The following is a 52,606-nucleotide window of genomic DNA, read 5'->3' as shown; positions in this document are numbered from 1 at the left end:
TGAATCCGTGGGCCGCCGCGATGGGCCATCCTTGGCCCAGCGCGGCTAACCCGGCGTCCTGCCGGGTTACCCACGGACTCAAGCCTGCGTTCGGCCAGCGTGGTTGACGGGGCGCTTCAGATCAAAAGCAAGATCAAAATCTAAAGCACGGCGGCCTGGTAGCCGACCTGAGTGGTTGGATCAAAGGCGCTGTTTTTTTTCTAAAGCAGATTGCGATTCCCCAGACACAATGCATAGCCAAACTGTATGGAGATCAAACTGTGGGAGCTGGCTTGCCTGCGATGCAGACACCTCGGTACATCAGGCAAAACCAGTAGATGCCATCGCAGGCAAGCCAGCTCCCACAGTTGATGGGGTTATATCTGATTAATCTCACACTGTTGCCGGGCCGGGTTCGCGGCGCATTAGGCGATCTTGCCTGTTAAGCAAAAGTTGGAAGGCTTCTTGCAATACCGCCTTCAGGACGCTTTCAGGCGTCAAAAGTTTGCTTTAAGGACACGAGGAATACCGGTGGTAGATCGCTCTCAAATGCTCAACACGGCCCGTGGCACCCTGACTGATTTGTCGCGGGGCAATTTGGGTGTGCCGTTGTTGTTGCTGGTGATGCTGGCAATGATGATGTTGCCGATGCCGCCGTTCCTGCTGGATGTGTTTTTCACGTTCAACATTGCCCTGTCGGTGGTTGTGCTGCTGGTGTGCGTTTACGCCCTGCGGCCGCTGGATTTTGCAGTGTTCCCGACCATTTTGCTGATTGCGACCCTGTTGCGGCTGGCGCTGAACGTGGCGTCGACGCGGGTGGTGATGTTGCACGGTCAGGACGGCCATGCCGCCGCCGGTAAGGTGATTCAGGCCTTCGGTGAGGTGGTGATCGGCGGTAACTACGTGGTCGGTATCGTGGTGTTTTCGATTCTGATGATCATCAACTTCGTGGTGGTGACCAAGGGCGCCGGGCGGATTTCCGAGGTGAGCGCGCGGTTTACCCTCGATGCGATGCCCGGCAAACAGATGGCCATCGACGCCGACCTCAACGCCGGCCTGATCGATCAAAACCAGGCTAAATCGCGCCGCCTTGAAGTGGCACAGGAAGCCGAGTTCTACGGTTCCATGGACGGTGCCAGCAAATTTGTGCGCGGTGACGCCATCGCGGGTCTGTTGATTCTGTTTATCAACCTGATCGGCGGCATGGCGGTCGGCATCTTCCAGCACGGCATGACCTTTGGCGATGCGGGCAAGGTGTATGCCTTGCTGACCATCGGTGACGGTTTAGTGGCGCAATTGCCATCACTGTTGTTATCCACAGCAGCGGCCATCATGGTGACCCGTGCTTCGGGCTCCGAAGACATGGGCAAGCAGATCAGCCGCCAGATGTTCGCATCGCCCAAGGCGCTGGCCGTGGCGGCGGGCATCATGGCGATCATGGGTATCGTGCCGGGCATGCCCCACGTGTCGTTTTTGAGCATGGCGGCCATGGCGGCTGGCGGTGCCTACCTGTTCTGGAAAAAGCAAAATACGGTCAAGGTGCAGGCCCAGCAAGAGATCGCCCGTCAGCAGGAATTGCTGCCATCGCCAGCCCGCGCCCAGGAAACCAAGGAGCTTGGCTGGGATGACGTGACCCCGATCGACATGATCGGCCTGGAAGTTGGCTACCGTTTGATCCCCCTGGTAGACCGTAACCAGGGCGGCCAATTGCTCGCGCGGATCAAGGGCGTGCGCAAAAAGCTGTCGCAGGATTTGGGCTTCCTGATGCCCACCGTGCACATCCGCGACAACCTTGACCTGGCCCCGAGCGCCTATCGCCTGACCCTGATGGGCGTGATTCTCGCCGAAGCCGAGATTTACCCGGACCGCGAGTTGGCGATCAACCCTGGGCAGGTATTCGGCACGCTTAATGGCATTACCGCCAAAGATCCGGCTTTTGGCCCTGGAGGCGGTCTGGATCGAAGTCAGCCAGCGCAGCCAGGCGCAGTCCCTCGGTTATACCGTGGTGGATGCCAGCACGGTGGTCGCAACGCACCTCAACCAGATTCTGTACAAGCACTCCCACGAGCTGATCGGCCACGAGGAAGTCCAGCAATTGATGGGGTTGCTGGCCAAAGCCTCGCCAAAATTGGCCGAAGAACTGGTGCCCGGCGTACTCTCGCTGTCGCAATTGCTCAAGGTGTTGCAGGCCTTGCTCGCCGAGCAGGTGCCGGTACGCGACATTCGCAGCATCGCCGAGGCCATCGCTAACAATGCCGCCAAGAGTCAAGATACTGCCGCGCTGGTGGCTTCGGTGCGTGTCGGCTTGTCCCGTGCAATCGTGCAAAGCATTGTAGGCGTTGAGTCTGAGCTGCCTGTTATCACCCTGGAACCAAGGTTGGAACAAATATTGCTCAATAGTATTCAGAAGGCAGGGCAAGGCCAGGAAGAGGGCGTTCTGCTGGAGCCAAGCATGGCTGAAAAACTGCAGCGTTCGTTGATCGACGCCGCGCAACGCCAGGAAATGCAGGGCCAGCCAGTGATTCTGTTGGTGGCAGGCCCGGTCCGAGCGATGTTGTCGCGGTTTGGACGTCTGGCAGTTCCGAATTTGCACGTTTTGGCTTACCAGGAAATTCCTGACAATAAGCAAGTGACTATCGTCGCGACAGTAGGGCCCAACGGCTGAGGTAGTGGGTTATGCAAGTTAAGCGTTTTTTCGCCGCCGATATGCGTCAGGCCATGAAACTGGTACGTGATGAGCTGGGCGCCGATGCCGCGATTATTGGTAACCGCCGCATTGCTGGCGGTGTCGAGCTGACGGCTGCGCTGGATTACACCCCTTCGGCGCTGGCCCCGCGCGTGCCGAACATGGAACTCGAAGACGAGCTGCGCAAGACCGCTTCGCGCATCGTCTCGGCCCAGGCCGAACTGAGCATGCGTGGCGACAGCGATGCCACCACCAATCGCCAGCTGTTCGCCGGCCTGCCGCTGACCGCTTCCGAGCCCTTGGTAGAACCGACTTTCAAAGAGCCGCCACGTCCTGCCGCGCCAGCCCCGGCCGCTGCAGTCGACCAGCGCGCGCTGGATTCGATGCGCTTTGAACTCAACGGCCTGCGTGAGCTGCTCGAAGTGCAGCTGGGCTCGCTGGCGTGGACCCAACTGCAAGGCAGCAAGCCGCAACAGGCCAACCTGTGGCGTCGCCTGCAACGCATCGGCCTGTCTGGCCCGTTGTCGCGCGACCTGCTGACGCTCACCGCCGAAGTCGAAGAACCGCGCCAGGCCTGGCGCATGCTGCTGGCGCATTTGGCGCGGATGATCGCCACGCCGGAAATCGAACCCCTGGAAGAAGGCGGTGTAATTGCCATGGTCGGCCCCGCCGGCATGGGCAAGACCACCACCCTGGCCAAGCTTGCGGCTCGCTATGTGCTTAAATACGGCGCGCAAAACATCGCGCTGGTGAGCATGGACAGCTACCGCATCGGTGCCCAGGAACAGCTCAAAACGTTGGGCCGTATTCTCAACGTACCGGTGACCCACGTGGACCCGGGCCAGTCCCTGGCCAATGCGCTCGACCCGCTGCTGCGCAAACGCGTGGTGCTGATCGACACCGCCGGCCTGCAAGCCAGCGACCCGGCCTTGCGCCTGCAGCTGGAAAGCCTGGCCGGGCGTGGCATCAAATCGAAGAATTACCTGGTACTGGCCACCACCAGCCAGAAACAGGTGCTGACCGCCGCATACCACAGCTACAAGCGCTGTGGCCTGGCGGGTTGCATCCTGACCAAGCTCGATGAAACCGCGAGCCTGGGTGAAGTGTTGAGCCTGGCGATCAGCCATGAATTACCGGTCGCCTACCTGACCGACGGGCCGCGGATCCCGGATGATCTGCATCTGCCGCGCCGTCATCAGTTGGTCAGCCGTGCTGTCAGTGTGCAAATGCAAGAAGAGCCAAGCGAGGAAGCGATGGCTGATATGTTCGCGGACCTTTACCACAACCCGGCAAAACGGGTCGGTTGAGGGCAGTGAACGCCGTGAAAAGTATCTACATCGATGGTCTGCAAGCGATCCACGCGGCCAAGCCATGTAGCCTGCGTCTAAGCAAGACAAGGTAAAGAAATAAAATGGGCAGCATGCATCCCGTACAGGTGATCGCGGTGACCGGCGGCAAAGGTGGCGTCGGAAAAACTAACGTGTCAGTGAATTTGTCCCTGGCCCTGGCAGAGCTTGGCCGTCGCGTCATGCTGCTGGATGCTGACTTGGGCCTGGCGAACGTCGACGTTCTGCTGGGGCTGACACCCAAACACACCCTCGCCGATGTGATCGAAGGCCGTTGTGAGCTGCGCGATGTGCTGCTGCAAGGCCCCGGTGGCATTCGCATCGTGCCCGCAGCCTCGGGCACCCAGAGCATGGTGCACCTGAGCCCGGCGCAGCATGCCGGCCTGATTCAGGCATTCAGTGATATTGGCGATAACCTCGACGTGCTGGTGATCGACACCGCCGCCGGGATCGGCGAGTCCGTGGTCAGTTTCGTGCGCGCGGCGCAGGAAGTGCTGTTGGTGGTGTGCGATGAACCGACTTCGATTACCGACGCCTACGCCCTGATCAAACTGCTCAACCGTGACCACGGCATGAACCGCTTCCGCGTGCTGGCCAACATGGCCCAAAGCCCGCAGGAAGGTCGCAACCTGTTCGCCAAGTTGACCAAGGTCACGGACCGGTTCCTCGATGTCGCCCTACAATACGTTGGTGCAGTTCCCTACGACGAGTGTGTGCGCAAGGCCGTGCAAAAGCAGCGTGCGGTCTACGAAGCGTTCCCTCGTTCGAAGTGCGCACTGGCGTTCAAGGCGATTGCCCAGAAGGTCGATACCTGGCCGCTGCCCGCCAACCCGCGGGGGCATCTGGAGTTTTTCGTGGAGCGATTGGTGCATCAAACGAGCGCAGGACCGGTGCTATGACATCCAGCGGCTACAACCTTTACAAAAAGTCGGCACGTGACAGCCAGGGCGAACTGATCGAGCGCTACGCGCCGCTGGTCAAGCGCATTGCCTATCACTTGCTGGCCCGCCTGCCCGCCAGTGTTCAGGTAGAAGACCTGATCCAGGCCGGCATGATCGGCCTGCTCGAAGTGTCGACCAAATACGACGCGAGCAAGGGTGCGAGTTTCGAGACGTATGCGGGTATCCGTATCCGTGGCGCGATGCTCGATGAGGTGCGTAAAGGGGATTGGGCGCCGCGTTCGGTACACCGCAATACGCGCATGGTCAGTGACGCAATTCGCGCAATTGAAGCAAAAACCGGTCGTGACGCTAAAGATCACGAAGTTGCGGCCGAACTCCAATTGAGTCTCGACGATTATTACGGGATTTTGAACGATACCTTGGGCAGCCGCTTGTTCAGTTTCGACGACCTGTTGCAGGACGGCGAACACGAAGGGCTGCACGAGGACGGCGCGAGTGCTCACCTGGAACCGTCACGCGACCTGGAAGACGAACGTTTCCAGGGTGCGTTGGCGGATGCGATCGCCAATTTGCCTGAGCGTGAGCGACTGGTATTGGCGCTGTACTACGACGAAGAGCTGAACCTCAAGGAAATCGGTGAGGTCCTGGGGGTCAGCGAATCGCGTGTCAGCCAGCTGCACAGCCAATGCGCCGCCCGCTTGCGGGGGCGATTGGGAGAGTGGCGCGCGCGCTGACAGGCAGTGTGGGGACACTGCAGCGCAACTGCTCGAGAGGCTAACCGCCTTTCGCGGCTTCGTTCCGTGGTGCCCCTGGCAGTCCTTTTTGTGTAACGCCTGTTGATTGAAATGGCGCGTCCAGGTGCTGGGCGCGTTTAAGACTGCTTGGAGGTCGAATTGGACAAGAACATGAAAATCCTCATCGTTGATGACTTCTCAACGATGCGGCGGATCATAAAAAACCTGTTGCGTGACCTTGGGTTCACCAACACGGTCGAGGCGGATGACGGCATTACGGCGATTCCGATCCTCAACAGCGGGAGCATCGACTTTCTGGTAACCGACTGGAACATGCCGGGCATGACCGGTATCGACCTGCTGCGCCACGTACGCGCTGACGAAAAGCTGCGCAGCTTGCCTGTGCTGATGGTGACCGCTGAAGCCAAGCGTGAGCAGATCATCGAAGCCGCCCAAGCCGGGGTTAACGGTTACGTGGTCAAGCCGTTCACGGCGCTGGCGCTGAAAGAGAAGATTGAAAAAATCTTCGAACGCATCGGTCATTGAGGCTGCCACGGGGGAGCTATGGAGCATAAAGAAACGTCGCAGGGAGACTTTGAGTCGACCCTGAAAAAGCATGCTCACCAGTTGGTCGACAGCCTTGAAAAAGGCCAGTTCGGCGACGCGGTGCAGTTGATCCATGAGCTCAACCAGACCCGTGACCGCGGCCTGTATCAGGAAGTGGGCAAGCTCACACGCGAGCTGCACAGTGCGATCGTCAATTTTCAGATTGACCCGCATATGCCCCAGGCCGAAGAGATTTCACAAATCACCGACGCGACCGAACGCCTGTCCTATGTGGTCAGGCTGACTGAAGCGGCGGCCAACCGCACCATGGACCTGGTGGAAAACGCCACGCCTCTGGTCAACGGCATGGCCAACGAAGCCCAGGCCCTGAGTGCTGACTGGGGCCGCTTCATGCGTCGGGAAGTGGGTGCAGAAGAGTTTCGTGAGTTGGCGCGTCGGGTCGAAGGTTTCCTGTCGCGCAGCGAACAGGAAAACCGCACGGTTTCCAGCAACCTCAACGACATTCTGCTGGCCCAGGATTACCAGGACCTCACCGGTCAGGTGATCAAGCGCGTGACCCAATTGGTCACCGAAGTGGAAAGCAACTTGCTCAAATTGGTGCTCATGGCCGGCCAGGTTGATCGTTTTGCAGGCATCGAACATGACCGCGAAGCGATCCTCTCGGAAAAAGATCCACAAAAACATCTCGCCAAGGGTGAAGGTCCGCAGATTCATGCCGATAAACGTGAAGACGTTATGTCAGGTCAGGATGACGTAGATGACCTGTTATCCAGTTTAGGCTTCTAAGGAGCACCCACATGAGCTTCGGCGCCGATGAAGAAATCCTTCAGGATTTCCTTGTAGAGGCCGGCGAAATTTTAGAGCAACTGTCCGAACAACTGGTCGAGCTGGAAAGCCGCCCGGATGATGCGAACCTGCTCAATGCAATTTTTCGCGGTTTTCACACTGTAAAAGGGGGCGCCGGCTTCCTCCAGCTCCATGAGCTGGTGGAGTGCTGCCACATCGCCGAGAACGTGTTCGACATCCTGCGCAAGGGTGAGCGTCACGTTGATTCGGAGTTGATGGACGTGATTCTCGAAGCACTGGATGCGGTCAACGGCATGTTCAGCGAAGTGCGCGAACGCGCACCGATCACTGCCGCCACGCCGGAATTGCTGGCCGCCCTGGCGCGCTATGCAGAGCCTGCCGACACCGCCGCTGCGCCGGTGGCGCCCGCCGCGCCGGAACCGGTGGTGGAAGCTGAAGGCGACGTGACGGACAGCGAGTTCGAGCAGTTGCTTGACTCCCTCAACGCGGTCAAGGCTGAGGCTGAGGCGCCGCGTGCGCCTGTGGCTGCGCCGACCAGTGAAGACATCACCGACGCAGAGTTCGAATCCCTGCTCGACCAGTTGCACGGCAAAGGCCAGTTCGCCGCCGACGCCGTGGCACCTGCCGCTGCGGCGCCAGCACCTGCGGCCCCGGCCAGCACCGACATTACCGACGACGAATTCGAAGCGCTGCTCGACCAACTGCACGGCAAAGGCACGTTTGCTGCCGACGCCTTGCCGCAAGTCTCGGCGACTGCCGCAGCGCCAGCCGCGGCCTCAGCCGCCGCACCGGCACCTGCCGGCGACGGGTTGATCTCTGACAACGAATTCGAAGCCTTGCTCGACGAGCTGCACGGCAAAGGCAAGTTCAGCGAGGTGGCCCCGGCCGCCGCCGCTGCCACGGCTGCACCGGTGGCGGCCAAAGCCGCTGCGCCGGTTGCCGCCAAGCCTGCGCCAGCACCGGCTGCCGCACCGGCGCCCGCCCGCGCTGCCTCGGCACCGCCAGCGGACAAACCTGCCACTGAAGCCGAAACCACCGTACGGGTTGATACCGCACGCCTGGACGACATCATGAACATGGTCGGCGAACTGGTGCTGGTGCGTAACCGCCTGGTGCGCCTGGGCCTGAACAGCGGCGACGAAGCCATGCAAAAGGCCGTGTCGAACCTCGACGTGGTGACGGCTGACCTGCAAACCGCTGTGATGAAAACGCGGATGCAGCCGATCAAGAAAGTCTTCGGCCGCTTCCCGCGCCTGGTTCGCGACCTGGCCCGTCAGTTGAAGAAAGAGATCAACCTGGAACTGGTGGGTGAAGAAACCGACCTCGACAAAAACCTTGTCGAGGCCCTGGCCGACCCGCTGGTCCACTTGGTGCGCAACGCCGTCGACCACGGCGTCGAAACCCCGGAAGAACGTGAAGCCTCGGGCAAGTCCCGTGGCGGCAAGGTGATTCTGGCGGCGGAGCAAGAAGGCGACCATATCCTGCTGTCGATTACCGATGACGGCAAAGGCATGGACCCGGCCATTTTGCGCAATATCGCGGTCAAGCGTGGCGTGATGGACAAGGACGCCGCCGACCGCCTGACCGACACCGAGTGCTACAACCTGATTTTCGCCCCGGGCTTCTCGACCAAAACCGAGATTTCCGACGTGTCCGGCCGTGGCGTCGGCATGGACGTGGTGAAGACCAAGATCAGCCAGCTCAACGGCTCGATCAATATTTACTCGACCAAGGGCCAGGGCTCCAAGATCGTCATCAAGGTGCCGTTGACCCTGGCGATCATGCCGACCCTGATGGTGATGCTGGGCAACCAGGCCTTTGCCTTCCCGCTGGTCAACGTCAACGAAATCTTCCACCTCGACCTGTCGCGCACCAACGTGGTGGACGGCCAGGAAGTGGTGATCGTGCGCGACAAAGCGTTGCCACTGTTCTACCTCAAGCGCTGGCTGGTGGCATCGGCCAAGCATGAGGAGCAGCGCGAAGGCCATGTGGTGATTCTCTCCGTGGGCACCCAGCGTATCGGCTTTGTGGTCGATCAACTGGTGGGTCAGGAAGAAGTGGTCATCAAGCCTTTGGGCAAAATGCTGCAGGGAACCCCGGGCATGTCGGGTGCGACCATCACCGGTGACGGTCGGATCGCGCTGATTCTCGACGTTCCGAGCATGCTCAAGCGTTACGCCGCACGGCGTATTTGATTCTGGTGGGGCAGGGCGGTATCGCCCGTCCCGCCTAACGGAGTGTTTATGGCAGTCAAGGTCCTGGTGGTGGACGATTCGGGTTTCTTCCGCCGCCGCGTCTCGGAAATTCTTTCCGCCGATCCAACCATTCAGGTGGTCGGTACGGCCACCAACGGCAAAGAGGCGATTGATCAAGCCATTGCGTTGAAGCCTGACGTGATCACCATGGACTACGAGATGCCGATGATGGATGGCATCACGGCTGTTCGGCACATCATGCAGCGCTGCCCGACCCCGGTATTGATGTTCTCTTCACTCACTCACGAAGGCGCCCGGGTCACCCTCGATGCGCTGGACGCGGGTGCGGTGGACTTCCTGCCGAAGAATTTTGAAGACATCTCGCGCAACCCCGAGAAGGTCAAGCAGATGCTGTGCGAGAAGGTGCACAGCATTTCGCGCAGTAACCGTCGCAGCCTGTTCAGCACGCCGGCGCCCGCGCCGGCTGCCGCGCCGGCCCCGACCACCTCGACGTTTGCCCGCCCGGCACCAACGCCTGCGCCAGTGGCCCGGCCGGCTCCAGCGCCGGTTCGCGCGCCGGCACCGAGCGCCCATTCGCCTGCGCCAAAACGCAAAGCCTACAAGCTGGTGGCCATCGGCACGTCTACCGGCGGCCCGGTTGCCCTGCAGCGCGTATTGACCCAGTTGCCGGCGAACTTTCCGGCGCCGATCGTGTTGATCCAACACATGCCTGCCGCTTTCACCAAGGCCTTTGCCGAACGCTTGGACAAGCTCTGCAGCATCAGCGTCAAGGAAGCCGAGGATGGCGACATCCTGCGTCCGGGCCTGGCGCTGTTGGCGCCGGGTGGCAAGCAGATGATGGTCGACGGGCGTGGCGCGATCAAAATCCTGCCGGGCGACGAGCGCCTTAACTACAAACCGTGCGTGGATATCACTTTCGGGTCGGCGGCCAAGTCCTACGGTGACAAAGTTCTGGCGGTGGTGCTCACCGGCATGGGCGCCGACGGCCGTGAAGGCGCGCGCCTGCTCAAGCAGAGCGGCAGCGCGATCTGGGCCCAGGACGAAGCCAGTTGTGTGATTTATGGCATGCCCATGGCCATCGTCAAGGCTGACCTGGCCGACGCCGTTTACAGCCTGGACGATATCGGCAAACATCTGGTGGAGGCTTGCCTCTGATGGATGTACTGAGCCTGATCGGCATCATCATGGCGTTTGTCGCAATTATCGGCGGCAATTACCTGGAAGGCGGCCACCTCGGCGCCCTGGCCAACGGCCCGGCGGCGCTGATCGTGCTTGGCGGCACCGTCGGCGCTGCGCTGTTGCAGTCACCGATGAGTTCGTTCAAGCGCGCCATGCAGATTGTGGTGTGGATTATTTTCCCGCCCCGCGTTGACCTGCCTGGCGGCATCGACCGCGTGGTCAACTGGAGCCTCACCGCGCGCAAGGAAGGCCTGCTGGGCCTTGAAGGCGTGGCCGATGCCGAACCCGACAGCTACTCGCGCAAGGGCCTGCAACTGTTGGTGGACGGCGCCGAACCGGAAGCGATCCGCAGCATCCTGGAAGTGGATTTCTACACCCAGGAAAGCCGCGACATCAACGCTGCCAAAGTCTTTGAAAGCATGGGCGGCTACGCGCCGACCATCGGCATCATCGGTGCGGTAATGGGCCTGATCCACGTGATGGGCAACCTGGGTGATCCGTCGCAGTTGGGCAGCGGCATTGCCGTCGCCTTCGTCGCAACCATCTACGGCGTGGCCAGCGCCAACCTGTTGCTGTTGCCGGTGGCGAGCAAGCTCAAGTCGATCGCCATGCGCCAGTCGCGTTACCGCGAAATGTTGCTGGAAGGGATTTTGTCGATTGCCGAGGGTGAGAACCCGCGTTCCATCGAGTTGAAGCTCCAGGGTTTCATGGATTGATGGGCACTGCACCCAACAATGGGGGGAGGTTCCATGAGCCGTCGCCGCCGCGAGCCTGAAGAACACGTTAACCACGAGCGCTGGCTGGTGTCCTACGCGGACTTCATCACCTTGCTGTTCGCGTTTTTTGTGGTGATGTACTCCATCTCGTCGGTCAACGAAGGCAAGTACAAGGTCGTCTCCGAAGCGCTGCTCGGGGTGTTTTCCGACTCTGAGCGCGCCCTCAAGCCGATCCCGATTGGTGACGAGCGGCCCAAGACCGTGACCCCGGCCAAGCCGCTGGTCAACGACAGCGACGAAACCGCTGCCGGCATCGGTGGCACCAGCGACCCGCTGAAAAGTATTGCCGACGACATCAGCGCCGCGTTTGGCGACCTGATCAAGTCCAACCAGATGACCGTGCGCGGCAATGAGTTGTGGGTGGAGATCGAATTGAACTCCAGCTTGCTGTTCGCCAGCGCCGATGCGATGCCGAGCGACCAGGCGTTCACCATCATCGACAAGGTGGCGGCGATCATCAAACCGTTTGAGAACCCGGTGCACGTCGAAGGCTTTACCGACAACGTGCCGATTGCCACGGCGCAGTACCCGACCAACTGGGAACTGTCTTCAGCGCGCGCCGCGAGCATCGTGCGCATGCTCGCCATGCAGGGCGTCAACCCTGGGCGATTGGCGTCGGTGGGCTATGGTGAATTCCAGCCGGTGGCCAATAACGCCACCGCCGAAGGCCGCGCGCGCAACCGCCGTGTGGTGTTGGTAGTGTCGCGTAACCTGGATGTACGCCGCAGCCTGACCGGTACCGGCACGGCCAATGCAACGCCGGATGCGGCGTTGAAGCGGGCTGGCACACAAACTGCACCACCCGCTGTCAAGCCGTCGGTTCGTCAGAGCGCCGTCAATTCTCCGTCACCGGCCAAATAACTTTATGCACTGTCTCGGTTGCGCCAACGCCTGCCGGGAGGAATCAACTGAATGAGAGTCTGGGCAGTTGCCAATCAAAAAGGTGGGGTCGGCAAGACCACCACTTCCATCGCCCTGGCCGGCTTGCTGGCCGAGGCGGGCAAGCGCGTGGTCGTGGTCGATCTGGACCCTCACGGCTCCATGACCAGCTACTTCGGCTATGACCCGGATGCGCTGGAACACAGCTGCTACGACCTGTTCCTGAACAAGGGCAGTGTGGCGGCCGACTTGCCCGGGCAACTGCTGTTGCCCACCAGCAACGACAGCATTTCCCTGCTGCCCTCGAGCACCGCGCTGGCCACCCTTGAGCGCCAGTCGCCGGGGCAGAACGGTTTGGGCCTGGTGATCGCCAAGACCCTGGCGCAACTGTGGCAGGACTTCGACTACGCCATCATCGACAGCCCGCCGTTGCTCGGCGTGCTGATGGTCAACGCCTTGGCGGCCAGTCAGCAGTTGGTGATCCCGGTACAGACCGAGCACCTGGCGGTCAAAGGCTTGGAGCGCATGGTCAGCACCCTGGCGATGATCAACCGCTCGCGCAAACAGGCGCTGCCGTACAGCATCGTGCCGACCCTGTTCGACCGTCGCACCCAGGCGTCGCTCGGCACGCTGCGGGTGTTGCGCGATGCCTACCCCGAGACTATCTGGAACGGCTACATCCCGGTGGACACGCGCTTGCGCGACGCCAGCCGTGCCGGGCTCACGCCGTCGCAGTTCGACGGTAAAAGCCGTGGCGTGCTGGCGTACCGCGCGTTGCTCAAGCACCTGCTGTCGCAGCAGCTTGTGGCGCAGGTGGCGTGATGATCCGTCCCGTTGAACTCAAGACCCGGCCGCAACTGGCGCTGGAATCCTACCTGGATGCCTTGCTGCAGGAGGCGACCGCAGAAGAATTGCCGGAACCGATCCTTGTGGTGGCGCCGGCGGTAGAACCGGACAGCACGCTGGATGAATTCCAGCTGGCGGTGCTGGAAGAACAAGCACGCGATGCGCACGTTGTGGCTGCGCCGGTTGTGGTGCCCACTACGCCTGTGGTGCTGGCGCCGGCGGTGATCGAGCCGGTGGTGCAAGTGCACCTGCCGCCGAACATCACGCCGCCGCCGGTGACCGGCGACGGTCGCCCGGCGTGGGCCGCCGAGCCGTTTGAATGCCTGCTGTTCGACGTCGCCGGGTTGACCCTGGCGGTGCCGTTGGTGTGCCTGGGTTCGATCTATTCGCTGGCCGGCCAAGAGCTGACGCCACTGTTCGGGCAACCGGAGTGGTTCCTCGGCATTCTGCCGAGCCAGGCCGGTAACCTGAAAGTGCTCGACACCGCGCGCTGGGTGATGCCTGACCGTTATCGCGATGACTTTCGCCAGGGTTTGCAGTACGTAATATCGGTGCAGGGCTATGAATGGGGGCTGGCGGTGCATCAAGTCAGCCGTTCGTTGCGCCTGGACCCCAATGAAATCAAATGGCGCAGCCACCGAGGCCAGCGGCCCTGGTTGGCGGGTACCGTGATCGAACACATGTGCGCGTTGCTCGACGTCGCCGAACTGGCCGAGTTGATCGCCAGTGGCGCAGTCAAATCGATGCCGCAGAACAAACGCAGTTGATTGAACAATAAGGGCCGGGCGGTTGCGCGGCCAAACCAGCACACACGCCGTCTCCAACGGCATTTGAAGGGGTCAGTGGTATGAACAATAAATCAGCGTCCGCACAAGGTCTGGATGATCCGATCCTGCAATGGGTCACCTTCAAACTGGACAACGAGTCCTATGGCATCAACGTTATGCGCGTGCAGGAAGTGCTGCGCTACACCGAGATCGCCCCGGTTCCGGGTGCGCCAAGTTACGTGCTGGGTATCATCAACCTGCGCGGCAATGTGGTGACGGTCATCGACACGCGCCAGCGCTTTGGTCTGGTGCCGACTGAGGTCAACGACAACACGCGTATCGTGATCATTGAAGCCGACAAGCAAGTGGTCGGGATCATGGTCGACAGCGTGGCTGAAGTGGTTTACCTGCGTCAGTCGGAAGTGGAAACCGCGCCGAACGTGGGCAACGAGGAATCCGCCAAGTTTATCCAGGGTGTGTGCAACAAGAACGGCGAGCTGCTGATTCTGGTTGAGCTGGACAAGATGATGAGCGAAGAAGAGTGGTCGGATCTGGAGAATATCTGATTGTTTTTTGAAGCGGCGGTGATTGTCCTGGCGCTGTTGTGGGCCGGGACTTTGGCGTTCGTGCTGCGCTATGTGCGCCAGCAACGGGAGTTGGCCGTGCAACAGGCCGAGCGTGATGCTGTGCGTGACCGGCGTTTGGTGGAGTTGGTCAAGCGTGTGGATCATTTTCAGCAGAGTGCGGTGAAGGTGGGGGATGAGGTGCATGAGTTGCGCGCGATTCTTGGGCCTTTGCCGGATAGGTTGGTGCAGTTGGAACAGCGCGATCCTTCGAATTTGTCGTTTGCTCAGGCGGCGAAGTTGGTGGGGATGGGGGCTACGGTGGATGAGTTGACGCAGTCGTGTGGGTTGACTCAGGCTGAGGCGCAGTTGATGAGTAAGTTGCACAAAGGCTGATGTGTGTTTGTGTACATATCCGTTGCTGCGGTAACGGCTGAGATGGGTTCCGCTCTTACAGCGGGTCACTTTTGGCAAACGCCCCAAAAGTAACCAAAAGGTCTTCGCCCCACCACTCGGCACCTCGCTTAGGCTCGGTGTGCCCTCACTCCGGCTTGAATCCGTGGGCCGCCGCGATGGGCCATCCTTGGCCCAGCGCGGCTAACCCGGCGTCCTGCCGGGTTACCCACGGACTCAAGCCTGCGTTCGGCCAGCGTGGTTGACGGGGCGCTTCAGATCAAAAGCAAGATCAAAATCTAAAGCACGGCGGCCTGGTAGCCGACCTGAGTGGTTGGATCAAAGGCGCTGTTTTTTTTCTAAAGCAGATTGCGATTCCCCAGACACAATGCATAGCCAAACTGTATGGAGATCAAACTGTGGGAGCTGGCTTGCCTGCGATGCAGACACCTCGGTACATCAGGCAAAACCAGTAGATGCCATCGCAGGCAAGCCAGCTCCCACAGGGCGCTCCGCGCTTGTACTTGCAGCTGTCCAAAAAAATGGATATCCACGCGGTAAACCAAACACTGTCCCCAAATGTCCACATCTTCAGGAACCATTAAATCCAGGAGTAACTCGTCCATGACCACCCCCAAAGCACTGTTGATCCTTCACGGCAAGCAAGCCCTCAACGAGGACGTGCGCGCTGCTGTGCAGGCCCAGCGTGAGCAGGGTTGGGAGTTGGCGGTACGGGTTACCTGGGAAGGCGGCGACGCCCAGCGGTTGGTCAATGAGGCGCTGGCCGACGGTTATACCCACCTCATTGCTGGCGGTGGCGACGGCACGTTGCGCGATGTGGCCGAAGCCATGGCGCTGGCCAAGACCGACGCCAGCCTGGTGCTGATGCCCCTGGGCACCGCCAATGACTTCGCCAAGGCGGCCGGTGTGCCGCAGCAGCCCGCCGAAGCCTTGGCCCTGCTCGATGTGGAACCCAGGGCCATCGACCTTGGCCAGGCGGGTGATCAGATATTCCTGAACATGGCCACTGGCGGCTTCGGCAGCCAGGTCACTGCCAACACGTCTGAAGACTTGAAAAAAGTCCTCGGTGGCGCCGCTTACCTGTTCACTGGTTTAACCCGTTTCAGTGAATTGAAGTCGGCGTACGGCGAGCTGGAAGGCCCGGATTTCCACTGGAAAGGTGACCTGCTCGCACTTGGTATCGGCAACGGTCGCCAAGCGGGTGGCGGGCATGTGCTGTGCCCGGACGCCTTGGCCGACGACGGCCTGTTGGACATCAGCATCTTGCCCGCGCCCCAGGAAGTGGTCGGCACGCTGCTCACGCTGATGAGCGACGGCTGGGGCCTGGACAATATGTTTGTGCGGGCGCGCCTGCCGTGGGTTGAAATCAAGGTGGCCGAAGGGCTGTATATCAACCTGGACGGTGAGCCGCTCAAGGGCGACGACTTGCGGTTCAGCGCCTTGCCCAAGGCCTTGCGTGTGCACCTGCCGGTGAATTCGCCGTTAGTCGTCCAGGCTGATGATCTGCTCGCGCACGGCGAATAACACCAGGCCCGCCACATCGAATATTTGCAGGCGCTTCATGATTTGCGAGCGATGCGCCTCCACCGTCTTGATGCTCAAGCCCAGGCCCTGGGCGATTTCCCGGGTGGACTTGCCGCGCACGATCAAGCGCAGGATTTCCAGCTGACGCGCGGTGAGGTTGTGGCTGTGGGCAACGGGGGAGGTCGGGCCCTGGCTGCGGATCAGCGCCTGATTGATCACGGTGTGGGCAATCGCAGGGCTCAGGTAGCGCTCGTTGTTGCGCAAGGCCGACAAGGCGTGTTCCAGCTCGTTGGCCGTGGTGTCCTTGAGCAGGTAGCCATGGGCGCCGGACTCCAGCGCGCGCATGATCAGCTCGGGGTCGGTGTGCATCGACAGGATCAGCACTTTGCTCTTGGGGTAGGCCGCCTTCAGTTGTTGCAGGGCGTCCAGGCCGCCCGTGTGTTTCATCGACAGGTCGAGCAACACGATGTCCGGCTGCAAGGCGCTGAACTTTTCCAGTAACTGGGCGCCATCGCTGGCTTCGCCAATCACTGTGTAGCCGGGTATATCCTGGATCAGCGCGCGAACGCCGGCGCGGATCAGTGCGTGGTCATCCACCAACAGTAAGTTGCACGTCACTCGAAAACCTTAGGGCAACTGGCCCGTTCGAGGGCGCGGGGCGCCCAGGGGAAAAGCGCGTCGATCCGCGTGCCTTTGCCTGGCGTGCTGTTGACGGACAAAGAGCCCCCCAACTGATCTACCCGCTCGGACATCCCGGCCATGCCCCGCTGGCCTTCCAGGCCAGGATTAATGGCGGGCGAAAAACCCTGGCCGTCATCGCAGATCATCAGCGACAAGCCTTCGGGCAGGCGCTGCAGGCGTACCAGCAAATTGTGCGCCTGGGCATGGCGCAGCATGTTGGTCACTGCTTCCTGAGTGATGCGAAACGCCGCCACGGCCATTTCTTCCGGAATGCCGGTCAGCCGTTGCTGGCATTCCAGGCTCCAGTGAATCGGGGAGTTCTCGAGGGTCTTGAGCAAGTGCGCGCGCAGGCTCGCCTCGAGGCCCAGGCTGGCCAACTGCCGAGGGTTGAGAATGGCGGACACGTCGCGCACTTTGGCCAGGGTTTCGTTCAGGGTGTTGCACAGCACCGTGCATTGGCTTTGCAGGTCGTCCGGCAGGCGGCGCTTGAGCCATTCACTTTGCAATGTGGCGGCGGTCAGCAGTTGGCCGATGTCGTCATGCAATTCGCGGCTTAAGCGATGGCGCTCGTTTTCCTGGACCTGCAGCAAGCGGTCAGCGAGTTCCTGCGGCTGAAATTTGATCGACTTGCGCGAGCGCCACTGCTGCACGCCCACCACCAGCAAAGTGGCCATGTTCAGCAGCAGGATCACCAGCGGCAGTGGCGCGGAGCGGGTATACGCCCACACGCTGATCAGCAACGAGCCAAGGCACAGGACGAGGACCATGCGGCGCGCATTGTTGCGGGACACGGACCTTGCGATGAGTGACTTGAGGCTGGCGTGCATAGCGGATGGAGCCAATGAAGGTTCGCTGCGGAAAGACCTGCCATGGCGGCTGACAGGGCTCTGTTTGGAAAGCGGTGCCGAATCGTTTTTATACATTATGAAGTTGTGTCACTTCGAGCGCGGCATAGTACCACCACTATTACCGTTGGTCGCCTGGCGCCTCGCTTTACCGGCTTATTAAACAGGCGAACGCTCTGGAGCGCAGTTCCAGAGTTCCAAAGTGTGGGCAGTTATATTAATTGAGGCGACTTGTATAATAATTGCGATGATGGCCAGTTGATATACCTTGCCACAATGCTGTTCAGCCAAGCGGTCGTTTTTAGATAAGTGACGTATTAAATACGACTCGAAGGTTGTTCACGACACGTGATGCTCGTGCTGCTGAGGTGTATAGGCCAAGTCTTTTTGTGGGATCTGCAGAGTGACTGTCGCAATCAGCGTGGTTTGTTCACTTTCATCCAGCGTCAATTGACCGGTGCGGATGTCGATTAATTCTAATTGCCACGCCAGGAGTGTCAGGCAGTTATGCAACGCGTCCAGTGCCTGGTCATGCAGTTGCAGGGGGCTTATGGCATTGGCAATCAGGTATTGAATATGCCGCGAGAACTCGCTGATTGCCTGCAGGGCAAGGCCTTCGGCCTTTTCGGCGAGTACGGCGAGGCTGGTTTTCATGCAGTCGATGGCATCGATGTCATTGCGAATCAAGTGCAAATGGTTCAAGCACTCTTCTGACTTGGCCAACAGCATTTGAGCCTCGATCAGGAATTCAGGAAGTGCAGTTTGCCATTCGTTTGCGCTGTTCATCATGCAAGTCTCCACAACATGAGGTCGGGTGATGAAATGCCGCACCGGGTGAATGGCGTAAAACTACCGCTGAAATATGACTGAAGTCTGTAGGCTGCTTCGGACAATTTTGTAGGAGCGTTATTCGAGTGATCGCGAACGTCGCGCAAGACCCTTGTTGGCGTGGGCCATTGCACAACTTCAGTTGCCGCCACGTGACTGTCTGGAAGCCCCGTGGGCCGAGGACTTGGGATGGCGAACAAAAGCCTGACTCCATTCATGCAATGAGAATGGCGTCACATTAATGGCTATTAGATATCGCGAATATCAGGTTGGGCCTGATTGTTCATAGGGGAATCCCTTACACAGCGGAACCACGCGTCGATTTTTATGTCGCGCAGGGTTGCTGGCGTGCTGTCTGTGAAGACGAATGCAGTAAAGCATGATGTCAGTGTGACATCAATGGGTTTACGTGGCATTTTAGCGGCTTCAAGGTCTGGCGCTTGCCGCCGATAACAAGCATTAAGTGAACAGCACAATCCCACATCAGGAGCTTTTAATGGCCGGCATTCTCGACACAGTAGATCAACGCACGCAACTGGTGGGTGAGAATCGCCTGGAGATCCTCATGTTTCGTCTGGCCGGGCGGCAGTTGTTCGCGATCAACGTGTTCAAGGTGCAGGAAGTGCTGCAGTTGCCCAAGCTGACCCTGATGCCCCAGCGCCACCCGTTTGTGTGCGGCGTGGTCAACCTGCGTGGCCAGACCCTGCCGGTGATCGACCTGTCCCAGGCGATCGGCATGCGCCCGCTGGTGCCGGGCCCCACCAGCACGATTATCGTCACCGAGTACAACCGCTCCGTGCAGGCGTTTTTGGTAGGCGGCGTGGACCGCATCGTCAACATGAACTGGGAAGCCATCCTGCCGCCTCCGGCCAGCGCCGGGCGTCAGCATTACCTCACGGCCATCAGCAAGGTCGATGACCAGTTGGTGGAAATCATCGACGTGGAAAAAGTTCTCGCCGAAATCGTGCCGTACAACGCCAAGGTCTCCCGCGAAAAACTCGAAGACCCGGTACTCGAACGCGCCCGTGGCCGCGAAGTGTTGCTGGTGGACGACTCCAACGTTGCCCTGTCGCAATTGCGCGACACCCTTGGGCAACTGGGCGTGAAAATGCACATCGCCAGCGACGGCCTCAAGGCGCTGAACATGCTCAAGGCCTGGGCCGACACCGGCCAGGTGATGACTGACAAGCTGCTGATGATCTTCACCGACGCCGAAATGCCCGAGATGGACGGCTATCGCCTCACCACTGAAATCCGCAACGACCCGCGCCTGCGCGGCCTGTATGTGGTGCTGCACACCTCGCTGTCCGGCAGCTTCAACGACTCGATGGTGAAAAAGGTCGGCTGCGACAATTTCCTCTCCAAATTCCAGCCCGACAAGCTGGTAGACGTGGTGCGTCAGCGCCTGATGCTGGACGACGTGCCGGCTTGACCGCACTCGGCGTGCTTACGGTGTAAAGCGGATTCATTGGTTGAGCAGGCTTGTTGTGGCGAGCAGGCTTGCCCTGCGTTGGGCTGCGAAGCGGCCCCAAAACCATACGATGAGTTTCCCCTGATACACCTCGTTGCCCTCAATGGGGCTGCTGCGCAGCCCAACGCAGGGCAAGCCTGCTCGCCACAACAAGCCTGCTCGCCACAGTGAGCCTGCGTTCCAAAGCAAGCCTGCCCCCCAAAAGGCCTGCTTGTCACAGGGCGATTCCGTGCCCTTTGATTCCGCGATCACCCTCCTATAGGGTAACGGCTTCGCCCCCTCAGGAAAGCAGGCCCATGCTTCGTCTCAGCGCGTTGTACCGTTACCCCTTGAAGTCCGGCAAGGCCGAGGTTTTGCAGCAGATCGGCCTGGATAAGCTGGGTCTGCATGGGGATCGACGCTGGATGCTGGTGGACGACGCCAGCGGACGTTTTCTCACGCAGCGCGCAGTGGCCAAAATGAGCCAACTGTCGGCGCTGTGGAACGGCGCTGGCGGCCTCACCTTGAGTTCCCCTGGCCAGGCGCCGCTGGACGTGGCACTGCCCGGCAGCGACGCCGAGCTGCGCGGCGTGACCATCTGGCGTGACACCTTGCGCGTGCCGGATGCAGGCGATGCGGCTGCGGCGTGGGTCAGTGAGTTCATTGGCAAGCCGACGCGCCTGGTGCACGTGCCGGTCGAACGCGCGCGCAGCACCGAGGCGGGGTATGGCAAGGACGACGACAAAGTCGGTTTTGCCGATGGTTTCCCGTTGCTGCTGATCGGTCAGGCGTCCCTCGACGACTTGTCACACCGCATCGGCCGACCGATGGAAATGCTGCGTTTTCGGCCCAACCTGGTGATCGAAGGTGGTGAGGCCTTTGCCGAGGACGGCTGGAAACGCCTGCGCATCGGCGACGTGGAGTTTCGCGTGGTCAAGTCGTGCTCGCGCTGCATCCTCACCACCATCGACCCGGCCAGCGGCGAGCGCAGTGCCGACCGTGAACCTTTGGCCACCCTCAAGACCTACCGCGAGAGCGATGGCGATGTGATGTTCGGCCAGAACCTGGTCAACGATGGCGCAGGTCGCCTGGAAGTCGGCATGCCGGTGACCGTTCTCGAATAAGGCTGCGCCCATAAAAAATGCCCGTCTCGCAGGAGACGGGCATTTTTTTGACCGGGCGAAAGATCAGCCGCGGTATTCGCACAGGTAAGCCGTATCAACCTCGACTTTCAGCTGGAACTTGCTGTTTGCCGGTACGTTGAACTGGCTGCCGGCAGCGAAGGTTTCCCAGCCGTTGGCGTCAGGCAGTTTGACGGTCAGTGCACCAGACACCACGTGCATGATTTCACGCTGGGCGGTGCCGAATTCGTATTCACCCGGGGCCATCACGCCGATTGTCGCCGGACCTTCTGCGGTGCCAAAAGCGATCGACTTCACGGTGCCGTCGAAGTACTCATTGACTTTAAACATGGGCGAATCCTCGGAAAAGGGACTGGAAAGGTCGGCCAGTATGCCCAAGGGCAGGGGGGCTGCCTAGACCGGCAGTATCAGCGGTAACAACCGTGCGGTATTGCGCGCATCTTCAAGCGCCCGGTGCTGCTGACCGTTGAACTGCATCCCCGCCAATTGCAGGGCGCCGTTGAGCCCCAGCGGCTTGTCCAGGCGCCGCGCCTTGGCGAAGCGTTGCTTGAGGTTGACGTGGGGCGTCTGGGCGAGCGCGCTGGTCAGGCCGTGGCGCTGCCATTCGAGCTCCAGCTGCGCGCGGTCGTAATCGCCCCAGCTGGCCCAGCCTTCGAGTCGTGCGTGATGCTGGCCCAACCAGCGCTCGAACAGCGGCCACACGTCGGTGATCGGTGCGGCGGCGTCGATGTTGGCTTGGGTGATGTGGGTTAACTGGCGGCAGAAAGGCGTCAGCAATGGCCGGCGCAGCGGCCGTACAAAGCGCTGAAAGTGATCCAGCTCGCGGCCCTGGCGGTTGACCAGGCTCACACCGATCTCGATGACTTCCATCTCCGTCACGGGCCAGCCGCCGTCATCCGTTGTGGCTTCAAGGTCAATAATCAGCCAATGATGCATCGCGCAGGTTCCCGTACTCGTCTCTTCCTGATGGGGATAGAGCGTAGCCAAGCCTCGTAGTTCCGCCCAGGCCCAGCAAGCTCTGTTTGTAAACGCTGAAAACAAGTTTTGCCCAAGCGCTTGCTTGGTCGGCGGCCACCGCCTAAATTGCCGCCAGAGACGTCAGCAGAAGTAGAGGAGAGTGGCATGGATGAGCAAAAAGCCCTGCGCGTCATGCGCACTATGGTAGACGCCGGCCAATTAACCGACCCCGACAGCGCCCGGGGCAAGTTGCTGCAAACCGCGGCTCACCTGTTTCGCAACAAGGGTTTCGAGCGCACGACCGTGCGTGACCTGGCGGGTGCGGTGGGTATTCAGTCCGGCAGCATTTTTCATCACTTCAAGAGCAAGGACGAGATCCTGCGGGCAGTGATGGAGGAAACCGTTCACTACAACACCGCGATGATGCGCGCTTCGCTGGAAGAGGCGACGAGTGTGCGTGAGCGCGTGTTGGCGCTGATTCGCTGCGAGTTGCAGTCAATCATGGGCGGCAGCGGCGAGGCGATGGCGGTGCTGGTGTACGAATGGCGCTCGCTGTCGGACGAAGGCCAGGCCCACGTGCTGGCGCTGCGCGATGTGTACGAAGACATCTGGCTGCAGGTGCTGGGCGAGGCCAAGGCCGCTGGCTACATCAAGGGCGATGTGTTTATCACCCGGCGTTTCCTGACCGGCGCCTTGTCCTGGACCACCACCTGGTTCCGCGCCGAAGGCAGCCTGACCCTGGAACAATTGGCCGAAGAAGCCCTGCTGATGGTGCTCAAGGCGGACTAAGCCACTCATTTGATGGCAAAAGTTGTCTCGACTGCCAAAAACGCCTAGCTTATCGCCATCAATGTGTTTAACGGTGTGTGCCTCGATGTTTTCGCCATGGCGGCTGGCTGCAGGAGTTACTTTATGGGCACTGGGCACCGCGTGCTGGGTGCCGGCTTCGGCTGCGCAATTGGTGAGGATTGGCGCCGCGCATTTTCCTCCCTACACCGTACGCCCCGAGCAAGGTGCCGACACCGGTTTGCTGCCGCAGTTGGTGGAAGCCTTGAACGCCGCGCAAACCGACTACCAGTTTGTACTGGTGCCCACCTCCATCCCACGGCGTTTTCGGGATTTCGAGCAGGGCCGAGTCGACATGGCGATCTTCGAAAACCCTAGCTGGGGTTGGAAGAACATTCCCCACACCAGCGTCGACATGGGCCTGGAAGACGCCGAAATCTTCGTTGCCCAACGTAAGCCCGGGCGTGACCAAAGCTATTTTGCCGACCTTTCCAACAAGCGCCTGGCCGTGTTCAGCGGTTATCACTACGCCTTCGCCAACTTTAACCCCGACCCCAAAAACATGGCCGAACACTTCAACGCCACGTTGACCTATTCCCATGACAGCAACCTGCTGATGGTTGCGCGCGGGCGGGCTGATATTGCCCTGGTAACGCGTTCCTTCCTGAGTGACTTCATGGTGCGCAACGCGGACATGGACGGAGAGTTTCTGGTTTCAGAGCGCATCGACCAGGTTTATCACCACTACGCCTTGCTGCGGCCGAAGGCGCCGATCAGCGGCGCAGCGTTTGCCGGGTTGCTCAAGGGCCTGCGGGACAACGGCCAGATGCTGAAAATCTTCGAACCCTATCGCATTGATGTCACGGCGGTCTCTGAGACGCCCTGATCGGCTAAATTTTGCGGCGCTGTTCACGTCACTTCTTCTATAGCCTTCGAAGACTGTGAGCCGCCACCATGAATGATTTATCTGTCCTGCCGTTGCCCGCCGGGCCCGCCCTGAATGCCGATGAAACCGACAGCCACCTGAGCCTGACCCTGGAAGGCCAGCCGCTGATTCGCCTGCGCCTGCAGCGCGGTGATCAATTGCACGTGCATTTGCAGGACGCCAACAGCGTCGCGCCCGCCCGCGCGTTGTGGAGCGCCTGTTACTGGCTGTTCGTCAAGGAGCCCGCACGCCAGCGGTTGGCCTGGCACCTTGAGCATGTGCCTGAGGACGCGTTGCGCAGCGGCCTGTTGGTGGCGACCGACGTGGCGGGCCAGTTTTACTGCGAGCGCACGCTGTTCTGGCAGTTGCCTCAGCCCTGGCTTGGCCAATCCCCCAGCGGCAGCTACCCGCAGCACATGGTCATCAGCGCCGGCAAACGGCATCCGTTGCGCGCGCCCAAGCCGCGAGGTGAAGTCTATCGCCGCTACGATGCGCGCCTGGGTGCATGGATTTCCCTGCGCACCGTCGAAATTGACGTGGACCTGGCGCGCTTCAACCGCTGGCAGAACAGCACCCGCGTGGCGAATTTCTGGCAGGAAACCGGCAGCCTGGAACAGCACCGCGAGTACCTCGACAAGCTCGACGCCGACCCGCACACGCTGACGCTGATCGGCTGTTTCGACGACGAACCCTTCGCCTACTTCGAAGCCTATTGGGCCAAGGAAGACCGCATCGCGCCGTTCTACGACGCGGGCAATTACGACCGTGGCATTCACATGCTGGTGGGGGAGGAACATCACCGCGGGCCGCACAAGGTTGCCAGTTGGTTATCGGCGCTGGTGCATTACCTGTTTCTCGACGATCCACGCACTCAGCGCGTGGTGGCCGAACCCCGCGCCGATAACGCGAAGATGATCGGGCATATGCACAACCAGTGCTTCCACTGCGAAAAGGAATTCGACTTCCCGCACAAGCGCGCGGCGTTGATGATTCTGGGGCGGGAGCGGTTTTTTGAGCGCTGCGGTTTGGTCTGAGTCGGCATTTTGTGGGAGCAGGCAAGCCAGCTCCCACAAAAAGCCTGTACCTGCCCGTTTTGAACAGCGGGTCAAACCCGCCGTGCAAACGTATCGCTATGGCTGCCCGACACCTTGCGGCAGTGCACCAGCGCATCACGAATCATGAAGTTCACCAGCGTCGGCGATACGCCCAGCTCCTTGGCGATGTCCTTCTGCGGCACGCCGTGCAGGCGGTACATCTCGAACGCATAACGGGTGCGCTGCGGCAGCTCCGTCAGGGCATCGGCGATGTGTTCCAGGGTGCTGAAGTTAATGTGCGAGGTTTCTGGTGAAGCGCCGTGAATGACCACATTCAAGCCTTCCTCTTCCGTGCCGGAGTATTTGAGCTCCAGGGCCTGCTTGCGGTAGTGATCGATCGCCAGGTTGCGCACGATCTGGAACAGGTAGCTGAGCTGGGCCTTGAACGATGAAGTGATCGTCGGCGCCGATTGCAGTCGAAAGTACGCGTCCTGCACCACGTCTTCTGCGCGGGAGCGGCAACCGGTAATACGTGCCGCGATCTTCACCAGGATCAGCCGATTGTCGACAAAAGCCTGGAGAAGCGGTGAGTCGCACCTGCCTGTGGATACTTGTTCCGTCATGGAATTCACCTTGTTGCAAAGAGGTTGGGGGAGGGCTTCCTTGCTGAGGCCTCCTACACATCGGGCAACAAATTAGGCTTAATGATAATGATTGTCAAATGAGAAGACGAACTAATCTTATGCCCTTGCAGAAGGTGTGAGCTACGTCTCGCTCGTCCAGGGCGACTAATTATTTGCCGCCACCGTCCGTTCTCTTGGGTGAAAGGTCCGTCAGTAAACGGCCAGGGATCAACACCCGCAGGAGGGCGAAATGGGTTTTTATCGTGCACACAGCGTGTTTCAGTCTGGGGTCCTCACACCATGAGTACACCGACACGGTTACGCCTGTTTTGCCTGCCCTATTCCGGCGCCAGCGCCATGGTGTATTCGCGCTGGCGCCGCTCGTTGCCAGACTGGTTGCAGGTGTGCCCGCTGGAGTTGCCAGGGCGCGGCATGCGCATGGACGAGCCGTTGCAGCGCGATATCAAGGCCCTGGCGGCGCAGTTGGCCGGCGAAATCAGCCATGACTTGAATGGCCCGTACGCCTTGTTCGGCCACAGCCTTGGCGGCCTGCTGGCCTTCGAGTTGGTGCACGCGTTGCGTGATCGCGGCGTGCCTGAACCCTTGGCGTTATTCGCCTCCGGCACTGCCGGCCCGGCGAACCGTGATGTCAGCGAATACGCCATCGAAAAGACCGATGAGCAACTGATTGCTCGACTGCGCGAATTGCAGGGCACCGCCGAAGAAGCCCTGGCCAACCCCGAGTTGATGCAGCTGATGCTGCCGATCCTGCGCGCCGATTTCCTGCTGTGCGGCAGTTTCAATTACGGCGAACGCGCGCCGCTGAACATGCCGATCCATGTGTTCGGCGGCAAGCAAGACAGCGTGCGCGCCGACCAGTTACTCGACTGGCAGGCCGACGCCGCCAGCGGCTTTTCCCTCGACATGTTCGACGGCCACCACTTCTTCCTCATGCAGCACGAAAGCACCGTACTGCGCTGCCTGCGCCGCTATGCCGACGAACACCTGACCCGCTGGCGCAATGGCGCGGGGCGGCAAGCGATCGCTGGCTGAACGCTTCCCCCAAATTTCCGAATTTCCCGTAAGCCGATTTCAGGCAGGAACCCCATGATGGACGCCTTCGAACTTCCCCGCACCCTGGTCCAGTCCCTTCAGCGCCGCGCTTCGCAAACCCCGGACCAGGTGGCCCTGCGCTTTCTGGCCGAGTCCGTCGAGCACAACGTTGTGCTCAGTTACCGTGACCTCGACGCGCGCGCGCGCACCATCGCCGCCGCCTTGCAGGCGAATGCAGCGCCTGGCGACCGTGCGGTGCTGTTGTTCCCCAGTGGCCCGGATTACGTCGCGGCGTTCTTCGGTTGCCTGTACGCCGGGGTGATCGCCGTGCCGGCCTACCCGCCGGAGTCCACTCGCCGCCACCATCAGGAACGCTTGCTGTCGATCCTCAAGGACGCGGAGCCGCGCCTGTTGCTGACCATCGCCAGCCTCGGCGAGGGACTCTCACAGATCGAAAACGCGCCGCCGGTGTTGAGCGTCGACACCCTCAACCCCGAGATCGCGAACAACTGGATCGCGCCCGCGTTGAACCCCGACGACATCGCCTTCCTGCAATACACCTCCGGTTCCACCGCATTGCCCAAGGGCGTGCAAGTCAGCCACGGCAACCTGGTTGCCAACGAAGTGTTGATCCGTCGCGGGTTTGGCATCGACCTCAACCCCAACGACGTGATCGTCAGCTGGCTGCCGCTGTACCACGACATGGGCCTGATCGGCGGCCTGCTGCAACCGATTTTCAGCGGCGTGCCCTGCGTACTGATGTCGCCTGCCTACTTCCTCGGCCGGCCATTGCGCTGGCTGGAAGCGATCAGCGAATACGGCGGCACCATCAGTGGCGGCCCGGACTTCGCTTACCGCCTGTGCAGCGAGCGAGTCAGCGAGTCGGCCCTGGAACGCCTGGACCTGAGCCGGTGGCGCGTGGCCTATTCCGGCTCCGAACCGATCCGCCTGGATACCCTGGAGCGCTTCGCCGAGAAGTTCGCCGTTTGCGGTTTCACCTCGAATAATTTCTTCGCCTCCTACGGGCTGGCCGAGGCCACTTTGTTTGTTGCCGGCGGCACCCGTGGCCACGGCATTCCGGCGTTGCGCGTAGACGAAAACGCGTTGGCCGCCAACCGTGCCGAACCGGGGCAGGGCAGTGCGATCATGAGCTGCGGCACCGGCCAGCCTGAGCACGCGGTGTTGATTGCCGACCCGCTCACGCTCAACGAACTTGCCGACAACCGCGTCGGCGAACTCTGGGCCAGCGGCCCGAGCATTGCCCACGGCTACTGGCGCAACCCCGAAGCCACGGCCAAGACTTTCGTGCAGCACGCGGGCCGCACCTGGCTGCGCACCGGCGACCTTGGTTTCATCCGCGAAGGCGAGGTGTACATCACCGGTCGCCTGAAAGACCTGCTGATCGTGCGCGGCCACAATCTGTACCCCCAGGACATCGAGCAAACCATCGAGCGCGAAGTGGACGCCGTGCGCAAAGGCCGGGTTGCCGCGTTTGCGGTGAATCACCAGGGCCTGGAAGGCATCGGCATTGCCGCTGAAATCAGCCGCAGCGTGCAGAAACTTCTGCCGCCCGACGCGCTGATCAAAGCGATTCGCCAAGCGGTGGCCGAGGCGTATCAGGAAGCCCCAAGCGTGGTGATATTGCTTAACCCCGGCGCGTTGCCGAAAACTTCCAGTGGCAAGCTGCAACGTGCGGCCTGCGCGATTCGCCACGCCGACGGCAGCCTCGACAGCTACGCGCAGTTCCCTGACGTGCAAGCGCAAGCGGGCGACGCGGCGCTGGAATCCGAACTGCACACCCAGATCGCGGCGATCTGGTGCGAGCAGTTGCAGCTGGCGAAGGTCGCGGCCGATGACCATTTCTTTCTGCTCGGCGGCAACTCCATCACGGCCACCCAAGTGGTCGCTCGCCTGCGCGAAACCCTCGGCCTGGAACTCAACCTGCGCATGCTGTTTGAAGCGCCAAGCCTGTCGGCGTTTGCCGCACAAGTGGCGCGATTGCAGCAGGATGGCGGCGTGGCTCAAGGTGCGATTCATGGGTTGTCCCGTCAGCAGGAACTGCCGCAATCCCTGGCGCAAAACCGCCTGTGGATCACCTGGCAACTGGACCCGCAGAGCAGCGCCTACACCATTCCCGGTGCCCTGCGCCTGCGCGGTGAGCTGGACGAAGACGCCGTGCGCGCCAGCTTCCAACAGTTGATCCAGCGCCACGAAGCCCTGCACACACGCTTCTACGAGCGCGATGGCCAAGCGTTCCAGCGTGTGGACGCACACGCAGCATTCGACATGCACGTCATCGACCTCAGCGACCTGCCCGCCGTCGAGCGGGAAGCCCGCGCGCAACAGATCCGCGAGGACGAAGCGCATACCCGGTTCGACCTGGAGAAAGGCCCGCTGCTGCGAGTGACCCTTGTGCGCCTGGGCGATGAAGATCATCAGTTGCTGGTGACCCTGCACCACATCATCGCCGACGGTTGGTCGCTGAATATCCTCATTGACGAATTCTCGCGTCTTTACGCCGCTGCATCCCAGGGCCAGACGCTCGAGCTGCCGCCACTGGCGCTGCAGTACGCCGACTATGGCAGTTGGCAGCGCCAATGGCTGGCCGAGGGCGAAGGCGAGCGGCAATTGGCGTACTGGAAAGCGCAGCTGGGCGATGACCATCCGACCCTGAGCCTGGCTACCGATCACCCGCGCTCGGCGCAGCACCTCAACAGCGCCTCGCGGCACAGTGTGCGCTTGAGTGTCAGCCTCAGCGAAGCGATCCGCCAGACTGCGCAAACCCACCAATCCACCCCGTTCATGCTGTTGCTGGCTGCCTTTCAAAGCCTGCTCTATCGCTACAGCGGCCAGCGCGATATCCGTGTCGGCGTGCCGAGTGCCAACCGTCCGCGCCAGGAAACCCAAGGCCTGATCGGCTTCTTTATCAACACGCTGGTGCTGCGCGCCGAGCTGGACGGGCGCTTGCCATTCAATGAGCTGCTGGCCGCAACCCGCCAGGCGGCATTGGGGGCCCAGGCTCACCAGGACCTGCCGTTCGAACAATTGCTCGAAGCCTTCCCGCAAGCCCGCGAGCACGGTTTGTTCCAGGTCATGTTCAACCACCAGCAACGTGACTTAAGCGCCTTGCGCCGCCTGCCGGGGATGCTCGCCGATGAACTGCCGTGGCACAGCCGCGAAGCCAAGTTCGACCTGCAACTGCACACTGAAGAAGACCGTAACGGGCGGCTGAGCCTGTCGTTCGACTATGCCGACGAACTGTTCGAGGCCGCGACTATCCAGCGCCTGGCGGAGCACTTCATCAACCTGCTGCACGCCGTCACCGAGCAACCGCAACAGGCCATCGGCGACCTCACGCTGATGCAGCACGATGAGCAGCGCCAATGGAGCGAAGCGCCGTGCACGCCAGCTCAACAATGGCTGCCGGAACTGCTCAACCGGCACACGTCGGATGAAACCGCGCTGGTCTGGCAGGGCGGCAGCCTGACCTTCGCCCAACTGCACACCAGGGCCAACCGTCTGGCCCATTACCTGCGCGACAAGGGTGTCGGCCCGGACGTGTGCGTAGCCATCGCCGCCGAACGTTCGCCGCAACTGCTGATCGGCCTGCTGGCAATCATCAAGGCCGGTGGCGCCTACGTGCCACTGGACCCGGATTACCCCGCCGAGCGCCTGGCCTACATGCTGGAGGACAGCGGCGTGCACCTGCTGCTGACCCAGACCGCGTTGCTGGCGCACTTGCTGACGCCAGAAGGCGTGTGCGTGATCGCCATGGACAGCCTGCACCTGGACAGCTGGCCGACCCAGGCGCCGGGCCTGCACCTGGATGGCGACAACCTCGCCTACGTGATTTACACCTCCGGCTCCACCGGCCAGCCCAAAGGCGTGGGCAACACCCACGCGGCGCTGGCCGAGCGCTTGCAGTGGATGCAGGCCACGTATCAGCTCAATGAAACCGATGTGTTGATGCAAAAGGCGCCGATCAGTTTTGACGTGTCGGTGTGGGAATGTTTCTGGCCGCTGATCACCGGGTGTCGCCTGGTGCTCGCCGGCCCCGGCGAACACCGCGACCCGCACCGTATCGCACAGCTTGTGCAGCAGCATGGCGTCACCACGCTGCACTTTGTGCCGCCGCTGTTGCAGGTGTTTATCGACGAACCGCTGGCAGCCGAGTGCACCAGCCTGCGCCGCCTGTTCTCTGGCGGCGAAGCCTTGCCCGCCGAGTTGCGCAACCGCGTGTTGGCGCAGTTGCCGGCGGTGCAGTTGCACAACCGTTATGGCCCGACCGAAACCGCGATCAACGTGACCCACTGGCAGTGCAGCGCAGAAGACGGCGAACGCTCGCCGATAGGCCGCCCGCTGGGCAATGTGATTTGTCGCGTGCTCGACGAGCAGCTCAACCCCGTACCGGTGGGCGTGCCGGGTGAACTGTGCATTGGCGGCATCGGCCTGGCTCGCGGCTACCTCGGTCGGGCAGGGCTGACGGCTGAGCGTTTTGTCGCTGACCATCAGGGTGCGCGCCTGTATCGCACCGGTGACCGTGCGCGCTGGAGCGCCGACGGTGTGCTCGACTACCTCGGCCGTCTCGACCAGCAAGTGAAGCTGCGCGGTTTCCGTGTGGAGCCGGGAGAAATCGAAGCCCGAATGCTCGCCCTGGCCGGTATCGCCCAGGCCGTGGTGCAGGTGCGTGACGGTCAACTGATCGGCTACTACACCGCCCCTGCCGAGCTGGACGAACACGCGGTCAACACCGCGCTGGCCGCCGAACTGCCGGAGTACATGGTGCCCGCGCTGTTGATGCGCCTGGACGCCATGCCGCTGAGCCCCAGCGGCAAACTCGACCGCCGCGCCTTGCCGGAACCTGTGTGGCAAGCCCGCGAACACGTTGAGCCGCAATCTCCGTTGCAGCAGCAAATCGCCGCGATCTGGCGCGAAGTCCTCGGGCTGCCACGCGTCGGCCTGCGCGACGACTTCTTCGCCCTCGGCGGCCACTCGTTGCTGGCCACGCAAATCATCTCCCGTACCCGCCAGGCCTGCGATGTCGAGCTGCCGTTGCGCACCTTGTTCGAATCCAGCGAGTTGGGGGCTTTTGCCGAGCAAGTCGGGTTGATTCAGGCGTCGGGCCAGCGCAACCAGCAGACCGCCATCGCCAGGGTCGATCGCAACCAGCCAGTGCCGTTGTCCTACTCCCAGCAGCGCATGTGGTTCCTCTGGCAGATGGAACCGGACAGCCCGGCCTACAACGTCGGCGGCATGGCACGCCTGCGTGGCGTGCTGGATGTCGGGCGGTTCGAGGCGGCGTTACAGGCGTTGATCATGCGCCACGAAACCCTGCGCACCACCTTCCCGAGTGTCGACGGTGTGGCGTATCAGAAGGTCTCGCCACAGGCCGGCTTGCGCATGAGTTGGCAGGACTTCACCGCGCTGAACGACACCGAGCGCCAGCAGCGCGTGCAGCACCTGGCCGACGTAGAGGCCCACACACCGTTCAACCTGGAAACCGGGCCACTGTTGCGCGCCTGCCTGGTCAAGGCGGGCGAGCAGGAACACTACCTGGTACTAACCCTGCACCACATCGTCACCGAAGGCTGGGCCATGGACATTTTTGCCCGTGAACTCAGCGCGCTGTACGAAGCCTTCATCGACGAGCGTGACTCGCCGCTGGCGCCATTGCCGGTGCAGTACCTCGACTACAGCGTGTGGCAACGCCAGTGGCTGGAAAGCGGAGAGCGAGAACGCCAGCTGGATTACTGGACCGCGCAACTGGGCCACGAGCATCCCTTGCTGGAACTGCCCGGCGACCGCCCACGGCCAGCGGTGCAAAGCCATCGGGGCGAGCTGTACCGTTTCGACCTGAGCGATGACCTGGCTGCTCGCGTGCGTGCCTTCAACGCCGAACGCGGCCTCACGCTGTTCATGACCATGACCGCCACCTTGGCGGTGCTGCTTTACCGCTACAGCGGCCAGACCGACCTGCGCATCGGCGCCCCGGTGGCCAACCGTATTCGCCCGGAAAGCGAAGGGCTGATCGGTGCCTTCCTCAACACCCAAGTGCTGCGTTGCCAGCTCACTGGGCAGATGAACGTCAGCGAGCTGTTTGAGCAGGTGCGCCACACCGTGATCGAAGGCCAGTCCCATCAGGACCTGCCGTTCGATCATCTGGTGGAAGCCCTGCAACCGCCGCGCAGCGCGGCGTACAACCCGCTGTTCCAGGTGATGTGCAACGTGCAGCGCTGGGAGTTTCAGCAGAGCCGCCAACTGGCTGGCATGACGGTGGAGTACCTGGCCAACGATGCCCGCGCGACCAAGTTCGACCTCAACCTGGAAGTCACCGATCTGGACCATCGCCTGGGTTGCTGCCTGACCTACAGCACTGATCTGTTCGACGAGCCACGCATTGCACGTATGGCCGAACATTGGCGCAACCTGCTGGAAGCGTTGATTGCCGATCCGCAGCAGCGCCTGAGTGAATTGCCCTTGCTGACGGTCGCCGAGCAGCGCGCCTTGCACGGTAGCCTCGGCGTTGAGGCGGGTGAGCATCGTCTCGACCAGTGCATTCATCAGCTGTTCAGCCAGCAGGCGCTCAAGCGTGCCGATGCCCCGGCCCTGACCTTCGCAGGCGAAACGCTCACCTACGCCGAACTCGACGCCCGCGCCAATCGCTTGGCCTGGATGCTGCGCGAACGCGGCGTCGGCCCGCAGGTGCGTGTCGGCCTGGCGCTGCCGCGTTCGCTGGAAATGGTCATCGGCCTGTTGGCGATTCTTAAAGCTGGCGGCGCGTATGTGCCACTGGACCCGGAATACCCGCTGGACCGTCTGCATTACATGATCGAAGACAGCGGTATTGGCCTGCTGCTCAGTGATGGGGCAATGTTCGAAGCCCTCGGCGAATTGCCCGCGAGCGTCGCCTGCTGGTGCCTCGAAGATGACTCACCGGTGCTGGCGAATTACCCGGTCAGTGAGCTGCCGTTTATCAGTCTGCCGCAACATCAGGCGTACTTGATCTACACCTCCGGCTCCACCGGCAAGCCGAAGGGCGTGGTGGTGTCCCACGGTGAAATCGCCATGCATTGCCAGGCGGTGATCGAGCGTTTCGGCATGCGCGCGGATGACTGCGAGCTGCATTTTTATTCGATCAATTTTGACGCCGCCACCGAGCGGTTGCTGGTGCCGCTGCTCAGCGGTGCGCACGTGGTGCTGCGCGCTCAGGGGCAGTGGGATGCGGAAGAAATCTGCGGGCTGATCCGCGAGCATCGCATCAATATCCTCGGTTTCACGCCGAGCTATGGCAGCCAGTTGGCGCAATGGCTGGCGACTCAACACCAGACGCTGCCGGTGCGCATGTGTATCACCGGCGGCGAGGCGTTGACCGGCGAACATTTGCAGCGCATCCGTGCAGCGTTCCAGCCGCAGGTGTTCTTCAACGCCTACGGCCCGACCGAAACCGTAGTGATGCCGCTGGCCAGCCTTGCGCCCGAGCAATTGGAGGAGGGCGCCGGCAGTGTGCCGATCGGCAGCATTATCGGTGACCGCGTGGCCTACATTCTCGACGCCGACCTGGCCTTGGTGCCGCAAGGCGCGACCGGCGAGTTGTACGTGGGCGGGGCCGGTCTGGCCCAGGGTTACCACGAGCGTCCGGGGATGACGGCGGAGCGTTTTGTGGCTGATCCGTTCACCACGAACGGCGGCCGTGTGTACCGCACCGGCGACCTGGTGCGCCAGCGCGCCGATGGGTTGGTGGAGTACCTGGGGCGGATTGATCATCAGGTGAAAATCCGTGGTTTCCGTATTGAACTGGGCGAGATCGAAACGCGCCTGCTGGAACACGCGGCCGTGCGCGAGGCGGTGGTGCTGGCGCTGGATTCGCCGAGCGGCAAACAGCTGGTGGCGTACCTGGTCAGCGACGCAGAGCCTGCAACCTTGCGCGAAGCGTTGAAACTGCACCTCAAGGCGCAGTTGCCGGACTACATGGTGCCCACGCACCTGATCGTGCTCGACAGCATGCCGCTGACCGCCAACGGCAAGCTCGACCGCCGCGCCTTGCCGCAGCCTGACCCCGAGGCCAATCGCCAACACTACGTCGCGCCACGCAGCGAGCTTGAACAAACGCTGGCCGCGATCTGGTGTGCGGTGCTCAACGTGCAGCGCGTTGGCCTGGACGATAATTTCTTTGAGCTGGGCGGCGATTCAATCCTGTCGATCCAGGTGGTCAGCCGCGCGCGGCAGGCCGGAATTCACTTCAGCCCCCGCGACCTGTTCCAGCACCAGACCGTGCACACTCTGGCCGCAGTCGCCACCCGCTCCGAGCAGGTCACCGCCGAGCAAGGTGTGCTCACGGGCAGTTCGGGCCTTACGCCCATCCAGAAATGGTTCTTCGACACCGAGATTCCAAACCGTCAGCACTGGAACCAGGCGCTGCTGCTCAAGCCGCTGCAACTGCTTGATCCGCAGCGCCTGGAACAGGCACTGCTGGCCGTGCTGGAACACCACGACGCCTTGCGCCTGAGCTTTACCCCGCGTGATGCGCAATGGCACGCCGAGCACTTGGCGGTGCCCGCAGGCGGCGTGCTGAAGCAGGCGCAAGTGCGCGATATGCAGCACTGCGCGGCGCTGTTCACCGACACCCAACGCAGCCTCGACCTCGAACACGGCCCGCTGCTGCGCGCCCTGTTGGTAGACGGGCCTGAGGGCCAGCAACGGCTGCTGATTGCGATCCATCACCTGGTGGTGGACGGCGTGTCGTGGCGCGTACTGCTGGAAGACCTGCAAAACGTCTACCGCCAACTCAGCGACGGCCAGTCCATCAGCCTGCCCGCCAAGACCAGCGCCCTGCGCGATTGGGCCGCGCGCTTGCAGGCGTATGCCGGCAGCGAGTCACTGCGCGAAGAGTTGAGCGTCTGGCAGGCTCAATTGGCAGGCCCGGCGGTGGCGTTACCGGTGGACCGCCCACAAGGCTCACTGCGCAACCGCGACGCCGATACGCTCAGCGTGCGTCTGGACGCCGAGCACACCCGTCAATTGCTGCAACAAGCGCCAAGCGCCTACCGCACCCACGTCAACGACCTGTTGCTGACGGCCCTGGCTCGCGTGGTGTGCCGCTGGAGCGGCCACGACTCGGCGCTGATCCAGCTGGAAGGCCACGGCCGCGAAACCCTGTTTGATGAGATCGACCTGACCCGCAGCGTTGGCTGGTTCACCAGCGCCTACCCGTTGCGCCTGACGCCGCTGGCAGAGCAGGGCGCCTCGATCAAGGCGATCAAGGAACAACTGCGCGGCGTGCCGCACAAGGGCCTGGGTTATGGCGTGCTGCGTTATCTGGCCGACGACCTGATCCAGCACACCATGGCCGCGTTGCCGAGCGCTGAAATTACCTTCAATTACCTCGGTCAGTTCGACCAGAGCTTCGGCGCCGATGCGCTGTTTCATCCGCTGGATGAATCGGCGGGCCAGGCCCATGACCCTGATGCGCCGCTGCCTAACGCGCTGAGCGTCGACAGCCAGGTGTACGGCGGCGAGCTGGTATTGCGCTGGACCTTCAGCCGTGAACGCCATGATCAACAGACCATCCGCGAACTGGCAGATGCTTATCTGGCCGAGCTGCGAAGCCTGATCGCGCATTGCCTCAAGGATGACGCGGGCGGCCTCACGCCGTCCGACTTCCCGCTGGCACGCCTGACCCAACTTCAACTGGACGCCTTGCCGGTTCCGGCCAGCGCCATCGAAGACGTTTACCCGCTGACCCCGATGCAGGAAGGCTTGTTGCTGCACACCCTGTTGGAACCGGGCACCGGCCTCTACTACATGCAGGACCGCTACCGCATCAACAGCGCCCTGGACCCGGAACGTTTCGCCACGGCCTGGCAGGCAGTCATCGCCCGCCACGAAGCGTTGCGTGCCTCGTTCTGCTGGAACGTCGGCGAAGACATGCTGCAAGTGATCCACAAACCGGGCAGCACGCCGATCGACTACCTCGACTGGAGTGCCGAGCCGCAAGCCGAGCATGAACCGCGCCTGCAAGCCTTGCTCAAGGCTGAGCGCGAAGCCGGGTTCGATCTGCTGAATCAGGCGCCGTTCCACCTGCGCCTGATCCGCGTCGGCGAAGCACGCTACTGGTTCATGATGAGCAACCACCACATCCTCATCGACGCGTGGTGCCGTTCGCTGCTGATGAACGACTTCTTCGACATCTACACGGCCCTGGGCGAGGGCCGCGACGCGCAACTGGCCACGCCACCGCGTTACCGCGATTACATCGCCTGGCTGCAACGCCAGAACCTCGCCGAAGCCCGCCAGTGGTGGCAGCAGAACCTGCAAGGGTTCGAACGCACCACGCCGATTCCGAGCGACCGGCCATTCCTGCGCGAACACGCAGGCCACAGCGGCGGCATGGTGGTGGGCGACTGCTACACCCGCCTTGACGCCCGCGATGGCGCGCAGCTGCGCGAGTTGGCCCAGGCCCATCAACTGACCGTCAACACCTTTGCTCAGGCTGCATGGGCGTTGGTGCTGCGCCGCCTGAGTGGTGATCGGGATGTGCTGTTCGGCGTCACCGTGGCCGGGCGCCCGGTGGACATGCCAGAGATGCAACGCACCGTCGGCCTGTTTATCAACAGCATCGCGCTGCGGGTAAAACTGCCTGAAGACGACCGGCGTTGCAGCGTGCGCCAGTGGCTGAGCGGCCTGCTCGACAGCAACATGCAACTGCGCGAGTACGACTACCTGCCACTGGTGACCATCCAGGAGCACAGTGAACTGCCCAAGGGCCAGCCGCTGTTCGACAGCCTGTTTGTGTTTGAAAACGCCCCGGTGGAAGTCTCGGTGCTGGACCGCGCGCAAAGCCTGAATGCCACGTCGGATTCTGGCCGTACCCACACCAACTTCCCGTTGACCGCCGTGTGCTACCCCGGCGACGACCTCGGTTTGCACCTGTCTTACGACAAGCGTTACTTCGACGAAACCACCGTGCAAGGCATGCTCGGTGAGTTCAAACGCCTGCTGCTGGCGCTGGTGCAGGGCTTCCATGGCGACATGGCTGACCTGCCGCTGATTGGCGAGCAGGAACGCCAGTTTTTGGTAGAGGGCTGCAACCAGAGCGAGCGCGACTACCCACTGGAGCGCAGTTATGTCGAGCTGTTCGAAGCGCAGGTGGCCAAGCATCCGCAGCGTATTGCCGCCAGTTGCCTGGATCAGCAATGGAGTTATGCCGAGCTTAACCGGCGCAGTAATCGCCTCGGTAACGCGCTGATCAAGGCGGGCGTCGGCCTGGATCAGCCCGTTGCCTTGTTGGCCGAGCGCAACCTTGACCTGTTGGGCATGATCATCGGCAGCTTCAAGGCCGGTGCCGGTTACTTGCCGCTGGACCCTGGCCTGCCCAGCCAACGCCTGAGCCGAATTATCGACCTGAGCCGCACGCCATTGCTGGTGTGTACGCAAGCCTGCCGCGAACAGGCGCTGGAATTGCTCGAAGAATTCGCCTGTTCTGCGCGGCCGAAATTATTGGTGTGGGACGCGCTGGCGCAGGCGGATGACAACCCAGGCATCTACAGCGGCCCGGACAACCTCGCCTATGTGATCTACACCTCGGGCTCAACCGGCTTGCCCAAAGGTGTGATGGTTGAGCAGCGCGGCATGCTCAATAACCAGTTGAGCAAGGTGCCGTACCTGGACTTGAGTGCGGCGGATGTAATCGCGCAAACCGCATCGCAAAGTTTTGATATTTCCGTGTGGCAGTTCCTCGCCGCGCCGCTGTTCGGCGCGCGGGTGGATATTGTGCCGAACACTCTCGCCCATGATCCTCAGGGCTTGCTGGCGCATGTACAGGCTCAGGGTATTACTGTGCTGGAAAGCGTGCCGTCGCTGATTCAGGGCATGCTCGCTCAAGAGCGCATAGGCCTGGACGGCTTGCGCTGGATGCTGCCGACCGGTGAGGCGATGCCGCCGGAACTGGCGCACCAATGGCTGCTGCGTTACCCGGACATTGGCCTGGTGAACGCCTATGGCCCGGCTGAATGTTCGGATGACGTGGCGTTCTTCCGTGTGGATGTGGCCTCGACCCGTGGCACTTACCTGCCGATTGGTACTCCGACCGACAACAACCGTTTGTACCTGTTGGACGGCGCGCTGGAGCTGGTGCCGCAGGGCGCTGTCGGTGAATTGTGCGTGGCCGGGACAGGGGTTGGGCGGGGTTATGTCAGCGATCCGCTGCGCACCGCGCCCGTGTTTGTGCCCAACCCGTTTGGCGCACCGGGCGAGCGCCTGTACCGCACGGGTGATCTTGCGCGCCGGCGCAGCGATGGCGTGCTGGAATACGTGGGGCGTATCGACCACCAGGTGAAGATTCGCGGTTACCGTATCGAACTGGGTGAAATCGAGGCGCGCCTGCATGAGCAACCGCAAGTGCGCGATGCGGCGGTTGGCGTTCAGGAAGGAGCCAACGGCAAGCATTTGGTTGGCTATTTGGTGGCGGCCGAAGCAGCGCTCAACCCGAGCGAGCGCCTGGACCATATCAAGCAGCGCCTGCGTGCTGAGCTGCCGGAATACATGGTGCCGCTGCACTGGTTATGGCTTGACCGGCTGCCGTTGAACGCCAACGGCAAACTCGACCGCAAGGCGCTGCCTGCGTTGGAAATCGGCCAATTGCACAGCCAGGATTATCTGGCGCCGCGCAATGAGCTGGAGGCCACCCTGGCCGCGATCTGGGCCGAAGTGCTGAAAGTCGAAAGGGTGGGGGTGCAGGACAACTTCTTCGAACTGGGCGGGCACTCGTTGCTGGCCACGCAGATTGCGTCCCGTGTGCAGAAAACCCTGCAACGTGACGTGCCGCTGCGGGCGATGTTCGAGTGCAGCACAGTGGCGCAGTTGGCCGAGTACATCGAGGGGCTGGCGGCGAATGAGATCAGCGCCGAGAAGGTGGATCGGTTGAGTGATTTGATGGCGGAGTTGGAGGGGCTTTAATCCTCGCCAGCTGGAAGGGTCTCATCGCAGGCAAGCCAGCTCCCACATTTGAATGGATTCACAGTTCAAAATGTGGGAGCTGGCTTGCCTGCGATGGCGTCAGCCCAAGCGCTGCTTATTTTGGCCCAAGGATTTTTACCAGCTTATCCGGCGACGGCGCGCCTTGCTGTTGCTGCAACCCACCTTTGTCGTCCAGGTAGAAAATCGCTGGCGTCGCCGACAATTCCAGCGCTTCCATCAACTTCATATTCGCATCGAGCTTGGCCTCGATATCGGCCGGGATTTTGTCCAGTGCCTGCAGTTTGCTGCCTTTGCCGGCGGCTTCGTGTTCTTCCAGTGCCTTTTGCGGGTCTTGGGCGGCGAACAGCGCGGCGGATTTGCCTGGGCTGTCTTCGCGGATGATGCCAACCATGATGTGGCGTAACTGCACCTTGCCGGCTTTTACCCACGGCCGCGCCTGTTCCCAGAACATGTTGCAGTACGGGCAGTTGGGGTCACTGAACAGGTAGACGATGCGCGGTGCATTTTTATCGCCGTCCTGAATCCAGTTGCTGTGTTCCATTTTGCCCCAGACCTCCTTGGCCATCGGCGCGTACACCAGTTTTTCCAGCGGCGCGCTGCTCAGGTCATTGCCCTGGGCATCGTACAGGTTGCCAGCGAGCACGCTTTTGCCGTCGGCGGTCAGGTACAGGGCCATGCCGCGGTTCTGGTATTGCGCGGCATAACCGGTGAGACCGCTGGGGGCGTCGAATTTACCGAGGATCCTGGCGCCTTTGGCCTCGATCTGTTTGATCGGTGCAGGCCAGTCTTCGGCCTGGGCCAGCGTGGCCGCCAGCGTGAGTGGCAGCAGGGTCAGCAGTTGGCGGAGGCTTGGCATGTGGGTTTCCTTGCAGGGGCAGTATCAAAGGGTTCCATGGCGCGGGCCAGGCTGGCTTGGGACAGTTCACCGAGGTGACTGTTGATCAGGCGCCCATCGGCTTGATAGAACAGCGTGGTCGGCAGGGCCATGGAGCCAACGGCCTGGCCGAGGCGGCCGCTGGCGTCAAACAGCACGTTGTCGAGGGTCAGGCCCTGGGTCGCGAGAAAGGTACTGACGCTTTGCATGCTTTCGGCCTGGTTGACGAACAGGAAGGTTACGTCCGGGCGCTGATGTTGCGCGCGCTCCAGCACCGGCATTTCGCGGCGGCACGGTGGGCACCAGGTGGCCCAGAGGTTGATCACCAGCGGGCCGCCTTTGTAATCGGCCAGTTGCACCACGTCGCCATTGGCGTTGCGCAGGGTGATGTCCGGCAGTTGCGAGCCTTTGTCGTAGAGGCTCAGGGACACGCTGGTCAAGCCCCAGAACACCAGGCCGGTGAGTACCCCGGCGCCCAGCGGCGTGCGCAGGGCCGGGCGGCGCCAGCCGTACAGCAGGGCGCCGAGTATCAGCGCGATCACGCCGGGCCAGGCCAGAAAACCGCCGTCGCGCAGGTCAACCATTTGCAGCGGGTCGTGGCGGTAATCGCTCCAGTACATCAATACAAAGCTGACCCGCGCCACCAGCATGCCCAGCAGGAACAGGCTGAACAGCACCGATTCCGGGTTCTCACCGCCACGCTTGGCCACGCGCCAGCCCACCACGGTGGCGAGAATCAGCGCGCCGATCAGCAGGATGTGGTTCAGGGCGATGGCAAAGGTGCCGATGGTCAGGGTCATCATCAGCGCGCATCCCGGGTTTGGGTCCAGCGTTGCAGGAAGGCAGCGGCATCCACTTCGCCGGTAATGCGCTGCGCGCGGCGTTCTTCACCGTCCGGGCCGATCCACACAAAGCTCGGCGGCCCCGGCACTTTGTAACGGCCGAGCAGCTCACGGCTGGCGGCGTTGTCGGCGGTGACGTCCAGGCGCAGCAGGCGCACGTCTTTGAGGGCGGCCATCACATCGGGTTTGCCGAACACCTGTTTTTCCATGATTTTGCACGACACACACCAGTCGGCGTAGTAGTCCACCAGCACCCATTGGCCCTGGGCCTTGGCGCTGTCGAGCTGGCTTTGCAGCACGGCGGGGTCGTTGATGGTCATGAACGCCTCGTGGGCGCTCGGCGCAGCGGCGGTGTTCGAGCCGCTGTAGACCTTCAACGGTTGCCACAGCTCATCGCTGCCACCGGCCGCGCCCACCACCAGCACCGCGCCCCACAGGCCCAGCAACAGCGAGCCGGCGCCGAGTACCTTGGCGGCCAGGCCGTATTCGCGAGCCAGCGTCCAGCCGCAGTAGGCCATCACCAGCGCCAGTGCGCCCCACAGGCCGAGCCACAGGCTTGCATCCACCACCGGGCGAATCATCAGCACAGCGGTGCCGAGGAACAGGAAGCCGAAGATGCCCTTGAGCACGTTCATCCAGGTGCCAGGTTTGGGCAGGAAGCGATTGCCCACGGTCACCAGCAGCAACAGCGGAATACCGATGCCGATGCCCATGGCGAACAGGATCAGGCCGCCGTGCAGCGCATTGCCGCTTTGTGCGATGTAGAGCAGCGCACCGGCCAGTGGCGCGGTCATGCACGGGCCGACCAGCAGGCCGGACAGCGCGCCGAGAACCCCGGCGCCCACAAGGCTGCCGCCGCTTTGCTGACGGCTGACGTTGTCCAGGCGGTCGCGCAGGAAGGCAGGCAATTGCAGTTCAAAGAAGCCGAACATCGGCAGGGCGAGGATCACGAACAGCGCCGCGAAACTGCCCAGAATCCACGGGGTTTGCAACAGGGCAGCAAGGTTGCCGCCCAGCAATGCGGCCAACACGCCGAGCGCCGCATACACCAGCGCCATGCACACCACATAACTACTGGCCAAGGCAAAACCGCGACGCGGGCTGGCGCCACTGCCTACCACTAGACCTGCAAGGATTGGCAACATCGGCAACGAACATGGGGCAAATGCGAGCAACAGACCCAAGCCAAAGAACACCAACAGGCTCCAGCCCAGGCTGCGCTGCTGCAGGCCGCTCGCCAGGCTTTGATCCGGGGCTTGCGCGGTGGCCGCAACGGCCGGGTTGCCGCCCAGGTCCACGGTGATCGACTGCGGCGGGTAGCACAGGCCTGCATCCGCACAGCCCTGCCAGCCCAGCTTGACCTGGCCGGTGGCGCCGGCCGGAATCTTCACTTCCAGGCCCTGGCGGTACACTTGCTGCTCGCCAAAGAACTCATCGCTATGGGCTTCGCCCTGCGGCAGCACAGGCTTTTCGGCGAGGCCGTCGAACTTCATGCGTTGCTGGTAGAGGTAATATCCATCGGCGATCTGCCAATACAGCTGGGTTTCACCGCTTTCAAGACGTTCGGAAGTAAACGTGAACGCTTTGCCCACCGGCAGGAAATCGGGTTTGGTCTCAAAGGGGTTCCCCGGCGCAGCCTGGGCAAACCCTGCGAACAACACCAGCAGAAAGGTAAACAGATGCCGCATGGTCAAGCCTTAGTTCGATGCAAGTGAGGCACACAATGTGTGGCGTTGATTAACCGATGATTAACCGCGGCTATTCTAGAGGGTGTGTGCAGGTTTTAGCGGCATAATCTGCGCTTAATCCGTGGCACCTTTAATTCCCCCATCTTTCATGAAGGGTTAACCATGCACGTACTGGTCTGTGAAGACGACGAACTGATCGCCAGCGGCATCGTGGCCGGCCTCAGCGCCCAGGGCTTTACCGTCGAGCGCGTGGCCACGGCCGGCGCCGCACGGGCGATGCTCAAGGCGGCGACGTTCGACATCATGGTGCTCGACCTCGGGTTGCCCGACGAAGACGGCCTCAAGCTGCTGCAACAACAGCGCAGCCAGGGCCTGGAAATTCCGGTGCTGATTTTGACTGCGCGCGACTCGGTGACCAACCGTGTCGACGGCCTGCAAGCCGGTGCCGACGACTACCTGCTCAAACCCTTCGACCTGCGTGAACTCGCCGCGCGCCTGCAAACCCTGTTGCGGCGGGTGGCGGGGCGCAGCGTCAACCTGATCGAACACGGCCGCCTGGCCTACGACCCGAGCAGCCGCGAGACTTTCCTGGGCGGCCAGCCGGTGGACCTGTCCCGCCGCGAACAGGCGCTGCTGCAAGCCCTGCTGCACAACAAGGGCCGTGTGCTGTCCAGCGAACAGCTCAAGGACAGCGTCTACGGCTTCAATGATGAACTGGAAAGCAATGCGCTGAACGTGCATATCCACCACCTGCGGCGCAAATTGGGCAACGGCATTGTCGAGACTGTGCGCGGCCTGGGCTATCGCCTGGGCACCGCCGATGCTGGCGTGGCTGACAAGGGCGAGAGCGTTTCGTGATGAGCCTGCGCCTGCGCCTGACGTTCAAGCTGGGCGCCGCTTTTGTGCTGATCTGGGCTCTGGCGGCGGCCTGGATGCTCAACGATTTGCGCAACCAGATGATGTTTTCCCTCGACCAGCGTCTGGTGGCGTCGGCGCGCATGGTGGCCGGGCTGACCGAGCAGATGCCTGGCCTTGCCAGCATGAGCAGCACCACGCAGTTGCGCACCGAGCAGTTGAATGTGCCGGGAGGCATGGCCTGCCAGGTCAGCTCTCTGCGCGGGGAAATTCTCGCGCGTAGCCACACCACGCCGGAGGAAGGTCTGGAGTCGCGCAGAAGCGGCTTTCGCGACCAGATGATCGACGGCGTGGGCTGGCGCAGTTTCACCCTGTCCCGTGGCGACCTGCTGATCACCACCGCTGACCGACAGGTTGAGCGTGAGGCGCTTAACCTGTCGATCCTGTTGGCGGCTTCGGTGCCGGTGGGCGTGGCCTTGCTCGGTTGCCTGTGCCTGCTGTGGCTCGGCATCGGCCAGAGCCTGGTGCCGCTCAATCGCATGCGTGACGCGTTGATGCGCCGCAGTGCCGATTCCCTTGAGCCGCTGCAGATTCACCCGCTGCCGAGCGAGCTGAAACCGCTGCTCGACACCCAAAACCAACTGTTGCAGCGCATTGCCAAGACCATCGAGCGTGAGCGCCGCCTGACCGGCGACGCCGCTCACGAACTGCGCAGCCCGTTGACGGCGATCAAGACCCACCTGCAAGTGGCGCGCATGACCGACGGCGCGGCCCGCGACCAATCCCTGGCGCACGCCGAGGAAGGCGCCGACCGCCTGCACCGCACCCTGGAGCAATTGCTGTTGCTGGCGCGCGTGGAGGGCAACCTGTCGTTCGATGACGGCATGCACTCCAGCGCCGAGCAAGTGGCGCGGCTGGCGATTCAGGATGCCAACGCGGGCGACAACACGCGCATCGATCTGATCCTGCCGGCCAACGTGTCCGCCACTCCGGTGGAAATGCCAGTGGGCCTGGCCGTCGCGGCCCTGCGCAACTTGCTGGATAACGCCTTGCGCCACACCCCGGCGCACACGCGCGTGGAACTGAGCGTGTTCACCGGCGCCGACAACGTGGTGTTCCGCGTGCGCGACCATGGCAAGCAGATCTCCAGCGAGGACATGCAACACCTCACCCAGCGGTTCTGGCGCAATGGCAGCAGCGAAGGGTGCGGGCTCGGGCTGGCGATTGTTCAGGCGATCGTCCAGCGTTGCTCCTGTTCGTTGAAGTTCGACAGCCAGCCGGACGGCTTGCGGGTTGACCTGGGTATGCCGTTGCGACGCTGATTGGGTTTTTTCAGCCACCCAATATTTGGGAGCTGGCCTCACACTGACCCCGCTGTGTGGTGAAGGCACAGACCTTTAGTCACTTATGGCTGGGCTGGCTTCCTGGTGTTTGCCAACAGTGACCCGCTGCAACAGCGGAGCCGATATCAGCCATCACCCAAACAACAGACAGGGACTCAATCAAAAAACCGCCGCCCCCCTAAATCCCCAAGCCGCTGGTGCGTTTCAAGAACATGAAACCCGTACCCACGCCGCCTATTGAGGGATCGAAAGATGTCAGTCGCGACCACCCGTATCGAAGCCCCCCAGGTCAGCCCTGACCCCGTGGAAACGCTCTACCATTTCGAAGAAACCCCGCTGCTGGCCCGCCAACGCCAACAGGAATCCAACGCGCGCAGCTACCCCCGACGCATCCCTCTGGCACTCAAGCGCGCCAAGGGGATCTACGTGGAAGACGTTGAAGGCCGCCGCTTCATCGACTGCCTGGCCGGCGCCGGTACCCTGGCGCTGGGCCACAATCACCCGGTTGTGATCGACGCGATCCAGCAGGTACTCAGCGATGAACTGCCGCTGCACACCCTCGATTTGACCACCCCGGTCAAAGACAAATTCGTACAAGACCTGTTCGGCCTGCTGCCGCAAGCGCTGGCGCAAGAAGCGAAGATCCAGTTTTGCGGCCCCACCGGCACCGATGCCGTGGAAGCCGCTTTAAAACTGGTGCGCACCGCGACGGGCCGCAGCACGGTGCTCTCGTTTCAGGGCGGTTACCACGGCATGAGCCAGGGCGCGTTGAGCCTGATGGGCAGCCTGGGGCCGAAAAAACCCTTGGGCGCGCTGCTCGGCAATGGCGTGCAGTTTTTGCCATTCCCTTACGACTACCGCTGCCCGTTTGGCCTGGGCGGCGCTGAGGGTGTGCGGGTCAACCTGCATTACCTGGAAAACCTGCTCAACGACCCGGAAGCCGGCGTGCTGCTGCCTGCCGCAGTCATTGTCGAAGTGGTGCAGGGCGAGGGCGGCGTCATTCCGGCCGACCTCGACTGGCTGCGTGGCCTTAGGCGTATCACTGAACAGGCCGGTGTGGCGTTGATCGTCGATGAGATTCAGAGCGGTTTCGGCCGTACCGGCAAGATGTTCGCCTTCGAGCACGCCGGCATCATCCCGGACGTGGTGGTGCTGTCCAAGGCCATCGGCGGCAGCCTGCCCCTGGCGGTGGTGGTGTATCGCGACTGGCTCGACACCTGGCTGCCGGGCGCCCATGCCGGAACGTTCCGCGGCAATCAGATGGCTATGGCGGCGGGGTCGGCGGTGATGCGCTACCTCAAGGAAAACGACGTGGCAGGCCACGCGGCGGCCATGGGTGAACGCTTGAGCGAGCACTTGCGCATCCTTCAGCGAGACTTCCCGCAGTTGGGGGATATTCGTGGGCGCGGGCTGATGCTCGGCGTTGAGCTGGTCGACCCGCGCGGCGCGCTTGATATTCAGGGGCACCCACCAGTGCATCGCCAGCTGGCACCCCTGGTGCAGCGCGAATGCCTCAAGCGTGGGTTGATCCTGGAGCTGGGCGGTCGGCATGGCAGCGTAGTGCGCTTCCTGCCGCCGCTGGTAATCACTGGCGCCGAAGTGGACCAGGTTGCCGAGATTTTCGGTCGTGCGTTGGCGGCGGCGGTGGCCAGCCTGTAATTTTTTGCGAGCGTTATACGTTTCTACAGATATCAGCGCTGCGCGTGGTGCGCGGCGAGTCTTTAAGCGATGGAGAACAGCAATGACCTCAGTATTTGACCGCGACGACATCCTGTTTCAGGTAGTGGTCAACAGCGAAGAACAGTATTCGATCTGGCCGGATTACAAGGCCGTGCCGGAAGGCTGGCGTACCGTGGGCAAGAGCGGCATGAAGAAAGAATGCCTGGCCTACATCGAGGAAGTCTGGACGGATATGCGCCCGCTGAGCCTGCGCCAGAAAATGGACGGTGCAGCAGTCGCCGGCTGATTCATGTGGCAGCGGGCTTGTTGTGGCGAGGGAGCTTGCTCCCGTTGGGGTGCGCAGCGCCCCCAAAAAAAGCGGGAGCAAGCGCCCTCGCCACACAGAGCCTGCTCCCACAGAACAGCGTTATAGCGGCTGATTGGTGTACAGGTAATCCGTCGCCAACGACGCCAACGTCCTCACCCCCACCACCAACGCTGACTCATCCACAAAGAAGCCCGGATTATGATTCGGCGCGGCTTTGCTCATGTCCTGGTCCCGCGGCGTCACGCCCAGAAACACAAACAGCCCCGGCGCCTCTTTGGCATAAAACGAGAAGTCTTCGGCACCGCCCACCAGTGGCCCTTGCACCACGTCATCCTTGGCCGCCCAGCGCAGGCTTGGCAGCATTTTCTCGGTCAGGGCCGGGTTGTTGATGGTCGGGTCGTATTTTTCGATGATCGTGACCTCAGCCTTCGCGCCACCGCTTTCGGCGATTTTTTCCACGGTCTGGCGCACGTCCGCGTGCAGCTTCTGGCGAATGCCGTAGTCGTAGGAGCGAATGGTGCCGGTCATGTCCACCGACTCGGGGATGATGTTGTAGCGGGTGCCACCGTTGATGGTGCCGATGCTCACCACCGAGGGGAATGACGAAATATCGGTGCGGCGGCTGACCACGGTTTGCAGGCCGACAATGGTCTGCGCGCCCACGGTGATTGGGTCGATGCCGTCCCAGGGGCGACCGGCGTGCGTCTGTTTGCCGAGGATCTTGATGCGCAAGTCATCGGAGCTGGCCAGGGTTGGGCCGGGGCGATAAGCGATTTGCCCGGCCGGCACGCCGGCCCACACATGCAGGCCGAATACCGCGTCCGGCTTGGGCGCTTTCATCACGCCTTCCTGCACCATCATTTTCGCGCCCCAGGTGTTTTTGCCGTCGGGGATAAAGTCGCTGGGGCCTTCTTCGGCTGGCTGGAAATAAAACACCACGGTGCCGGGCAGACGGTCGCGCATGCCGGTCAGAATTTTCGCCGTACTCAGCAGGATGGCGGTGTGGGCGTCGTGGCCACAGGCGTGCATCACGTCGACCTCTTTACCCAGGTAGGTGCCCTTGGCTCTGGAGGCGAAGGGCAGGTCGGCGACTTCCTTGACCGGCAGCGCGTCCATGTCGGCGCGCAGGGCCACAGTCGGGCCGGGCAGGCCACCTTTTAACACGGCGACTACGCCGGTGCGGGCCACGCCGGTTTTCACTTCCAGGCCCAGCTCGCGCAATTGTTTGGCGACCAGCTCGGCGGTGCGGGTTTCGGTGTTGCCCAATTCGGGATGGGCGTGAATATCGCGACGGGTTTCCAGCAGTGCCGGCTCGAGGATTTTTGCCTGGGCGGCGATTTCCTCTCGGGCACTGTCCTGGCCGCTGCTGGCGGCAATCACGGCACTGCTGGCGACGCCGCACAGCATGCCGAACACCCACGGGTGGGTCAGACCGGTCAAACGCATAACTACCTCTCCATGATTATTGTTGTAAATCTTTCTCCTGCACGGTGCCGGCGGTGACCACCTGCACACTCAGGCGTGGCGTGGCCAGGTCCAGCCCGGCCTCGTCCAGATGGCGCTTGAGCGACAGGTTGAATGCCCGCGACACTTCCCACTGCTTGATCGGCGCCGTCTTGAAACGTGCGCGCAAAATCGCGCTGCCGGACTCAAAGCTTTCCACACCCTGGATCTCCAGCGGCGACCAGATGTTACGGCGCTGCAACGGGTCGTTGCGAATCTTCTGGCCGACGTCGCGCATCAGTTTGATCGCGTCGTCGATTTCCATGTTGTAGGGAATCGCCACCCGGAAGATCGCGTAGCCGAACTCCCGCGAGTAGTTCTTGATGCTCTTGATTTCACTGAACGGGATGGTGTGCACGATGCCGTCGATGTCGCGCAGGCGCACGGTGCGGATGGTCAGGCCCTCGACGGTGCCGAGGTGGCCGCCGACGTCCACGTAGTCATCAATAGCCAGGGAGTCTTCGATGATGATGAACAGGCCGGTGATCAAATCCGCCACCAGCGACTGCGCACCAAAACCGATGGCCAGGCCGATCACGCCGGCACCGGCCAGCAGTGGCGTGACGTTCATGCCCATGTTCGCCAGAGCGACGATGGCGGCGATGATAAAGATGGTCACGAACAGCACGTTGCGGATCAGCGGCATCATGGTTTGCGCGCGCGCATTTGCCAGGCCTTTGCGCGACCGGGTGAGGGCGTGATGGATCGCCGTGTCGCTGAGGATCCAGATCAGCCAGGCAAACAGCAGCGTGCCGCCGAGGCCGAACAGCTTGACGCTGATTTCATGACCGTCGCCTTCGGTAAAGCGAATCAGCGACAGGCCCCACACGCGAAGGCCCAACTCGATAAACACCAGCCAGACCAGCAAATGAGCGAGGGTGTAGACGAAGCTTTTCAGGCGATCCGAGTACAGCGCATGGCGCTTGTGCCCGCGTTGCGGTTTGAGCGCGTGTCGGCGAACCAGCCCATTAATCACCATGCACAGCACCAGCAATACCGTGCACAGCAGGGACTGGCGCAAGGCGGTGCTGGTGTCGCCGGCCGACAGGAACGTGGCGAACAACGAGATGCACACCAGCAGCAGCGCCGGCAAATACCAGAAGGTGCCAATAATCGACAGGGTATCGGTGAGGGCGCGGCGCGTCAGGCGGCGCGACAACGGCTGGTTGCGGATCAGGTGCGCGATGGGGCGGCGAAAACGCAGGATAAACACGCCGGTGGACAGCGCCGCCATCACATTGGCCACGGTGGCGGCGGTGTGGGCCAGGTGCTGGCCGAGGGCCTGTACCAGTCGCGGGTCACTCAAGGCCTCGCCAAAGGCGGCAAAACTGCCGATCCACCACAGCGGGCGAAAGGCCTGATGCCGCAGGATATACAGCGCGCGGTGACGGTGCGGGCCATCGAGCAAGGAAAAGGCAATCACGCAAATGGCCGAGAAGCAGGTGCCGACCACCAGCGCGTAGGCCAGCACCATCGCCAGGGATTTACCGAGTGAGAAGGGCAGCGCGTAACTCAGGTAGATCGTGATGACCAGGGCGATCAGCCAGGGCCCCAGTTTGCGCAGGGCGAAGCGCACCATGTCCCAGGTGCGCGGGTGTTGCGGCAATTCTTCCGGCAGGCCGAAGCGTTCACGTACGCGATGGCTGAGCCAGATCAGCGCGGCGGCCAGCAGGCTCCACACGGCGAGGATCACGGCGAAACCGAAAATGATCGGCAGCCATTCTCTGGCCGGCAGCATCAGTGCACTGAGTTCATCCTTGGCTTGGTCGAACTCATTCGACCAGCGCCCCAGCGGGCTGTCGGCGCCGGAAAACTGCGCTTCCAGGCCAGCCAGCGTGCCGCCGATCAACCCGAGTACGCCTTGCTCGGCGGCCGGTTGGGCTTTTTGCGTGGCTTCGCGCAGTTTTTTCAAGTCGCTCAGCAACTGGGTACGTTGCTGGTCGTTTTCCAGGGTTTTGATCACCTCGTCCAGCGACTGGCCCAGCGGCACCTCGGCCTGGGGTTGGGTCTTGGTGGTGTTGCCCAGCAGGCCGGGCAAGCCCACGGCGTGGGCAGACGTGAGCGGCAGCAACGTGAGCAGGGCAATCAGGAGGTAACAGGGCAGGGCAAACAGACGGGAAAGCACGAGGCGGTCAACCTTGAAAACGACGAATTGACCGAGTGTACGAGGCCGCTATGCCAGATGCGAGTGCATTTGTCAGTCCGCGAGTTTGGCGAGGATCTTGTAAACCACCGTACCCAGGATCAGCAGCATGCCGATCCACATGCCAAATACACCGACAGGCTTGTCGCGAAAGTTGAAGCCGACAGCCAGCAGGATCATGCCGATCAGAATGGGGATGAGCATGGCGTGGAACGAGGACATGGAAATCATGGGACGACGGCCTTGTCGGAGTGGGAATTCTGACAAGTTTAGGTCGGATTACAGAAAGTGCAGGTGATGTAGGTCAGGTGTACACATAACCAAATGTGGGAGCGAGCAAGTCGAATCGTCGCACCGCCGCTCCCACATTTTTAGATCAGGGCAGATCGCGACTCGCGTAGAACGCACCCAACACCTTCACCAAATGCGCCAGGTCATGGCTGCCGCACAGTTCACGGATAGAGTGCATCGCGAACGTCGGCAGGCCGATGTCCACGGTGCGCACGCCCAGGTGGCTGGCGGTGATTGGGCCGATGGTTGAGCCGCAACCCATGTCGCTGCGCACCACAAAGCTCTGCACCGGCACTTCCTGGGCCATGCACAGGTGACGGAAGAACCCGGCGGTTTCGCTGTTGGTGGCGTAACGCTGGTTGCTGTTGACCTTGATCACCGGGCCCGCGTTGAGTTTCGGGCCGTGATTGGCGTCGTGTTTCTCGGCGTAGTTGGGGTGCACGCCGTGGGCGTTATCCGCCGACACCAATAGCGATTTCTGAATGGTGCGTACGAATTCATCACCTTCAGGCAGCAGGCGGCGCAGGGTCTGTTCCAGCATCGGGCCATCAGCGCCGCAGGCGGAGCAAGAGCCGACTTCTTCGTGGTCGTTGCACACCAGCACGCAGGTTTCGTCGGTTTCGCTGGTGAGCAGGGCTTGCAGGCCGGCGTAGCAGGACAACAGGTTGTCGAGGCGAGCGCCGGCGATAAAGTCGCCGTTAAGACCAATTACCGCAGCGCTTTGTGTGTCGTAGAAACTCAGCTCGTAGTCGAGCACCACGTCGGCGTTGAGCCCGTGCTCCCGTGCAAGCTGCTCGGTGAGCACGGCGCGGAAGTCGACGCGTTCGTCACCGGCAAATTGTGCGAGGATCGGCGGCAGCTCGGTTTGCGCATTGATCGCCCAGCCCTGGTTGGCTTCACGGTTCAGGTGAATGGCCAGGTTGGGGATGATGGCGATGGGCAGCTTGAAGTCGATCAGTTGGCTTTCGACCTTGCCGTCGCGGCGGAAGGTGACGCGGCCGGCGAGGGACAGGTCGCGGTCGAACCACGGTGCGAGCAAGGCGCCGCCGTAGACTTCCACGCCCAACTGCCAGAAGCCTTGGCGCTGCAGTTCCGGCTGGGGCTTGACCCGCAGGCAGGGGCTGTCGGTGTGGGCGCCGACCAGGCGAATACCGCCGAGCAGCGGCGAGTGACGGCCGAGCTTGAAGGCGATGATCGAGGAGTCGTTGCGGGTCACGTAGTAGCGACCGTTGGCCTCGGTGGCCCAGGTTTCGCGCTCGTCGAGACGCTGATAACCGGCCGCTTCCAGGCGCTGGGCGAGGGCGGCAGTGGCATGAAAAGGAGTAGGGGAGGCCTTGAGAAAGTCGATCAGGCCTTGATTCAACGCTTCGCGCATAAATAGCTCCAGACAGCAGTGCGCGGAGTTTACCGTATTGGCTCGCGGTTTTGCGTGTAGCTCACTTCTTCCATTCAACACACGACCACTGTGGGAGCTGGTCTGTCGGTGTACATATCCATTGCTGCGGTAACGGCTGATATGGGTTCCGCTCTTACAGCGGGTCACTTTTGGCAAACGCCCGGAAGCCGGCCCAGCCAAAAGTAACCAAAAGGTCTTCG

The 52,606-nt window shown here is 61.9% G+C and carries 38 protein-coding genes and 1 pseudogene; 26 read left to right on the top strand and 13 right to left on the bottom strand.

The genetic code is table 11. The features are described 5' to 3' along the window. The first annotated feature begins 528 nt into the window (after positions 1 to 528). From flhA to yegS, 15 genes and pseudogenes are all read left to right on the top strand, one after another. Positions 529 to 2,644 (top strand): annotated as a pseudogene (flhA, locus tag ACP7A2_RS20915) (flagellar biosynthesis protein FlhA). An 11-nt stretch (positions 2,645 to 2,655) separates the two neighbouring features. After that, a complete protein-coding gene (gene flhF, locus ACP7A2_RS20910; RefSeq protein ID WP_426135753.1) occupies positions 2,656 to 3,972 on the top strand; it encodes a flagellar biosynthesis protein FlhF in 1,317 nt (438 codons plus the stop codon). Between the two features lie 104 nt (positions 3,973 to 4,076). After that, entirely contained in the window at positions 4,077 to 4,910 is an 834-nt protein-coding gene (gene fleN, locus ACP7A2_RS20905; protein WP_339416596.1) for a flagellar synthesis regulator FleN, read from the top strand. After that, positions 4,907 to 5,647: an RNA polymerase sigma factor FliA gene (gene fliA, locus ACP7A2_RS20900; protein ID WP_065909829.1), complete on the top strand. Its 741-nt coding sequence runs from the start codon at positions 4,907 to 4,909 to the stop codon at positions 5,645 to 5,647. The genes fleN and fliA overlap by 4 nt, the downstream gene beginning before the upstream one ends. A gap of 171 nt (positions 5,648 to 5,818) precedes the next feature. Next, entirely contained in the window at positions 5,819 to 6,193 is a 375-nt protein-coding gene (locus tag ACP7A2_RS20895; RefSeq protein ID WP_005790040.1) for a chemotaxis response regulator CheY, read from the top strand. Positions 6,194 to 6,211: 18 nt separating this feature from the next. Continuing rightward, positions 6,212 to 7,000 (top strand): protein phosphatase CheZ, encoded by a 789-nt coding sequence (locus ACP7A2_RS20890; protein ID WP_426135752.1) that lies wholly within the window; start codon positions 6,212 to 6,214, stop codon positions 6,998 to 7,000. Between the two features lie 11 nt (positions 7,001 to 7,011). Continuing rightward, complete coding sequence (locus ACP7A2_RS20885) at positions 7,012 to 9,216, top strand: chemotaxis protein CheA (RefSeq protein WP_426135751.1); 2,205 nt, start codon at positions 7,012 to 7,014, stop codon at positions 9,214 to 9,216. Positions 9,217 to 9,264: 48 nt separating this feature from the next. After that, the gene (locus ACP7A2_RS20880) at positions 9,265 to 10,392 is read left to right on the top strand and encodes a protein-glutamate methylesterase/protein-glutamine glutaminase (RefSeq protein ID WP_426135750.1); all 1,128 of its coding nucleotides are present in this window, start codon (positions 9,265 to 9,267) and stop codon (positions 10,390 to 10,392) included. Beyond that, positions 10,392 to 11,132 carry a flagellar motor protein gene (locus ACP7A2_RS20875; protein ID WP_375071073.1) on the top strand — a complete coding sequence of 247 codons (741 nt, stop codon included), beginning with the start codon at positions 10,392 to 10,394 and terminating at the stop codon, positions 11,130 to 11,132. The genes ACP7A2_RS20880 and ACP7A2_RS20875 overlap by 1 nt, the downstream gene beginning before the upstream one ends. Before the next feature lie 33 nt (positions 11,133 to 11,165). Further along, on the top strand, positions 11,166 to 12,053 hold the full coding sequence (gene motD / locus ACP7A2_RS20870) for a flagellar motor protein MotD (RefSeq protein WP_426135749.1): 888 nt from the start codon (positions 11,166 to 11,168) through the stop codon (positions 12,051 to 12,053). 51 nt (positions 12,054 to 12,104) lie between these two features. After that, positions 12,105 to 12,893, top strand: a complete 789-nt coding sequence (locus ACP7A2_RS20865; RefSeq protein WP_426135748.1) for a ParA family protein — start codon at positions 12,105 to 12,107, stop codon at positions 12,891 to 12,893. Further along, positions 12,893 to 13,684, top strand: a complete 792-nt coding sequence (locus ACP7A2_RS20860; protein WP_426135747.1) for a CheW domain-containing protein — start codon at positions 12,893 to 12,895, stop codon at positions 13,682 to 13,684. The genes ACP7A2_RS20865 and ACP7A2_RS20860 overlap by 1 nt, the downstream gene beginning before the upstream one ends. Before the next feature lie 80 nt (positions 13,685 to 13,764). Beyond that, positions 13,765 to 14,250: a chemotaxis protein CheW gene (locus ACP7A2_RS20855; protein ID WP_017735234.1), complete on the top strand. Its 486-nt coding sequence runs from the start codon at positions 13,765 to 13,767 to the stop codon at positions 14,248 to 14,250. Beyond that, positions 14,251 to 14,643, top strand: a complete 393-nt coding sequence (locus ACP7A2_RS20850) for a DUF2802 domain-containing protein (protein WP_375071068.1) — start codon at positions 14,251 to 14,253, stop codon at positions 14,641 to 14,643. Positions 14,644 to 15,264: 621 nt separating this feature from the next. Then, positions 15,265 to 16,185: a lipid kinase YegS gene (gene yegS, locus ACP7A2_RS20845; protein WP_426135746.1), complete on the top strand. Its 921-nt coding sequence runs from the start codon at positions 15,265 to 15,267 to the stop codon at positions 16,183 to 16,185. Here the strand turns inward: yegS and ACP7A2_RS20840 are convergent. The 3 genes from ACP7A2_RS20840 to ACP7A2_RS20830 all read right to left on the bottom strand — a co-directional run bounded on the left by ACP7A2_RS20840 (position 16,144) and on the right by ACP7A2_RS20830 (position 18,500). After that, positions 16,144 to 16,803 (bottom strand): response regulator transcription factor, encoded by a 660-nt coding sequence (locus ACP7A2_RS20840; protein WP_426135745.1) that lies wholly within the window; start codon positions 16,801 to 16,803, stop codon positions 16,144 to 16,146. The two genes, yegS and ACP7A2_RS20840, sit on opposite strands and share 42 nt — an antisense overlap. After that, positions 16,800 to 17,693: a sensor histidine kinase gene (locus tag ACP7A2_RS20835; RefSeq protein WP_426135754.1), complete on the bottom strand. Its 894-nt coding sequence runs from the start codon at positions 17,691 to 17,693 to the stop codon at positions 16,800 to 16,802. The genes ACP7A2_RS20840 and ACP7A2_RS20835 overlap by 4 nt, the downstream gene beginning before the upstream one ends. A gap of 357 nt (positions 17,694 to 18,050) precedes the next feature. After that, positions 18,051 to 18,500, bottom strand: a complete 450-nt coding sequence (locus ACP7A2_RS20830; RefSeq protein WP_426135744.1) for a hypothetical protein — start codon at positions 18,498 to 18,500, stop codon at positions 18,051 to 18,053. Between the two features lie 535 nt (positions 18,501 to 19,035). Here ACP7A2_RS20830 and ACP7A2_RS20825 point away from each other — a divergent pair. Together ACP7A2_RS20825 and ACP7A2_RS20820 are read left to right on the top strand one after the other, a co-directional pair. Then, positions 19,036 to 19,971 (top strand): chemotaxis protein CheV, encoded by a 936-nt coding sequence (locus ACP7A2_RS20825; protein ID WP_426135743.1) that lies wholly within the window; start codon positions 19,036 to 19,038, stop codon positions 19,969 to 19,971. 335 nt (positions 19,972 to 20,306) lie between these two features. Then, positions 20,307 to 21,113, top strand: a complete 807-nt coding sequence (locus ACP7A2_RS20820) for an MOSC domain-containing protein (RefSeq protein ID WP_426135742.1) — start codon at positions 20,307 to 20,309, stop codon at positions 21,111 to 21,113. 63 nt (positions 21,114 to 21,176) lie between these two features. Here the strand turns inward: ACP7A2_RS20820 and ACP7A2_RS20815 are convergent, their stop codons facing one another. Next, a complete protein-coding gene (locus tag ACP7A2_RS20815) occupies positions 21,177 to 21,461 on the bottom strand; it encodes a pyrimidine/purine nucleoside phosphorylase (RefSeq protein WP_426135741.1) in 285 nt (94 codons plus the stop codon). A 63-nt stretch (positions 21,462 to 21,524) separates the two neighbouring features. Next, positions 21,525 to 22,067 carry an exonuclease domain-containing protein gene (locus tag ACP7A2_RS20810; RefSeq protein WP_375070880.1) on the bottom strand — a complete coding sequence of 181 codons (543 nt, stop codon included), beginning with the start codon at positions 22,065 to 22,067 and terminating at the stop codon, positions 21,525 to 21,527. 186 nt (positions 22,068 to 22,253) lie between these two features. Here ACP7A2_RS20810 and ACP7A2_RS20805 point away from each other — a divergent pair, with 186 nt between their 5' ends. The 3 genes from ACP7A2_RS20805 (at position 22,254) to ACP7A2_RS20795 (ending at position 24,833) form a co-directional block, all read left to right on the top strand. Further along, on the top strand, positions 22,254 to 22,877 hold the full coding sequence (locus ACP7A2_RS20805) for a TetR/AcrR family transcriptional regulator (protein WP_426135740.1): 624 nt from the start codon (positions 22,254 to 22,256) through the stop codon (positions 22,875 to 22,877). An 85-nt stretch (positions 22,878 to 22,962) separates the two neighbouring features. Then, entirely contained in the window at positions 22,963 to 23,760 is a 798-nt protein-coding gene (locus tag ACP7A2_RS20800; RefSeq protein ID WP_426135739.1) for a substrate-binding periplasmic protein, read from the top strand. A 68-nt stretch (positions 23,761 to 23,828) separates the two neighbouring features. Beyond that, complete coding sequence (locus ACP7A2_RS20795; RefSeq protein WP_426135738.1) at positions 23,829 to 24,833, top strand: GNAT family N-acetyltransferase; 1,005 nt, start codon at positions 23,829 to 23,831, stop codon at positions 24,831 to 24,833. A gap of 71 nt (positions 24,834 to 24,904) precedes the next feature. Here ACP7A2_RS20795 and ACP7A2_RS20790 read toward each other — a convergent pair whose 3' ends face one another. Beyond that, positions 24,905 to 25,456, bottom strand: coding sequence for an RNA polymerase factor sigma-70 (locus ACP7A2_RS20790; RefSeq protein ID WP_348061970.1), 552 nt, complete (start codon positions 25,454 to 25,456; stop codon positions 24,905 to 24,907). Positions 25,457 to 25,756: 300 nt separating this feature from the next. Here ACP7A2_RS20790 and ACP7A2_RS20785 point away from each other — a divergent pair, with 300 nt between their 5' ends. After that, positions 25,757 to 26,509 (top strand): thioesterase II family protein, encoded by a 753-nt coding sequence (locus ACP7A2_RS20785; protein ID WP_426135737.1) that lies wholly within the window; start codon positions 25,757 to 25,759, stop codon positions 26,507 to 26,509. A gap of 54 nt (positions 26,510 to 26,563) precedes the next feature. Beyond that, on the top strand, positions 26,564 to 39,463 hold the full coding sequence (locus tag ACP7A2_RS20780; protein ID WP_426135736.1) for a non-ribosomal peptide synthetase: 12,900 nt from the start codon (positions 26,564 to 26,566) through the stop codon (positions 39,461 to 39,463). Positions 39,464 to 39,578: 115 nt separating this feature from the next. On the opposite strand, the gene dsbG is transcribed toward ACP7A2_RS20780, so the two are convergent. From dsbG to dsbD, 3 genes are read right to left on the bottom strand one after another with little or no spacing between them, the layout of a single operon-like run. Continuing rightward, positions 39,579 to 40,340, bottom strand: coding sequence for a thiol:disulfide interchange protein DsbG (gene dsbG, locus ACP7A2_RS20775; protein WP_426135735.1), 762 nt, complete (start codon positions 40,338 to 40,340; stop codon positions 39,579 to 39,581). Next, on the bottom strand, positions 40,316 to 41,161 hold the full coding sequence (locus tag ACP7A2_RS20770) for a prolipoprotein diacylglyceryl transferase family protein (protein ID WP_426135734.1): 846 nt from the start codon (positions 41,159 to 41,161) through the stop codon (positions 40,316 to 40,318). The genes dsbG and ACP7A2_RS20770 overlap by 25 nt, the downstream gene beginning before the upstream one ends. Next, on the bottom strand, positions 41,161 to 42,888 hold the full coding sequence (gene dsbD / locus ACP7A2_RS20765) for a protein-disulfide reductase DsbD (protein WP_426135733.1): 1,728 nt from the start codon (positions 42,886 to 42,888) through the stop codon (positions 41,161 to 41,163). The genes ACP7A2_RS20770 and dsbD overlap by 1 nt, the downstream gene beginning before the upstream one ends. A 162-nt stretch (positions 42,889 to 43,050) precedes the next feature. On the opposite strand from dsbD, the gene ACP7A2_RS20760 reads away from it, so the two are divergent. From ACP7A2_RS20760 to ACP7A2_RS20745, 4 genes are all read left to right on the top strand, one after another. Then, a complete protein-coding gene (locus ACP7A2_RS20760) occupies positions 43,051 to 43,746 on the top strand; it encodes a response regulator (RefSeq protein ID WP_426135732.1) in 696 nt (231 codons plus the stop codon). Next, positions 43,746 to 45,065, top strand: a complete 1,320-nt coding sequence (locus tag ACP7A2_RS20755) for an ATP-binding protein (RefSeq protein ID WP_426135731.1) — start codon at positions 43,746 to 43,748, stop codon at positions 45,063 to 45,065. Before ACP7A2_RS20760 ends, ACP7A2_RS20755 begins: the two co-directional genes overlap by 1 nt. A gap of 273 nt (positions 45,066 to 45,338) precedes the next feature. Continuing rightward, on the top strand, positions 45,339 to 46,745 hold the full coding sequence (locus ACP7A2_RS20750) for an aspartate aminotransferase family protein (protein WP_426135730.1): 1,407 nt from the start codon (positions 45,339 to 45,341) through the stop codon (positions 46,743 to 46,745). Between the two features lie 82 nt (positions 46,746 to 46,827). Beyond that, on the top strand, positions 46,828 to 47,052 hold the full coding sequence (locus ACP7A2_RS20745) for an MbtH family protein (RefSeq protein ID WP_375070870.1): 225 nt from the start codon (positions 46,828 to 46,830) through the stop codon (positions 47,050 to 47,052). 120 nt (positions 47,053 to 47,172) lie between these two features. On the opposite strand, the gene ACP7A2_RS20740 is transcribed toward ACP7A2_RS20745, so the two are convergent. The 4 genes from ACP7A2_RS20740 to ACP7A2_RS20725 all read right to left on the bottom strand — a co-directional run bounded on the left by ACP7A2_RS20740 (position 47,173) and on the right by ACP7A2_RS20725 (position 52,385). Continuing rightward, the gene (locus ACP7A2_RS20740; protein WP_426135729.1) at positions 47,173 to 48,519 is read right to left on the bottom strand and encodes an amidohydrolase; all 1,347 of its coding nucleotides are present in this window, start codon (positions 48,517 to 48,519) and stop codon (positions 47,173 to 47,175) included. Between the two features lie 16 nt (positions 48,520 to 48,535). Continuing rightward, a complete protein-coding gene (locus ACP7A2_RS20735; RefSeq protein ID WP_426135728.1) occupies positions 48,536 to 50,701 on the bottom strand; it encodes a mechanosensitive ion channel family protein in 2,166 nt (721 codons plus the stop codon). Positions 50,702 to 50,773: 72 nt separating this feature from the next. Further along, on the bottom strand, positions 50,774 to 50,950 hold the full coding sequence (locus ACP7A2_RS20730) for a hypothetical protein (RefSeq protein ID WP_348062609.1): 177 nt from the start codon (positions 50,948 to 50,950) through the stop codon (positions 50,774 to 50,776). A gap of 145 nt (positions 50,951 to 51,095) precedes the next feature. Beyond that, entirely contained in the window at positions 51,096 to 52,385 is a 1,290-nt protein-coding gene (locus ACP7A2_RS20725; protein ID WP_016970147.1) for a M18 family aminopeptidase, read from the bottom strand. Positions 52,386 to 52,606: the final 221 nt, after the last annotated feature.

Origin of the sequence: Pseudomonas sp. PWP3-1b2 (assembly GCF_049896045.1) — a bacterium.
GTDB lineage: Bacteria > Pseudomonadota > Gammaproteobacteria > Pseudomonadales > Pseudomonadaceae > Aquipseudomonas > Aquipseudomonas antarctica_B.
The sequence above is the reverse complement of the archived record's forward strand: the minus strand, read 5'-3'. Positions and strand labels throughout refer to the sequence as shown.

What these genes read in the sequence shown, in the direction of transcription:
- flhF (WP_426135753.1), top strand. Translation starts at nt 2,656, where the DNA reads ATGCAAGTTAAGCGTTTTTTCGCCGCCGATATGCGTCAGGCCATGAAA.
- fleN (WP_339416596.1), top strand. Translation starts at nt 4,077, where the DNA reads ATGGGCAGCATGCATCCCGTACAGGTGATCGCGGTGACCGGCGGCAAA.
- fliA (WP_065909829.1), top strand. Translation starts at nt 4,907, where the DNA reads ATGACATCCAGCGGCTACAACCTTTACAAAAAGTCGGCACGTGACAGC.
- ACP7A2_RS20895 (WP_005790040.1), top strand. Translation starts at nt 5,819, where the DNA reads ATGAAAATCCTCATCGTTGATGACTTCTCAACGATGCGGCGGATCATA.
- ACP7A2_RS20890 (WP_426135752.1), top strand. Translation starts at nt 6,212, where the DNA reads ATGGAGCATAAAGAAACGTCGCAGGGAGACTTTGAGTCGACCCTGAAA.
- ACP7A2_RS20885 (WP_426135751.1), top strand. Translation starts at nt 7,012, where the DNA reads ATGAGCTTCGGCGCCGATGAAGAAATCCTTCAGGATTTCCTTGTAGAG.
- ACP7A2_RS20880 (WP_426135750.1), top strand. Translation starts at nt 9,265, where the DNA reads ATGGCAGTCAAGGTCCTGGTGGTGGACGATTCGGGTTTCTTCCGCCGC.
- ACP7A2_RS20875 (WP_375071073.1), top strand. Translation starts at nt 10,392, where the DNA reads ATGGATGTACTGAGCCTGATCGGCATCATCATGGCGTTTGTCGCAATT.
- motD (WP_426135749.1), top strand. Translation starts at nt 11,166, where the DNA reads ATGAGCCGTCGCCGCCGCGAGCCTGAAGAACACGTTAACCACGAGCGC.
- ACP7A2_RS20865 (WP_426135748.1), top strand. Translation starts at nt 12,105, where the DNA reads ATGAGAGTCTGGGCAGTTGCCAATCAAAAAGGTGGGGTCGGCAAGACC.
- ACP7A2_RS20860 (WP_426135747.1), top strand. Translation starts at nt 12,893, where the DNA reads ATGATCCGTCCCGTTGAACTCAAGACCCGGCCGCAACTGGCGCTGGAA.
- ACP7A2_RS20855 (WP_017735234.1), top strand. Translation starts at nt 13,765, where the DNA reads ATGAACAATAAATCAGCGTCCGCACAAGGTCTGGATGATCCGATCCTG.
- yegS (WP_426135746.1), top strand. Translation starts at nt 15,265, where the DNA reads ATGACCACCCCCAAAGCACTGTTGATCCTTCACGGCAAGCAAGCCCTC.
- ACP7A2_RS20835 (WP_426135754.1), bottom strand. Translation starts at nt 17,693, where the DNA reads ATGCACGCCAGCCTCAAGTCACTCATCGCAAGGTCCGTGTCCCGCAAC.
- ACP7A2_RS20830 (WP_426135744.1), bottom strand. Translation starts at nt 18,500, where the DNA reads ATGATGAACAGCGCAAACGAATGGCAAACTGCACTTCCTGAATTCCTG.
- ACP7A2_RS20825 (WP_426135743.1), top strand. Translation starts at nt 19,036, where the DNA reads ATGGCCGGCATTCTCGACACAGTAGATCAACGCACGCAACTGGTGGGT.
- ACP7A2_RS20820 (WP_426135742.1), top strand. Translation starts at nt 20,307, where the DNA reads ATGCTTCGTCTCAGCGCGTTGTACCGTTACCCCTTGAAGTCCGGCAAG.
- ACP7A2_RS20815 (WP_426135741.1), bottom strand. Translation starts at nt 21,461, where the DNA reads ATGTTTAAAGTCAATGAGTACTTCGACGGCACCGTGAAGTCGATCGCT.
- ACP7A2_RS20810 (WP_375070880.1), bottom strand. Translation starts at nt 22,067, where the DNA reads ATGCATCATTGGCTGATTATTGACCTTGAAGCCACAACGGATGACGGC.
- ACP7A2_RS20805 (WP_426135740.1), top strand. Translation starts at nt 22,254, where the DNA reads ATGGATGAGCAAAAAGCCCTGCGCGTCATGCGCACTATGGTAGACGCC.
- ACP7A2_RS20800 (WP_426135739.1), top strand. Translation starts at nt 22,963, where the DNA reads ATGTTTTCGCCATGGCGGCTGGCTGCAGGAGTTACTTTATGGGCACTG.
- ACP7A2_RS20795 (WP_426135738.1), top strand. Translation starts at nt 23,829, where the DNA reads ATGAATGATTTATCTGTCCTGCCGTTGCCCGCCGGGCCCGCCCTGAAT.
- ACP7A2_RS20790 (WP_348061970.1), bottom strand. Translation starts at nt 25,456, where the DNA reads ATGACGGAACAAGTATCCACAGGCAGGTGCGACTCACCGCTTCTCCAG.
- ACP7A2_RS20785 (WP_426135737.1), top strand. Translation starts at nt 25,757, where the DNA reads ATGAGTACACCGACACGGTTACGCCTGTTTTGCCTGCCCTATTCCGGC.
- ACP7A2_RS20780 (WP_426135736.1), top strand. Translation starts at nt 26,564, where the DNA reads ATGATGGACGCCTTCGAACTTCCCCGCACCCTGGTCCAGTCCCTTCAG.
- dsbG (WP_426135735.1), bottom strand. Translation starts at nt 40,340, where the DNA reads ATGCCAAGCCTCCGCCAACTGCTGACCCTGCTGCCACTCACGCTGGCG.
- ACP7A2_RS20770 (WP_426135734.1), bottom strand. Translation starts at nt 41,161, where the DNA reads ATGATGACCCTGACCATCGGCACCTTTGCCATCGCCCTGAACCACATC.
- dsbD (WP_426135733.1), bottom strand. Translation starts at nt 42,888, where the DNA reads ATGCGGCATCTGTTTACCTTTCTGCTGGTGTTGTTCGCAGGGTTTGCC.
- ACP7A2_RS20760 (WP_426135732.1), top strand. Translation starts at nt 43,051, where the DNA reads ATGCACGTACTGGTCTGTGAAGACGACGAACTGATCGCCAGCGGCATC.
- ACP7A2_RS20755 (WP_426135731.1), top strand. Translation starts at nt 43,746, where the DNA reads ATGAGCCTGCGCCTGCGCCTGACGTTCAAGCTGGGCGCCGCTTTTGTG.
- ACP7A2_RS20750 (WP_426135730.1), top strand. Translation starts at nt 45,339, where the DNA reads ATGTCAGTCGCGACCACCCGTATCGAAGCCCCCCAGGTCAGCCCTGAC.
- ACP7A2_RS20745 (WP_375070870.1), top strand. Translation starts at nt 46,828, where the DNA reads ATGACCTCAGTATTTGACCGCGACGACATCCTGTTTCAGGTAGTGGTC.
- ACP7A2_RS20740 (WP_426135729.1), bottom strand. Translation starts at nt 48,519, where the DNA reads ATGCGTTTGACCGGTCTGACCCACCCGTGGGTGTTCGGCATGCTGTGC.
- ACP7A2_RS20730 (WP_348062609.1), bottom strand. Translation starts at nt 50,950, where the DNA reads ATGATTTCCATGTCCTCGTTCCACGCCATGCTCATCCCCATTCTGATC.
- ACP7A2_RS20725 (WP_016970147.1), bottom strand. Translation starts at nt 52,385, where the DNA reads ATGCGCGAAGCGTTGAATCAAGGCCTGATCGACTTTCTCAAGGCCTCC.